Source organism: Streptomyces sp. NPDC088124 (genome assembly GCF_040685895.1).
Lineage (GTDB): Bacteria > Actinomycetota > Actinomycetes > Streptomycetales > Streptomycetaceae > Streptomyces.
Window position 1 is genome coordinate 113,965 of sequence record NZ_JBFBJB010000008.1, and the last position, 57,671, is coordinate 171,635.

General features: G+C 72.3%; 42 protein-coding genes and 2 pseudogenes (1 of these 44 running past the window's edge). 34 read left to right on the top strand and 10 right to left on the bottom strand.

Features of this window, described 5'->3' with window-relative positions; all coding sequences use genetic code 11:
• Positions 1 to 699: 699 nt before the first annotated feature.
• The 3 genes and pseudogenes from AB0P17_RS09030 to AB0P17_RS09040 form a co-directional block, all read right to left on the bottom strand.
• A pseudogene (locus tag AB0P17_RS09030) lies at positions 700 to 866 on the bottom strand (malate synthase A); the annotation flags it as partial.
• 234 nt (positions 867 to 1,100) lie between these two features.
• A complete protein-coding gene (locus tag AB0P17_RS09035; RefSeq protein WP_365808980.1) occupies positions 1,101 to 1,745 on the bottom strand; it encodes a dihydrofolate reductase family protein in 645 nt (214 codons plus the stop codon).
• A 229-nt stretch (positions 1,746 to 1,974) separates the two neighbouring features.
• Positions 1,975 to 2,397 (bottom strand): site-specific integrase, encoded by a 423-nt coding sequence (locus AB0P17_RS09040; RefSeq protein WP_365808982.1) that lies wholly within the window; start codon positions 2,395 to 2,397, stop codon positions 1,975 to 1,977.
• Between the two features lie 45 nt (positions 2,398 to 2,442).
• Between AB0P17_RS09040 and AB0P17_RS09045 the strand changes: the two are divergent.
• A pseudogene (locus tag AB0P17_RS09045) lies at positions 2,443 to 2,660 on the top strand (helix-turn-helix domain-containing protein); the annotation flags it as partial.
• Between the two features lie 221 nt (positions 2,661 to 2,881).
• Here the strand turns inward: AB0P17_RS09045 and AB0P17_RS09050 are convergent.
• A complete protein-coding gene (locus tag AB0P17_RS09050; protein WP_365808983.1) occupies positions 2,882 to 3,454 on the bottom strand; it encodes an adenylosuccinate lyase in 573 nt (190 codons plus the stop codon).
• Between the two features lie 406 nt (positions 3,455 to 3,860).
• Here AB0P17_RS09050 and AB0P17_RS09055 point away from each other — a divergent pair, with 406 nt between their 5' ends.
• From AB0P17_RS09055 to pssA, 9 genes are all read left to right on the top strand, one after another.
• Entirely contained in the window at positions 3,861 to 5,642 is a 1,782-nt protein-coding gene (locus AB0P17_RS09055) for a 3-hydroxybutyryl-CoA dehydrogenase (RefSeq protein ID WP_365808984.1), read from the top strand.
• A 121-nt stretch (positions 5,643 to 5,763) separates the two neighbouring features.
• Positions 5,764 to 6,576 carry a TetR family transcriptional regulator gene (locus AB0P17_RS09060; RefSeq protein ID WP_365808986.1) on the top strand — a complete coding sequence of 271 codons (813 nt, stop codon included), beginning with the start codon at positions 5,764 to 5,766 and terminating at the stop codon, positions 6,574 to 6,576.
• 555 nt (positions 6,577 to 7,131) lie between these two features.
• On the top strand, positions 7,132 to 8,469 hold the full coding sequence (gene ccrA, locus AB0P17_RS09065; RefSeq protein WP_365808988.1) for a crotonyl-CoA carboxylase/reductase: 1,338 nt from the start codon (positions 7,132 to 7,134) through the stop codon (positions 8,467 to 8,469).
• A gap of 58 nt (positions 8,470 to 8,527) precedes the next feature.
• The gene (locus AB0P17_RS09070; RefSeq protein WP_365808989.1) at positions 8,528 to 10,540 is read left to right on the top strand and encodes a protein meaA; all 2,013 of its coding nucleotides are present in this window, start codon (positions 8,528 to 8,530) and stop codon (positions 10,538 to 10,540) included.
• Positions 10,537 to 11,562: a CoA ester lyase gene (locus AB0P17_RS09075; protein WP_365808991.1), complete on the top strand. Its 1,026-nt coding sequence runs from the start codon at positions 10,537 to 10,539 to the stop codon at positions 11,560 to 11,562. Before AB0P17_RS09070 ends, AB0P17_RS09075 begins: the two co-directional genes overlap by 4 nt.
• 3 nt (positions 11,563 to 11,565) lie before the next feature.
• Complete coding sequence (locus AB0P17_RS09080) at positions 11,566 to 12,072, top strand: MaoC family dehydratase (RefSeq protein WP_365808993.1); 507 nt, start codon at positions 11,566 to 11,568, stop codon at positions 12,070 to 12,072.
• Positions 12,073 to 12,076: 4 nt separating this feature from the next.
• Entirely contained in the window at positions 12,077 to 13,282 is a 1,206-nt protein-coding gene (locus tag AB0P17_RS09085) for an acyl-CoA dehydrogenase family protein (protein ID WP_365808995.1), read from the top strand.
• 180 nt (positions 13,283 to 13,462) lie between these two features.
• Complete coding sequence (locus AB0P17_RS09090; protein WP_365808997.1) at positions 13,463 to 14,110, top strand: phosphatidylserine decarboxylase; 648 nt, start codon at positions 13,463 to 13,465, stop codon at positions 14,108 to 14,110.
• Positions 14,103 to 14,957, top strand: coding sequence for a CDP-diacylglycerol--serine O-phosphatidyltransferase (gene pssA / locus AB0P17_RS09095; protein ID WP_365809140.1), 855 nt, complete (start codon positions 14,103 to 14,105; stop codon positions 14,955 to 14,957). The genes AB0P17_RS09090 and pssA overlap by 8 nt, the downstream gene beginning before the upstream one ends.
• Before the next feature lie 130 nt (positions 14,958 to 15,087).
• Here the strand turns inward: pssA and AB0P17_RS09100 are convergent, their stop codons facing one another.
• Complete coding sequence (locus tag AB0P17_RS09100; RefSeq protein WP_365808999.1) at positions 15,088 to 16,242, bottom strand: glycerate kinase; 1,155 nt, start codon at positions 16,240 to 16,242, stop codon at positions 15,088 to 15,090.
• A gap of 177 nt (positions 16,243 to 16,419) precedes the next feature.
• Here AB0P17_RS09100 and AB0P17_RS09105 point away from each other — a divergent pair, with 177 nt between their 5' ends.
• From AB0P17_RS09105 to AB0P17_RS09115, 3 genes are all read left to right on the top strand, one after another.
• On the top strand, positions 16,420 to 17,640 hold the full coding sequence (locus AB0P17_RS09105; protein WP_365809001.1) for a MerR family transcriptional regulator: 1,221 nt from the start codon (positions 16,420 to 16,422) through the stop codon (positions 17,638 to 17,640).
• Between the two features lie 217 nt (positions 17,641 to 17,857).
• Positions 17,858 to 19,063 carry a hypothetical protein gene (locus AB0P17_RS09110; protein ID WP_365809002.1) on the top strand — a complete coding sequence of 402 codons (1,206 nt, stop codon included), beginning with the start codon at positions 17,858 to 17,860 and terminating at the stop codon, positions 19,061 to 19,063.
• A 40-nt stretch (positions 19,064 to 19,103) separates the two neighbouring features.
• Entirely contained in the window at positions 19,104 to 19,826 is a 723-nt protein-coding gene (locus tag AB0P17_RS09115) for a Sir2 family NAD-dependent protein deacetylase (RefSeq protein WP_365809004.1), read from the top strand.
• Positions 19,827 to 19,835: 9 nt separating this feature from the next.
• Here the strand turns inward: AB0P17_RS09115 and AB0P17_RS09120 are convergent, their stop codons facing one another.
• Both AB0P17_RS09120 and AB0P17_RS09125 read right to left on the bottom strand, forming a co-directional pair.
• Positions 19,836 to 20,402: a methylated-DNA--[protein]-cysteine S-methyltransferase gene (locus AB0P17_RS09120; RefSeq protein WP_365809006.1), complete on the bottom strand. Its 567-nt coding sequence runs from the start codon at positions 20,400 to 20,402 to the stop codon at positions 19,836 to 19,838.
• A gap of 16 nt (positions 20,403 to 20,418) precedes the next feature.
• Positions 20,419 to 21,957 carry an AlkA N-terminal domain-containing protein gene (locus tag AB0P17_RS09125; protein WP_365809141.1) on the bottom strand — a complete coding sequence of 513 codons (1,539 nt, stop codon included), beginning with the start codon at positions 21,955 to 21,957 and terminating at the stop codon, positions 20,419 to 20,421.
• Positions 21,958 to 22,676: 719 nt separating this feature from the next.
• Here AB0P17_RS09125 and AB0P17_RS09130 point away from each other — a divergent pair.
• The 20 genes from AB0P17_RS09130 (at position 22,677) to AB0P17_RS09225 (ending at position 53,376) form a co-directional block, all read left to right on the top strand.
• Entirely contained in the window at positions 22,677 to 24,527 is a 1,851-nt protein-coding gene (locus AB0P17_RS09130) for a phage tail sheath C-terminal domain-containing protein (protein ID WP_365809008.1), read from the top strand.
• Positions 24,528 to 24,562: 35 nt separating this feature from the next.
• The gene (locus AB0P17_RS09135; protein WP_365809009.1) at positions 24,563 to 25,087 is read left to right on the top strand and encodes a phage tail protein; all 525 of its coding nucleotides are present in this window, start codon (positions 24,563 to 24,565) and stop codon (positions 25,085 to 25,087) included.
• A 45-nt stretch (positions 25,088 to 25,132) separates the two neighbouring features.
• Positions 25,133 to 25,879 (top strand): hypothetical protein, encoded by a 747-nt coding sequence (locus AB0P17_RS09140; RefSeq protein WP_365809011.1) that lies wholly within the window; start codon positions 25,133 to 25,135, stop codon positions 25,877 to 25,879.
• Positions 25,872 to 26,657, top strand: coding sequence for a hypothetical protein (locus AB0P17_RS09145; RefSeq protein WP_365809013.1), 786 nt, complete (start codon positions 25,872 to 25,874; stop codon positions 26,655 to 26,657). Before AB0P17_RS09140 ends, AB0P17_RS09145 begins: the two co-directional genes overlap by 8 nt.
• A gap of 4 nt (positions 26,658 to 26,661) precedes the next feature.
• Positions 26,662 to 27,552 (top strand): DUF4255 domain-containing protein, encoded by an 891-nt coding sequence (locus tag AB0P17_RS09150; protein ID WP_365809015.1) that lies wholly within the window; start codon positions 26,662 to 26,664, stop codon positions 27,550 to 27,552.
• A 32-nt stretch (positions 27,553 to 27,584) separates the two neighbouring features.
• Positions 27,585 to 29,579, top strand: coding sequence for an AAA family ATPase (locus AB0P17_RS09155; protein WP_365809143.1), 1,995 nt, complete (start codon positions 27,585 to 27,587; stop codon positions 29,577 to 29,579).
• Positions 29,570 to 29,905, top strand: a complete 336-nt coding sequence (locus AB0P17_RS09160) for a hypothetical protein (protein WP_365809016.1) — start codon at positions 29,570 to 29,572, stop codon at positions 29,903 to 29,905. The genes AB0P17_RS09155 and AB0P17_RS09160 overlap by 10 nt, the downstream gene beginning before the upstream one ends.
• Positions 29,902 to 36,660 (top strand): DUF4157 domain-containing protein, encoded by a 6,759-nt coding sequence (locus tag AB0P17_RS09165; protein ID WP_365809018.1) that lies wholly within the window; start codon positions 29,902 to 29,904, stop codon positions 36,658 to 36,660. Before AB0P17_RS09160 ends, AB0P17_RS09165 begins: the two co-directional genes overlap by 4 nt.
• Before the next feature lie 14 nt (positions 36,661 to 36,674).
• Positions 36,675 to 37,361 (top strand): hypothetical protein, encoded by a 687-nt coding sequence (locus tag AB0P17_RS09170; RefSeq protein ID WP_365809020.1) that lies wholly within the window; start codon positions 36,675 to 36,677, stop codon positions 37,359 to 37,361.
• A gap of 18 nt (positions 37,362 to 37,379) precedes the next feature.
• Complete coding sequence (locus AB0P17_RS09175; RefSeq protein WP_365809022.1) at positions 37,380 to 38,090, top strand: hypothetical protein; 711 nt, start codon at positions 37,380 to 37,382, stop codon at positions 38,088 to 38,090.
• 6 nt (positions 38,091 to 38,096) lie between these two features.
• A complete protein-coding gene (locus AB0P17_RS09180; RefSeq protein WP_365809024.1) occupies positions 38,097 to 38,462 on the top strand; it encodes a hypothetical protein in 366 nt (121 codons plus the stop codon).
• Complete coding sequence (locus AB0P17_RS09185; RefSeq protein ID WP_365809026.1) at positions 38,455 to 39,594, top strand: hypothetical protein; 1,140 nt, start codon at positions 38,455 to 38,457, stop codon at positions 39,592 to 39,594. The genes AB0P17_RS09180 and AB0P17_RS09185 overlap by 8 nt, the downstream gene beginning before the upstream one ends.
• Before the next feature lie 34 nt (positions 39,595 to 39,628).
• Complete coding sequence (locus AB0P17_RS09190; RefSeq protein ID WP_365809027.1) at positions 39,629 to 40,153, top strand: phage baseplate assembly protein V; 525 nt, start codon at positions 39,629 to 39,631, stop codon at positions 40,151 to 40,153.
• 20 nt (positions 40,154 to 40,173) lie between these two features.
• Positions 40,174 to 40,521, top strand: a complete 348-nt coding sequence (locus AB0P17_RS09195; protein ID WP_365809029.1) for a hypothetical protein — start codon at positions 40,174 to 40,176, stop codon at positions 40,519 to 40,521.
• Complete coding sequence (locus tag AB0P17_RS09200; protein WP_365809031.1) at positions 40,518 to 40,901, top strand: GPW/gp25 family protein; 384 nt, start codon at positions 40,518 to 40,520, stop codon at positions 40,899 to 40,901. The genes AB0P17_RS09195 and AB0P17_RS09200 overlap by 4 nt, the downstream gene beginning before the upstream one ends.
• Positions 40,898 to 44,155 carry a putative baseplate assembly protein gene (locus AB0P17_RS09205; RefSeq protein WP_365809033.1) on the top strand — a complete coding sequence of 1,086 codons (3,258 nt, stop codon included), beginning with the start codon at positions 40,898 to 40,900 and terminating at the stop codon, positions 44,153 to 44,155. The genes AB0P17_RS09200 and AB0P17_RS09205 overlap by 4 nt, the downstream gene beginning before the upstream one ends.
• Positions 44,152 to 48,129: a putative baseplate assembly protein gene (locus AB0P17_RS09210; protein ID WP_365809035.1), complete on the top strand. Its 3,978-nt coding sequence runs from the start codon at positions 44,152 to 44,154 to the stop codon at positions 48,127 to 48,129. The genes AB0P17_RS09205 and AB0P17_RS09210 overlap by 4 nt, the downstream gene beginning before the upstream one ends.
• Complete coding sequence (locus AB0P17_RS09215; protein ID WP_365809037.1) at positions 48,126 to 50,378, top strand: hypothetical protein; 2,253 nt, start codon at positions 48,126 to 48,128, stop codon at positions 50,376 to 50,378. The genes AB0P17_RS09210 and AB0P17_RS09215 overlap by 4 nt, the downstream gene beginning before the upstream one ends.
• A gap of 121 nt (positions 50,379 to 50,499) precedes the next feature.
• Positions 50,500 to 52,098 carry a DUF6519 domain-containing protein gene (locus AB0P17_RS09220; RefSeq protein WP_365809039.1) on the top strand — a complete coding sequence of 533 codons (1,599 nt, stop codon included), beginning with the start codon at positions 50,500 to 50,502 and terminating at the stop codon, positions 52,096 to 52,098.
• Positions 52,099 to 52,494: 396 nt separating this feature from the next.
• Positions 52,495 to 53,376: a peptidoglycan-binding protein gene (locus tag AB0P17_RS09225; protein WP_365809041.1), complete on the top strand. Its 882-nt coding sequence runs from the start codon at positions 52,495 to 52,497 to the stop codon at positions 53,374 to 53,376.
• Positions 53,377 to 53,418: 42 nt separating this feature from the next.
• Here the strand turns inward: AB0P17_RS09225 and AB0P17_RS09230 are convergent, their stop codons facing one another.
• Entirely contained in the window at positions 53,419 to 54,843 is a 1,425-nt protein-coding gene (locus AB0P17_RS09230; protein WP_365809043.1) for an NAD(P)/FAD-dependent oxidoreductase, read from the bottom strand.
• A 297-nt stretch (positions 54,844 to 55,140) separates the two neighbouring features.
• On the opposite strand from AB0P17_RS09230, the gene AB0P17_RS09235 reads away from it, so the two are divergent.
• Positions 55,141 to 55,374 carry a hypothetical protein gene (locus tag AB0P17_RS09235; RefSeq protein ID WP_365809045.1) on the top strand — a complete coding sequence of 78 codons (234 nt, stop codon included), beginning with the start codon at positions 55,141 to 55,143 and terminating at the stop codon, positions 55,372 to 55,374.
• A 14-nt stretch (positions 55,375 to 55,388) separates the two neighbouring features.
• Here AB0P17_RS09235 and AB0P17_RS09240 read toward each other — a convergent pair whose 3' ends face one another.
• Positions 55,389 to 56,249, bottom strand: coding sequence for an inositol monophosphatase family protein (locus AB0P17_RS09240; protein ID WP_365809047.1), 861 nt, complete (start codon positions 56,247 to 56,249; stop codon positions 55,389 to 55,391).
• 164 nt (positions 56,250 to 56,413) lie between these two features.
• Positions 56,414 to 57,671 carry the 3' portion of a gamma-glutamyltransferase gene (locus tag AB0P17_RS09245; RefSeq protein ID WP_365809049.1) on the bottom strand. It continues 557 nt past the right edge of the window, so 1,258 of the gene's 1,815 nt are visible here — the last part of the coding sequence; its start codon lies off the right edge, out of view; it ends in the stop codon at positions 56,414 to 56,416.

The window sequence follows — 57,671 nt, forward strand, 5'->3', positions numbered from 1 at the left end:
TGGGCGGCCCAGGGGCCGCGCTTGTCCCGAGCTGCCGAGCATTTGCGCAGGCCATGGCGTTGCAGGGGGCGAGGGACGTTGGGCACGTTCCGTTGCGAGAGGCGGGAACGGAGAGCTGCCCCTGCGCACGTCGGAGCGCAGACACAGGGACGGCCAATTCCAGGAGATCAGTGCGTTCAGCTTGGCCATCCGGGCGGCGACATCGGCGGCGGACGGGTCGGCCGCGGCGAGGTCGAGCTTTCCGGTCCCCGGCTTCGCGGTGATCAGGACGTGTTCGACGGGGCGCTGCTGCAGCCCGCCCTCCGCGGCGATCGCCTCACCGCGTCCCGCCTCACCGATGCGGAAGTCCTCGGCGGTCGCCGTGTTGGTGCCCACAGAGATGCCGATGCCGAGGCACAGGGCGACGAAGACGAACCAGCCGACGATGCCCCGCCAGGGGTGGGCGGCGCTCCGACGAACCATGCGCACGGGAAGATTCTTCATGTCATCCATGCTCTTCGTCGGGGGTGCGGTGCCGACAGCAGCGACCGGTTGAACTTGAGGTCCACCGACTGGTGGACCCCCGTCCGGCTCAATGGAAGCTGAGGGTGTGTAAGACCGTCACGTTTGTCCGGGCAGGTGACGTCCGCCGGGTAGTCATGTGGACGACGCGGCTCCTTTGCTCTGGTTTTTGATCATCTGCCGGAGGCCGGTGCGGGCGGCGTTGTGGCAGAAGTACAGCCCGAAGTCGACCAGCGCGCCGGCGCCGGATCGCCGTCCAGATGGAGATGGCGCTCCGCCAGATGCCGGCCGCGCGGGCGCATCACGACCGTCGCGAGCTGATCCGCGTCCTTGAGGGCGTACGACTTGCCCGAGCGCGAGTCCGTGGTACGGCTGGGTTTGTGTCCGGGGTCGTATGGTCGCGTGTGCCTGCCATGGGCAGTGCGTACCCCCATTCCGTCGTCGTCGGTCCACGGAGTGGCGCTCAGCAGTACCTGATGGCGCGTCGTGCCGGTCGCGGCACCAGGCCGTGTTTGAACCTTGATCAGGGCGAATCAGCTGAACGGCTGGTCCTCGTTGAGTGCCTGGCCAGCCGTTTCAGCCGCCCCGAGTGTCCGGCGTCACCTTCGCCAGAACAGATGGTGTGTCACGCCGCTCGGGCTGGGCACGACCTCCAGGTGGAACCGGTCGAGCAGCTCATCAGGGGACTCCCACAGCCGTAGTCCGGACCCGAGCTTTACTGGCGAGACCGCGACATGCATGGTGTCGACGAGGCCGGCATCAAGGAACTGCCGGATGGTGGTAACCCCGCCACCGAGTCGGACATCCTTGCCCTGCGCCGCTTCCCGCGCCCGTTCGAGGACCGTGCCCGGGCCGTCGTCGACGAAATGGAACGTGGTGTCGGAGAGCGTGAACGACGGACGCTCGTGGTGGGTCATGACGAACACCGGCGTGCGGAACGGGGGCTCCTCACCCCACCAGCCGCACCACTCATGGTCCTGCCAGGGACCGCGCTGGGGCCCGAACTTGTTGCGGCCCATGATCTCGGCACCGATGTTGCGTGCGAAGTCTCGGGTGAAGTAGTCGTCGAGGCCCCGGCTCCCGCCGGGATCCGTGCGCATGGGCCAGCTCGCCGTGGCTCCGGCCCAGGCGAACAGCCTCTCGGGATGGTCGAGGCCGAACGGCCGCTCAAGGCTCTGGTGCTCACCGGCACCGATACCGTCACTCGAGACGTTGAAGTTCATGACTCTCAGCAGTTGATCCATGTGTTCCTCGTCAGGTCCTGTCGCGTCATCGTGCGGCGAGGCGCCGCACATTATGACGTCGAACGGGACGTGGCCGGATCGACAGCGGCCCGCAACTTTTTTCCAAGGCGCGTCAGGAAGCAGCCCCGCCGGCCGTGAGGCCGTGACGGACGCGGACGGCCCGGCGGTCCAAGGCCGGGTTCTGACCGAATAAGCCAGCAGGATCGTCACCAGCCGCGAACGGCGAGGGTCACGTCCGGCGACGTGCGGCGGGGTCGCGTTCGGCGACATGCCGGGCGACCGCGTCGACGCCGGGCCGAGCATACCGCTCCAGGGAGCGGACCGAGGTGTGGCGGGAACGGGCCGGCAGCATCGGCGTGGACGTGCCGCCCTCGACCTCGTGCGTCCAGGCACTGTGGCGGAGCCGGTGCGGCGTGAAGCCGTCCAGGTCCTCGATGTCCTCGGTCGAGGTGCGGGGACTGGCCGGCAGCCGCGTGTCCTCCTCGAAGATCTCCTCAGCCCGCCGGTTGGACAGCCGGGCGCGACCGGTCTCCGGGCACACGTCGAGCGTCGGCGTTCCGGCGGGGGCCCTGCGGTCGGTGAGGAACAGCGGGCCGCGGGTGCGGCGGGCGATCAGGCGGGGCAGCGGCTGGGCGCGCCGGCGACAACCCACCCGGCCTGGACCGGCCGACCGTCCTGGCGGTCGGCCCCCTCCTGCCGCCTCTTCAAGGCCGACCTCGGCATGACCTTCCCGCGGTGGCGCACACAACTGCGCCTCTGCCACGCCCTGGTCCTGCTGGCCGAGAACCCCCGGTCACCACCGTGGCACATCTGTGCGGCCGGTCGTCCGCCAGCGCGTTCTCGGCATCGGCCCAGCGGGCCGCGGCACCCCTACCGCACCCGCCCGAGGAGTCGGGCGCGCCATCGCCGTCCTGACCGCCGGATTTCCCCGGCATGGCGGCGAGGACGTGTCCTTCCCGGCGGGCGCCGGGAGCCCGGCGAGACACTGGAGGAGTGCGCGCGATGGCTGACGCGATCCGGGCCGCCACCGAGAGGCGCTTCCTGCTTCAAAGGGGCCCGCTCGCGCTGCTGCTGGCCCAGTGGGTCACCGCAGCCTGACGGAAGCGGATTCCTGATGCCGCCGCGATCGAGGAGGGTCAGGCGCGGGGGATGCGCGCGAGTGCCTCGGCGGCCGCTGTCGTCAGGCGGGGGTGGTCCCTCGCCGCGGTCAGGACGGGGCGGGCGCGGGTGTCGCCGAGGTGGCCGAGGCCCTCGACGCAGGCGAGTGCGACCCGCCAGTGCGGCTCGTCCGGCGCCAGCAGGCGTTGCAGGGTGGTGATCAGCGCCGGTACGGACTCGGGGGCCCGTAACTCGGTGAGCAGCCGCACGGGGTGGAGCGCGTAGGCCGTCCGGAGTCCGTTGGTGGCGAGTGCGGCGGCGGCGCGGGAGGTGCGCGGGTCGCCGAGCCGGGCCAGGGCGTAGGAGGCGGAGACGCACCGCTCCGGGTCGCGGTGGTTGAGGAGCAGCACCAGCGCCTCGAAGGCCCGCCGGTCCCCCGCGCAGCCGAGCCGGAAGGCGGCGATCTCCCGCGCCCACAGGGGCTGTCCGTGCTGGACGAGGACGTCGGCCAGCGCTTCCCGGTCGTCGGTGCGGATCAGCCGCTGGTACACGCCGGAGCCCCCGGACTCGTCCCTGGTCCGGTCGGCGAGCGAGCGGAAGTCCTCGTCCATGGGGCCAGGATATCGGCGCCCACCAGCGGCAACTACCGCCCGACCGGCCACTCTTGACGCCCGCGGGTGCCGCGCGCCGGCCGGGTGACCGAGGCCACGGCGGCCCAGCTCTGGCGCGCTCGTTACCCGTGGGTTAACCTCAGATGAGCGGATGACCTCCGCCGCTCACGAGGGCCTGGTGACGCAGCCGTTCGTGAGTGTGGTCGGCGGTGCTGTCGGTTCGGCACCGCACCGTACGGCGCGGCCACGGGACAGGGCCCGCCGTCGTTCCATCGCGCTTTCCATGCCGTGCTTGCGCGCGACGCGTTCCGTGTTCCGGGCACGTGCCCCCTACACCGTCCCCGCGCGCCCCTCCCGTGGCGCCCCGCGCGCCCTTCCAGTCGTCACTCTCCCCTGGAGTCCCCTGATGGACATCCCTCTCTCCCCCGTCGCCGTCGTCGGTCTCGGCACGATGGGCACCGGTATCGCCGAGGTCCTGGCCCGGGCGGGCCGCGAGGTCATCGGCATCGACATCAGCGAGGCCGCCGCCCGCCGGGCCGTCGCGGCCCTGGAGGCGTCCACCGCGCGGGCCGTCGAGCGCGGCCGGATCGGCGCGGCGGAGCGGCGGACCGTCCTCGCGCGGTTCCGTACCTTCTCCGACCTGCGCGCCGCCGCCGACGCCGCGCTGGTGATCGAGGTGGTGCCCGAGTCGTACGAGACCAAGGTGCGGGTGCTGCGCGAGCTGGACGGCGTCGTCGCCCCCTCCGCCATCCTCGCCACCGGCACCAACGCCCTCTCGGTGACCCGGCTCGCCGCTGACACCGCCCGGCCCGAACGCGTGCTGGGGCTGCACTTCTTCAACCCGGCCCCGGCGATGAAGCTGGTCGAGGTGGTCTCCTCGGTGCTCACCGCGGACCGCGCCGTCGCGGCCGTCACCGCGCTCGCCCGCGAACTGGGCAAGGAGCCCGTCGCGGTGGGCGACCGGCCCGGCTTCGTCGCGGACGGGCTGCTCTTCGGCTACCTCAACCAGGCCGCCGCGATGTACGAGGCCGGATACGCCTCCCGTGAGGACATCGACGCGGCGATGCGGCTGGGCTGCGGCCTGCCGATGGGGCCGCTCGCACTGCTCGACCTGATCGGGATCGACACCGCCCGTACGGTCCTGGAGGCGATGTACGCGGCCTCGCAGGACCGGCTGCACGCCCCGGCGCCGGTGCTCAGGCAGCTCGGCGACGCCGGGCTGACCGGCCGGAAGTCGGGGCGCGGCTTCTACACGTACGAGGCGCCGGGCAGCGCCGTCCCCGTACCGGACGCGCTCACGCCCTCCCCCGTCGCGGGCGGCGCCCCGGGCCGGCCGGTCGGCTCCGTCGGCGTCGTGGGCTCCGGCACGATGGCGGCCGGGATCGCCGAGGTCTTCGCCGTGGCGGGGTACGACGTGGTGCTCGTCGCCCGGAGCCCGGAGAAGGCCGCGGCGGCCAGGGACCGGATCGCGAAGTCCCTCGGCCGTTCCGTCACCAAGGGCAGGATCAGCGCCGGGGCCCGCGACGCCACGCTGGCGCGGATCGTGCCCGCCGATTCGCCCGACGCGCTCGCCGCAGTGGATCTCGCGGTCGAGGCGGTGGCCGAGGACCTGGAGGTCAAGCGGTCGCTCTTCGGCACGCTCGACAAGGTCTGCCGGCCCGGCGCGGTGCTGGCCACGACGACCTCCTCGCTCCCCGTGGTGGCCTGCGCCCGCGCCACCACCCGCCCGGCGGACGTCGTCGGCATGCACTTCTTCAACCCGGCCCCGGCGATGCGGCTGGTCGAGGTGGTCCGTACGGTCCTCACCTCCGACGAGGCGCACGCCACCGTCCGCGAGGTGGCCGCCACGGTCCGCAAACACCCGGTGGAGTGCGGCGACCGCGCCGGTTTCATCGTGAACGCGCTGCTCTTCCCGTATCTGAACAACGCGATCAAGATGGTCGAGCAGCACTACGCGACGCTCGACGACATCGACGCCGCGATGCGGCTCGGCGGCGGCTATCCGATGGGCCCCTTCGAACTGCTCGACGTGGTCGGCCTGGACGTCTCGCTCGCCATCGAGCGCGCCCTGCACCGCGAGTTCCGCGACCCCGGACTGGCCCCCGCGCCACTGCTGGAGCGGCTCGTGGCGGCGGGCTGCCTGGGCCGCAAGTCGGGGCGCGGCTTCCGTGCCTACGCGCGGCGCTGACCCGGGCGCGGAGCGGGGCGCCGCCCCGGACGGACCGCCCGGCCCGGAACCGGAGGCTCCGGGACCGGGCGGTCCGCCCCCGCGGGCGCGCTCTCCTGCGCCGATGCAGTACGTTCACCTCATGTCCCAGCCCGCCAAGTCCCCCCGTACGAGCACCAGGTCCGACGCCCCGGAGAGCGCGGCGGGCACCCGTGCCGCCGCCCAGCGGCTGAAGATGCGCCGCGAACTGGCCGCGGCGGCGATGGAGCTGTTCGCGACGAAGGGGTACGAGGCGACGACCGTCGACGAGATCGCCGCCGCCGCGGGAGTGGCACGCCGTACCTTCTTCCGGCACTTCCGCTCCAAGGAAGAGGCGATCTTCCCGGACCACGACGACACCCTCGTACGGGCCGAGGCCGTGCTGAACGCCGCGCCCCCGCACGAGCACCCCCTCGACACGGTCTGCCGGGGCATCAAGGAGGTCATGCGGATGTACGCGGCCTCCCCCGCGGTCTCCGTGGAGCGCTACCGCCTGACCCGGGAGGTGCCCACGCTCCGGGAGCGCGAGATCGCCTCGGTGGCCCGCTACGAACGGCTGTTCACCCGCTATCTGCTGGGCCACTTCGACGAGCGCGACCACACCGACGGCAACGACGACCCGCTGCTCGCCGAGGTGGCCGCCTCCGCCGTCGTCACGGCGCACAACCATGTGCTGCGCCGCTGGCTGCGGGCCGGCGGCGAGGGCGATGTCGAGGGGCAGCTGGACCACGCCTTCGCGATCGTCCGGGACACCTTCGGCACGGGCATCGGCGCGGGCCGGGCCATGGGCCGCGCCCCGCTGCCCGCCACGGCCACCGCGCGCGCCACCGGGGACGTGCTGGTGACGGTGGCGCGCACGGACGCGCCGCTGGACGAGGTCATGCGGGCGATCCAGCGGGCCCTCAAGGACGCGTGAGCACTCCCCGGTAGCGGCGCGCGCCCCGCGCCGGGCCGAAGGCCGCGGCCACGGCGGCGGGTATGACGGCGGCCGTCCCGTCGTCCGCCGAACCCGCCGCCGCGTCGGCCGCGCCACCGGTGACCGGCCGCGCCCCGCCAGGCCGTACCCGTAGCCCCGCCAGGCCGTACCCATCCCCGTACCCCCTGCCCGTCCGCGCACCCTCGCTTGCGCCCCCGTCGCCCCGTGAAAGTGATACGTACCGGCGGCCGGGCGGTAGGGATTGCTCATGCGTGCCACGAGCCCGACAAGTGAGACAGAAATTTGGCACCCAGTGCCTTGCCAGGTGTCACGGGGTGCCATACGTTGAAGGTGTCCGGCTGTCCCCGCAGGCGTATCCCGCCCGCGTCCCGGACGCCTGCGTCACAGGCACCCGCACCTCCGCGCCCCCGATCAGCGCGGTCCGCCGTACCCGCCGGACCCGCGATATCGGCACCGCCCCTCCACCGCAGTCACGCACGCGACCCCTCGCACTCGGATCCCCGCCCGGATCCCCGCTTCGCCGGAGGCACCACCGTGAAGGACATCCTGGACGCGATCCAGTCGCCGGACGCCGTGTCCGCCGACTTCGCCGCTCTGCCCCTGCCCGCCTCGTACCGCGCGGTGACCGTGCACAAGGACGAGACGGACATGTTCGCGGGTCTGGCCACCCGGGAGAAGGACCCCCGCGCCTCGCTCCACCTCGACGAGGTGCCGGTGCCCGAACTCGGGCCGGGCGAGGCCCTGGTGGCCGTCATGGCCAGTTCGGTCAACTACAACTCCGTCTGGACCTCGATCTTCGAGCCCGTGCCGACCTTCGGTTTCCTGGAGCGGTACGGCAGGCTCAGCGACCTCACCAGGCGGCACGACCTGCCGTACCACGTCATCGGCTCCGATCTGGCGGGCGTCGTCCTGCGGACCGGACCCGGCGTCAACGCCTGGCGCCCCGGGGACGAAGTGGTCGCGCACTGCCTCTCCGTCGAGTTGGAGTCGTCCGACGGGCACAACGACACGATGCTCGACCCGGAGCAGCGGATCTGGGGGTTCGAGACCAACTTCGGCGGTCTCGCGGAGCTGGCGCTGGTGAAGTCCAACCAGCTCATGCCCAAGCCCCAGCATCTGAGCTGGGAGGAGGCGGCGGCACCGGGGCTGGTCAACTCGACCGCGTACCGCCAGCTCGTCTCCCGCAACGGCGCCGGGATGAAGCAGGGCGACAACGTGCTGATCTGGGGCGCGAGCGGGGGGCTCGGTTCGTACGCCACCCAGTTCGCGCTCGCGGGCGGGGCGAACCCGGTCTGTGTGGTGTCCAGCGGCCACAAGGCCGAGCTGTGCCGGCGGATGGGCGCCGAGGCGATCATCGACCGGTCCGCCGAGGGGTACCGGTTCTGGAAGGACGGGGAGCGCCAGGACCCGCGCGAGTGGAAACGGTTCGGCAAGCGCATCCGCGAGCTGACCGGCGGCGAGGACGTGGACATCGTCTTCGAGCACCCGGGGCGCGAGACGTTCGGCGCCAGCGTGTACGTCACGCGCAAGGGCGGCACGATCGTCACCTGCGCCTCCACCTCCGGCTACACCCACGAGTACGACAACCGCTATCTGTGGATGTCCCTCAAGCGGATCGTCGGCTCGCACTTCGCCAACTACCGCGAGGCATGGGAGGCGAACCGGCTCGTCGCCAAGGGGAAGATCCACCCGACCCTGTCGAAGGTGTACCCGCTGGAGGAGACCGGCCAGGCCGCGCACGACGTGCACAGCAACCGCCACCAGGGCAAGGTCGGCGTGCTGGCGCTGGCGCCGCGCGAGGGCCTGGGCGTGCGCGACGAGGAGCTGAGGGCCCGCCATCTCGACGCCATCAACCGCTTCCGGGACCTGTGACCCGCCCCCTGTCCGAACGACCGGCCGCCCGACCGACCGAACCTCTGAGGGTTTCCACATGATCGATCGTCACAAGGACCGGCCCTGGCTCATGCGGACGTACGCAGGTCACTCGACCGCCGAGGCGTCCAACGAGCTGTACCGGCGCAATCTCGCCAAGGGCCAGACCGGCCTGTCCGTCGCCTTCGACCTGCCGACGCAGACCGGCTACGACCCGGACCATGTCCTCGCGCGCGGCGAGGTCGGCCGGGTCGGGGTGCCGGTCGCGCACCTCGGCGACATGCGCCGGCTCTTCCAGGACATCCCCCTGGAGCGCACCAACACGTCGATGACCATCAACGCCACCGCCATGTGGCTGCTGGCGCTCTACCAGGTGGTCGCGGAGGAGCAGGGCGCGGATCCCGCCGGGCTGCAGGGCACGACACAGAACGACATCGTCAAGGAGTACCTGTCGCGCGGGACGCATGTCTTCCCGCCGGGGCCCAGTCTGCGGCTGACCACGGACATGATCACGTACACGGTGCACCACCTGCCCCGGTGGAACCCCGTCAACATCTGCAGCTACCACCTCCAGGAGGCCGGGGCGACCCCGGTCCAGGAGATCGCGTACGCCATGTCCACCGCGATCGCCGTGCTCGACGCGGTGTTCGCGTCAGGACGGATCGCCGAGGAGCGCAGGGGGGACGTCGTCGGACGGATCTCCTTCTTCGTCAACGCGGGCGTGCGCTTCGTCGAGGAGATGTGCAAGATGCGGGCCTTCTCCCGCATCTGGGACCGGATCACCCGGGAGCGGTACGGCATCGAGGACGCCAGGCAGCGCCGCTTCCGCTACGGCGTCCAGGTCAACTCCCTGGGGCTGACCGAGGCCCAGCCGGAGAACAACGTCCAGCGGATCGTGCTGGAGATGCTGGCCGTCACGCTCTCCAAGGACGCCCGCGCCCGCGCCGTACAGCTCCCGGCCTGGAACGAGGCGCTGGGGCTGCCGCGCCCCTGGGACCAGCAGTGGTCGCTCCGTATCCAGCAGGTGCTCGCGCACGAGAGCGACCTGCTGGAGTACGGGGACCTCTTCGACGGCTCGCACGTCGTCGAGGCCAAGGTCGCCGAGCTGGTCGAGGGGGCCCTGGCGGAGATGGACCGGATCGAGGAGATGGGCGGCGCGCTGGCGGCCGTCGAGTCCGGCTATCTCAAGTCTCGGCTGGTCGCCGCGCACGCGGAGCGCCGGGCCCGGATCGAGTGCGGCGAGGAGCGGATCGTCGGCGTCAACTGCTACGAGTCCACGGAGCCCAGCCCGCTGACCGCGGATCTCGGCACGGCGGTCATGACGGTCGACCCGGCGAACGAGGCCCGGGTGGTGGCGGCCCTGGGCGCCTGGCGGGACGCGCGCGACGAGACCCGGGCCGCCGACGCGCTGAGCGCTCTGAAGAAGGCCGCCGCCTCCACCGAGAACCTGATGGCCGCGACCCTGCAGTGCGCCCGCGCCGGGGTGACGACCGGCGAGTGGTCCTGGGCGCTGCGCGACGTGTTCGGCGAGTACCGCGCGCCCACGGGGGTGGCCGGGGCGCCGCTCGCGGTGAGCGCCGAGCCGGGCACGCCGCTCGCCGCCGTACGGGAGAAGGCGGCCCGTACCGCCGGGGAGCTGGGCGCGGGGCGGCTGCGGCTGCTGGTCGGCAAGCCCGGTCTGGACGGGCACTCCAACGGGGCCGAGCAGATCGCCGTACGCGCCAGGGACGCCGGCTTCGAGGTGGTCTACCAGGGCATCCGGCTGACTCCCGAGCAGATCGTCGCGGCCGCGCTCGCGGAGGACGTGCACTGTGTGGGCCTGTCGATCCTGTCGGGCTCGCATACCGCGCTCGTGCCGGACGTGCTCACGCGGCTGCGCGCGGCCGGCGCGGGCGAGCTCCCGGTGATCGTCGGCGGGATCATCCCGAACGCCGACGCCGAGGCGCTGCGGGCGGCCGGCGTGGCCGCCGTCTTCACCCCGAAGGACTTCGGGATCACGGAGATCATCGGCCGTATCGTCGACGAGATCCGGCAAGCCAACAGACTCGACCCCTTGGAGGTCCGCCCATGACCGCGCCCGCCACCCCCGGGATCCCCGCGCCCGCCCCGTCCGGGAGCCCCGCGCCGGGGAGCCCCGCCCGGAACCGGCTGCGTCCGCGCCGCTCCTGTCTCGCCGTACCGGGCTCCAATCCGCGCTTCCTGGAGAAGGCGCAGGGGCTCCCGGCCGACCAGGTCTTCCTCGATCTGGAGGACGCGTGCGCGCCGCTCGCCAAGGAGGGCGCCCGGCACACCATCGTCGACGCGCTCAACAAGGGCGACTGGACGGGCAAGACACGCGTCGTACGGGTCAACGACTGGACGACGCACTGGACGTACCGCGACGTCATCACGGTGGTGGAGGGCGCGGGGCAGAACCTCGACTGTCTGATGCTGCCGAAGGTCCAGGACGCCCAGCAGATCGTCGCCCTCGATCTGCTGCTCACCCAGATCGAGCGGACGATGGGGTTCGAGGTCGGCAGGATCGGCATCGAGGCGCAGATCGAGAACGCCAGGGGGCTGGTGAACGTCGACGCGATCGCCGCCGCCTCGCCCCGTCTGGAGACGATCGTCTTCGGCCCCGCCGACTTCATGGCCTCGATCAGCATGAAGACGCTGGTGGTCGGGGAGCAGCCGCCCGGCTACGGCGCTGACGCCTACCACTACATTCTGATGCGCATCCTGATGGCGGCCCGCACCTATGATCTCCAGGCGATCGACGGCCCGTACCTTCAGATTCGCGATGTGGACGGGTACCGCGAGGTGGCACGGCGGGCGGCGGCGCTCGGTTACGACGGCAAGTGGGTGCTGCACCCCGGTCAGATCGAGGCGTCCAACGAGATCTTCTCGCCCTCGCAGGAGGACTACGACCACGCCGAGCTGATCCTCGACGCGTACGAGTGGCACACCTCGGCGGCGGGCGGCGCGAAGGGCTCGGCCATGCTCGGCGACGAGATGATCGACGAGGCCAGCCGGAAGATGGCGCTGGTGATCTCGGGCAAGGGCCGGGCCGCGGGCATGCGGCGTACCACCAGCTTCGAAGCGCCGGAGGGCTGAGCGATGCGGTTCGGACGCACCTTCGAGGAGTTCGAGGTCGGCGCGGTCTACAAGCACTGGCCCGGCAAGACGGTCACGGAGTACGACGACCATCTGTTCTGCCTGCTCACCATGAACCACCACCCGCTGCACCTGGACAGCAACTACGCCGAGAACACGACGGACTTCGGGAAGAACGTCGTCGTCGGCAACTACGTCTACTCGCTGCTGCTGGGCATGTCGGTGCCGGACGTGTCGGGCAAGGCCATCGCCAATCTGGAGGTGGAGTCGCTCAAGCACGTGGCGCCCACCTTCCACGGCGACACGCTGTACGGCGAGACGCTGGTGCTGGACAAGACACCGTCGAGGTCCCGGAGCGACCGGGGTGTCGTGCACGTGGAGACCAAGGGCTACAACCAGGACGGCACGGTCGTCTGTGTCTTCCGCCGCAAGGTCATGGTCCCGACGGAGAGCTACGTCAAGGAACGCGGCGGCGAACAGCCCGGCCGCCCTCAGCCGCAGGAGAAGTGACGTCATGAGCCGACTCGCCCAGACCGCGGGACTGACCGAGATCCAGCGGGAGATCCTGGCCACCGTGCGGGACTTCGTCGACAAGGAGATCCTGCCGGTCGCCACGGAGCTGGAGCACCGCGACGAGTACCCGACCCGGATCGTGGAAGGCCTGCGGGAACTGGGGCTGTTCGGGCTGATGATCCCCGAGGAGTACGGCGGTCTCGGCGAGTCGCTGCTCACCTACGCGCTCTGCGTGGAGGAGATCGCCCGGGGGTGGATGTCCGTGTCGGGCATCATCAACACCCACTTCATCGTGGCGTACCTGCTCAAGCAGCACGGCACGGCGGAACAGAAGGAGACGTTCCTGCCCCGGATGGCCGAGGGCACCGTGCGTGGCGCGTTCTCGATGTCGGAGCCCGGGCTCGGCTCGGATGTCTCCGCGATCACCTCGAAGGGGGTCAGGGACGGGGACGCGTACGTACTGAACGGCCAGAAGATGTGGTTGACGAACGGCGGCACGTCGAATCTGGTCGCCGTGTTGTGCCGGACGGACGAGGGCCACCCGGAGGGCACGGCCCCGCACCGGTCGATGACCACGTTCCTGGTGGAGAAGGAGCCGGGCTTCGGTGAGGTACGGCCGGGGCTCACCGTCCCCGGGAAGATCGACAAGATGGGGTACAAGGGGGTCGACACCACCGAGCTGATCATGGACGGAGTACGCATTCCGGCCAATCGGGTCCTCGGCGGGGCCACCGGCCGAGGGTTTTACCAAATGATGGACGGGGTGGAGGTGGGCCGGGTGAATGTCGCGGCACGTGGTTGCGGCGTCGCTCAGCGCGCCTTCGAGCTGGGTGTCTCGTATGCCCAGCAGCGTCACACTTTCGGCAGGCCCATCGCCCAGCACCAGGCGATCCAGTTCAAGCTGGCCGAGATGGCTACCAAAGTCGAGGCGGCCCATGCCATGATGGTCAACGCGGCACGCAAAAAGGACTCCGGGGAACGAAACGACCTGGAGGCAGGGATGGCGAAGTACCTCGCCTCCGAGTACTGCAAGGAAGTCGTCGAGGACGCCTTCCGGATCCACGGCGGTTACGGCTTCTCCAAGGAGTACGAGATCGAGCGCCTCTACCGCGAGGCACCGATGCTGCTGATCGGCGAGGGTACCGCCGAGATCCAGAAAATGATCATCGGGCGCCGACTGCTGGAGGAGTACCGATTCCAGGGTTAATTATCGTCTTTGATCCGCTTTGGTGGCGAAGAAAATCACACCCTGTGGTGCTCTCCCGCAAGCTTCAAGCCGCCCGACTCGGCTGCTGGCTTGCTCAGTTGCGGCTTGTAACCAGTACCATCGCTGAAAAGCCGCCGTCCCCCGTTGCCAGCGCGGCATCATCCGCTACGAAGGTCATCCATGCCCCACAGCCAAACCTCTGCACCACGCGGTCGTGTCCGCATCGCTCGCGGAGCATCGCCGTGGCTTCTCCCGACCGTCGCCACCGCGGCGATCGGACTGGCCCGCGCGCGCAGCTCCAAGCGTGCGGCAGTCCTCGCTGTGCCCGCCACCGCGCTCGCGGCGGGCATGCTGTGGTTCTTCAGAGACCCGGAGCGCGAGATCACGCAGGGCCGGGTCATCTCCCCGGCCGACGGTGTGGTGCAGAGCATCATGCCGTGGAAGGACGGGCGCACGCGGGTCGCCATCTTCATGAGCCCGCTGAACGTTCATGTCAACCGCGCTCCCCTCGCGGGAACCGTGACGTCCGTGGAGCATGTCCCCGGAGGGTTCGTCCCGGCGTTCAACAAGGAGAGCGAGAACAACGAGCGCGTCGTCTGGCACTTCGACACCGAGCTGGGTGACATCGAGATGGTGCAGATCGCCGGCGCGGTGGCCCGGCGCATCGTCCCGTACCTGCCCCAGGGGACCAAGGTGGAGCAGGGCGAGCGCATCGGCCTGATCCGCTTCGGCTCGCGCGTCGACATCTACCTTCCGGAAGGTGTCGAGGTCGCCGTCGAGGTCGGCCAGACCACGACCGCAGGGGTGACTCGAATTGACCGTGATTGATCCCGACACACAAGCAGGGTGGGCCGCGGAGGCCGAGGCGGAGGCCGAGGACGACGCGGAGGACATGCCGCTCTCACTGCGGCTGTCGATAGCCGACACCCTCACGCTCGGTAACGCCACCTGCGGCTTCATGGCGGTCTACTTCACCACGACCGGCATCCTGATCCCGCACCTCACGGGCAGCGACGAGAGCGGCATGGCGCGGCACTCCGCCGCGACCGCCGTGATCCTGATGCTCGCGGCGGCGATCTTCGACCTGTTCGACGGGCTCGTGGCGCGCAAGCTGCGCAGCTCCCCGATGGGCGCGGAGCTGGACAACCTCTCCGACCTGATCAGCTTCGGTCTCGCCCCGGCCTATTTCGTACTGGTGTACGGAATGGTCGCGGACGACGCGCATCAACGGGTCTCGGCGCTGGCCGCGGTCGTGGTGCTGCTGGCCGTCGTGCTACGGCTGGCGAGATTCTCCTGCGTGACGATGAAGGACGGCATGTTCCAGGGGATGCCGTCCCCGTTCGGCGCGCTGACGGTCGTCTCGATCGTCCTGCTGGAGCTGCCCTTCGTACCGACGACGCTCGCGATCGTCGGCGTGGCGTGGCTGATGGTGAGCCGGGTCGAGTACCCGAAGCCGCGGGGCGTCCTCGCGGTGGCCATGCTCAGCTGGATCGTGGCCGCGATGGGGCTGCTGGCGGCATGGGCGTTCGACGCGCCCGGCGGCCAGCTGCTGCTCCAGACGGGCTGCGCGCTCCAGGTGGTGACGGGCGCGGTGATCCCGCTCTTCGCCACGGCACGGCGGGTGAACACCTTCCGCGGCAACCGCCGCGAGGCGCGGGCGGCGCAGCTCCCGTAACGCACACGCGGACGGCACAAGGGAAGGGCCCGGGCGGACAGCGCCCGGGCCCTTCCCTTGTGCGGCGGTGTTCTTCGTACGAGGTCCTTCGTACGAGGCTCTTGTGCTAGCTCGGCTCGCTCAGCTCAGCTCAGCTCAGGAAGTCGCGGGCGATGTCCGTCGCCAGGCGTTCCAGCAGCGGGCCCGCCTGCGCCATGCAGCGGGCCGGGTCCGGTTCCAGGGCGGTGAGGGCGTAGGCGCGGGCGATCCCGGCCCGGTCCAGTGCCTCCGGGGGCAGGGCCAGCCGGCCGCAGACCGCGATGGTCTCGACGCCCTGCGCGCGGGCCGCCGCCGCGACGCCCGCGGGCGCCTTGCCGTGCAGGGTCTGCTCGTCGAGCGAGCCCTCCCCCGTGATCACCAGGGTGGCCCTGGCCAGGGCCGGGGCGAAGCCCAGCACGTCGAGCATCACCTCGATGCCGGGGCGGAAGCCTGCGCCGAGTCCGACGAGCGCGCCGTAGCCGATGCCGCCCGCCGCGCCCGCCCCTGGCGAGAGCGCGAGAGCGGCGGCCCGGGGGCCGACGGCCGCGGCCAGCACCGTGGCGTAGTGGGCGAGGGCCGCGTCGAGGACGGCGATGTCCTCGGGGCCCGCGCCCTTCTGCGGACCGTAGACGGCGGGGGCGCCCTGGGGGCCGGTCAGCGGGTTGTCGACATCGCTGGCGAGCACGACCTCCGTTCGGCCGAGCCGGGCGTCCAGACCGGAGAGGTCGGCGGTGGCCAGCTCCCGCAGTCCGCCGCCGCCCGGGCCGACGGGCTTGCCGTCCCCGTCCAGGAAGCGCGCGCCGAGCGCCGCGAGCATCCCCGCCCCGCCGTCGGTGGTGGCGCTGCCGCCCACGCCGAAGACGATGGTCCGCGCGCCCGCGTCGAGCGCGGCGCGCAGCAGTTCGCCGGAGCCGTACGTCGTGGCGGTGAGGGGGGCGAAGACACCCTCGGGAAGGTGCTGGAGCCCCGACGCCTCGGCCATCTCGATGACGGCCGTACCGTCCCGCAGGGCGTAGGCCGCGGTGACCGGGTCGCCCAGGGGGCCGGTCACCCGTGTCTCGTGCCGCTCGAAACCGGCCGCCACGGCCGCCGCGACCGTGCCGTCGCCGCCGTCCGCGACGGGCAGCGTCTCCACCGGCACGTCGGGGGCGACCCGCCGGAGCCCGGCCGTCACCCGCTCGGCGACCTGCGTCGCCGTGAGCGATCCTTTGAACTTGTCCGCCGCGATCAGTACCCGCGCGGTCGTGGACACCGCTCCGTCCGTCACTATGCATCCCTTACGTTCGAACAGGCAGTCGCGCCGCTCCGACCCTATCCGTACCCGTGGATTCTGCACAGAAGCGGCGGCGCGGACGGGAAGCGGTACGGGCTCCCCGCGTCCCCCTCTCCCGGATCCGCCGCCGGAGTTGACTTTCACGTTGCCTGAACCTCGACAATCACCGCCATGGACAGCACTACAGGCTCCACTCCGGTGGACATCTCGATCGGCCTCTTCCAGCCCGAGCTGCTGAGCATCAGCGCCTTCGCCCGGCGCGTCGGCCTCGCACCGAGCGCCCTGCGCTTCTACGACGACTGCGGCGTCCTGGTCCCCGCCCAGGTCGACGCCACCACCGGCTACCGCTCCTACAGCCTCGACCAGGAGATGCGGGCACGGGTGCTGCGGAGCCTGCGGGAGGCGGGGCTGCCGCTCGCGGAGGTCATGATCGTCCTCGACGGCGACCCGGACTCGGCCCGTACGGTGCTGGAGCGGCACCGCAGCACCGTACGGGAGAAGTCGCGGACGGCCGACGCCACGATCGCGGCCGTGCTGCGCTCCCTGCCCGGCCAGGAGAGCGCCGCGGACGGCGCGACCGGGGACGGGGACGGGGCCGAGCCGGTCACGCGCGTACGGCTCGGCGGGGCCGAACTGGCCGGTGCCGTACGGCAGGTGGGCACTGCGGTCGGTGACGACCCGGACCATCCGGTGCTCGGCCGGATCCTCGTCGAGATAGACGACAGCGAGGTCCGGCTGGTCGCCACCGACCGTTACCGCCTCTCGACCCGGGTTCTGAAGCCGGTGGTCGCGGTGGAGGGCCCGGAGCGTCAGGTGCTGCTGGACTCGGGGCCGTTGGCCGAGGCGGGCGCATGGGCGGCGCGGTGCTCGGCGGTGACCGTCGAGATCGGCGCGGACGAGGTCCGGATATCCGACGCGGACGGTTCCGGCTCCCGTGAACTGAGCCTGTGGAAGGGCGAGTTCCCCGCGTACCGCGACATGCTCGCCGAACTGCCCGAGACCCGCCACCGGTTGATCGTCGACCGGTCGGCACTGCTCGCCGCCGTCACGGCAGGCGCCGAGGCGGGTGCCGCGGCCGACGGCGAGGACGCGCCGGTGATCGCCCTGCGGCTCGGCGAGGACGACGTACACATCTCGCCGGTGCGTCCCGAGGACCCGGACGGCGCGCCGCCCGGGTCCACCACCCTGCGGGCGCTCCGTATCGGCGAACCACCCCTGCGGATCGGCTTCGACCCCGCCGTACTCGCCCCGGCACTCGACGCGAGCGTCGGCCCCGACGTCCTGCTGGAGATCTCCGAGGTGACCCGGCCGGTCGTCGTGCGCTCGGCGGACCAGGGCAGCTTCACCACCCTCGTCATGCCCGTCGCGCTGACCGCCACTCCGGAGGACTGACATGGCGGAGCACGGGCAGCACGCCCTCGCGGAGGCGATCCGGACCCGCGCGGCCTGAGTTCGGCCCGGCGCGGGGCGGGAACCCACCCGGCGCCGGGCCGGGTTGACGGTCCGTCGGGGCCGGCGCCGCGCGTTCATTCCGTGTTGGTCCCCCGTGCACGCCCTCGCGCCATCATCCTGGTGTCCCACCGGAGTCCCCCGACCCCCTGGAGGCATCATGCGAAGGCAGACACGCGGCCGGCTCACGGCGGCCCTGTTCACGTCCGCGCTCGTCGGATCGGCCGTCGTGGCCGGCGGGGGCGCGGCCCATGCCGAGGACGGGGCGGGGGCGCCCGCCGTACGGAAGGCCGCCGTGGCGGAGGCGGCCGCCCTCCCGGCCCTGCCGGTGTCGGTGGACGGCGGCGCCTGGGAGTCGGGGCATCTTCAGGGCACGGCCGTCGACCGCAGCAAGGGAGTGATGTACTTCTCCTTCACCAACCTGCTGGTGAAGACGGATCTGAGCGGGGGACCGCTGGGCTCCGTCACGGGCTTCACCGGGCACCTCGGCGACCTCGACTTCAACACGGCCGACGGCCGGGTGTACGGCTCCCTGGAGTACAAGGCGGCGAAGGCGTTCTACATCGCCGTCTTCGACGGGGACCGCATCGACCGGATGAACATGGACGCCGCGTCCACGGGCGTGGTCTCCACCGTCCATCTCGGCGAGGTCGTGAAGGACTACACGGCCGACATGAACGGCGACGGCGTCTTCGACGGCGACACCGCCGCCACCCCCGACCACCGCTACGGCTGCAGCGGCATCGACGGCGTCGCCTTCGGCTCCTCCTTCGACGGACGGGGCGGCCTCAAGCTCACCGTCGCGTACGGGATCTACTCCAACACCACCCGGCAGGACAACGACCACCAGGTCCTGCTCCAGTACGACGTCCGCGCGTGGAAGCAGTACGAGCGCCCGCTGACCGAGGACGCCCCGCACACCTCGGGCCCGCCGGCGCCGGACGGCAAGTACTTCGCGTACACCGGCAACACCACGTACGGCGTGCAGAACCTGGAGTACGACGCGCGCAGCGGCAACTGGCTGATGGCCGTCTACAAGGGCAAGAAGACCGCGTTCCCCAACTACTCCCTCTTCGTCATCGACGGTTCCAAGCGCGCGGTGCAGGGCCCGGTACGTGGTCAACAGCAGTCGGAGCGCGGGAAGTTGCTGTCGCTGCTGCCGCGCGGGCTGCACCACGCGGCGTCCGGTGTGTACGGCTGGGAGGCGGCCGGGCAGTACGGGCTGATCGCGCTGGACGACGGCCGCTACTACGTCGCCGAGGCCGGTACGGTCCAGTCGGGCGGTGTGACCCGGCAGACGGGCCGGGTGGTCCTGCACCGCTGGACGGGGCTGACACCGGACCCGTTCACGCGGGTGACCTCGTAATCCCTTCGCCGCCGTCCGGCCCGGCGCCTACGATCGGATCATGACTCTCGTCGCGATCCTCAGCGGCGCCGGGATCTCCACCGACTCCGGCATCCCCGACTACCGAGGGCCGAACGGCCTGTGGCGGCGCGACCCCGGTGCCGAGAAGCTCGTCACGTACGACACGTACATGGCGGACCCGGAGATCCGCCGCCGCTCGTGGCTGATGCGGCGCGACAGCCCCGCGCTGGGCGCCGAGCCGAACGCCGCACACCGCGCGATCGCCGAGCTGGAGCGGTCGGGGACGGCGGTCCGCGTCATCACGCAGAATGTCGACGGGCTGCATCAGCTCGCCGGTCTCCCCGCCCGCAAGGTGCTCGAACTCCACGGCACCGCACGGGAGATCATCTGTACGGGGTGCCATGTCCGCTCCTCGATGCGGGAGGCACTGGACCGGGTCGAGGCGGGCGAGGCGGACCCGCCGTGCCGTGCGTGCGGCGGGATCCTCAAGTCCGCGACGGTGATGTTCGGCGAGCGGCTCGACCCGGAGGTGCTGGCGCAGGCCCTGGCGATCGCCAAGGCGTGCGAGGTGTTCCTCGCGGTGGGCACGACTCTTCAGGTGCAGCCCGCGGCCTCGCTGGCGGGGCTGGCCGCGGACCACGGCGCGCGGCTCGTCGTGGTGAACGCCGAGCCGACGCCGTACGACGACCGGGCGGACCGGATCGTCCGCGAGCCGATCGGCACGGCGCTGCCCGCGCTGCTCGCGGAGTTCCACGGCGGCTGACCGCACGCCTCACCACAGCGCGTCGGTCACCGCGCCCCCGCCGGCCGCCGGGGCGCCCTCGAAGGCGAGGAGGCGCTGCTTGCGGCTCAGTCCGCCGCCGTACCCGGTGAGGCTCCCGGTGGATCCGATGACGCGGTGGCAGGGGACGATGATGCCGATCGGGTTCTTGCCGTTGGCCAGCCCGACCGCCCGCGAGGCGCCCGGCTTGCCGAGGAGTTCGGCGAGTTCGCCGTACGAACGGGTCTCGCCGTACGGGATCCGCAGCAGCTGCTCCCACACCTGGCGTTGGAACGGGGTGCCGTGCAGGGTGAACGGCAGGTCGAACGCCGTCAGTTCGCCGTCGAAGTAGGCGGTGAGCTGGCGCACGGTCTCCGTGAACGGGCCGGGGTCCGGGGCGCCGAAGGACTCCTCGGGCGGGCGGTGGCGCTGCTCGTGCATGTAGAGGCCGCTCAGGACGCCGTCGGTGGCGACGAGGGTCAGCGGTCCGTAGGGGCTGTCGATCACGGTGTGCACGACACGAACGGCCTGAGCGGGTCCGGCCGCGGTGGCGGCCGAGCGGGTGTTCTCCGGGGTCATGGTGTACTCAACTCCCTCATCCGGGCAGATGGTTGATGGCGTGGTCCTCGGTGGCCCACAGATACTGCACGGCGTACGCGCGCCAGGGCCGCCAGGCGGCGGCCCGCGCCGTCAGCGCGGCGGGCGTCGACGGCAGTCCGAGGCCCGCCGCGGCCCGGCGGATCCCGAGGTCCGTGGGGAGGAACGCGTCGGGGTCGCCGAGCGCGCGCATGAGGATCACCTCCACCGTCCACGGGCCGAAGCCGGGCAGCGCGGTGAGCCGGGCCCGCGCCTCCTCCCAGTCGCTGTCGGCGCCGAGCCGCAGCGTCCCGTCGGCGAGCGCCGCGACCAGTGTGGTGAGCGTGGTGCGGCGGGTGCGCGGGAAGGCCAGCGCCTCCGGGTCGAGCGCGGCGAGGGCCTCGGGCGACGGGAAGAGGTGCGTGAGGCCGCCCTCCGGGTCCTCGACCGGCTCGCCGTGCGCCCTGACCAGCCGGGCCGCGTGGGTCCGGGCGGCGGCAGTGGAGACCTGCTGGCCGAGTACGGCGCGTACAGCGAACTCGGCGGCGTCCACGGTACGGGGCACCCGCCGCCCGGGCGCCTTGTCGACCAGCGGGGTGAGCAGCGGGTCGGCGCGCAGTTGCCCGTCGACGGCGACGGGGTCGGCGTCGAGGTCGAGCATCCGGCGGCAGCCGCTGATGGCGACCGTGAGATCGCGCGGGTCGGTGAGGGAGAGCCGGCAGGCGATGTGGTCGGGGCGCGGGGTGAGGGCGACGATGCCGTGCCCGTACGGGAGGGAGAGTGTGCGGCGGTAGGCGCCGTCCCGCCACTCCTCGACGCCCGGGACGGCGGTGGCGGCGAGGTGGCCGAAGAGGTTGTCCGGGTTGAGGGGCGCACGGAAGGGCAGGCGCAGACAGATCACCCCGGGGGTTCGGGCCCGCTCGGGGTTCCCGGCCCGCTCCTGCCGGGCGCCTGGGTCCGGTGAGGTGTCCGGGATTCGCGCGGCGCGGGTGGCACGGGCGGCACGGTCGCGCAGCTCGCTCGGCGAGAGCGCGAACACCTCTCGTACGGTGTCGTTGAACGCCCGGATCGAGGCGAACCCGGCGGCGAACGCGACCTCGGCCATCGGCAGGCCGGTCGTCTCGATGAGCAGCCGCGCGGTCTGCGCCCGCTGGGCGCGGGCGAGGGCGAGCGGGCCCGCGCCCAGCTCGGCGAGGAGCTGGCGCTCGATCTGGCGGGCGGAGTAGCCGAGGCGGGCGGCGAGACCGGGCACGCCGTCGCGGTCCACGACCCCGTCCTGGATCAGCCGCATGGCGCGGGCGACGGTGTCGGCGCGGGCGTTCCACTCCGGCGAGCCGGGGCTGGTGTCGGGCCTGCACCGCTTGCAGGCCCGGAATCCGGCCTGCTGGCAGGCGGCCGCGCTCGGGTAGAAGGTCATGTTCTCGGCCTTCGGCGGCACCACGGGGCAGCTCGGTCGGCAGTAGATCCGGGTGGTCAGGACCGCGGTGAAGAACCAGCCGTCGAACCGCGCGTCCTTGGACCTGACGGCCCGGACACAGCGCTCCGTGTCGGCGTGCATCGCGAGGTGTGTGGCGGTGTGCATGGGTCCAGCATCGAGCATCCGGAGCGGCCCGGCTGGCAGGAAAACGACATCAGGGTCCGGCGCGGGGCACCCGCCCGGCACACCCTCCCGGCACCGCCCCGCACACTCTCCGGGCACCTTCCGGGCACTGCCCCGGGCACCTTCCGGGCACTGCCCGAACGCGGCCCGCGCACCCGCCCGGGCACCGCCCGAACGCGACCCCGTGCACGGACCGCACGGAAACCACCGCCAGGCAAAGGGGCGCGCCGGAGGAAAATCTCTTCGGCTTGTTTCCCACCCTGACTCGAAACCCTTCTGTGAAGCGATCGTGAATTAGCCTTCATATTCTTCCGGCCGTACGCCGCTGACCACGCCATTCATCCACCGGCCGGTCTCCCGCGAAAAAAAACGCCCGCTGACCGAATCGACCTCTTGACCATTCCTTGAGAAAGAAACGAGACTCGCAAGCGGCACGCATACATCAAGAGTCACAGCCGAGAGTCGCGGCTAAAGCGTCACGGCCAAGAGCGCAGCGCATGATCACGCGGATGACCGCGCGGATGACCATGCGAAACAGGTACCGCTATCGCACGGGGGTGTGACGGGGGAACGTGGGAAGTGCGTACGCATGTGCATTTTACTGGGATGCACGCGCGCCGTACCTTCACTTTTCCTCCTCATCTCATCTCTTGATGCGCGAAGGGAATGGAGGGGGAATGCCGTCGCACATGGGCTATCCCGGCGTATACATCGAAGAACTCCCCAGCAGCGTCCGTACCATCGCGTCGGTCACCACGTCGGTGACCGCGTTCGTGGGTCACACCCGCCGGGGTCCGCTCCACCAGCCGGTGCGGGTCACCAGCTTCGCCGACTTCGAGCGCCGCTTCGGGGGGCTCACCTCCCGCAGCGCCGTCGGCCACGCCGTGCACCAGTTCTTCGGCAACGGCGGGACCGTCGCGGTGATCGTGCGGGTGGCCAAGGCCGGCACCGGCAAGGAAGCGTGCGTCACGCTCAACTCCACCGAGGGGAAGAGCGAATGCCCCGTGCTGGAGGTGCACGCCAAGGAGCCCGGTGGCTGGGGCTCGCGGCTGCGGGTGGCGGTCGACCACGACACGCCCACCCCGGACCGTACGTTCAACCTCCAGGTCCTCGACGCGCGCGGCGGGGCCCGCGAGTCCTTCACCGGGCTGTCGATGGATCCCGGTCACGGGCGGTTCGTGGAAACGGTCGTCAACAGCGGCTCGGCCCTCGTCCGGGTCAAGGCCGTCGACCGGGACCGGCCGGACCCCTCCGGCACCGTCTCCAAGCCCTTCGCGGCCAAACTCCCCGACCTCAAGGTCGAACTGAAGGTCAAGATCGGCGACGTGGAGCGCGAGTTCACGCTCCACGACCCGCGCCACGACGGTGAAGCCCCGTCCAACGTCGCGGAGTTGGCACTGCTGCTGGAGCGCAAGCTGCGCGCGCTGCCCGACGCGCCGGGCAAGCATACGTACGCCGGTGTCCAGGTCATCCCGTTCGGCCGGCGGATCCAGGTCGTCGCCGGCTCCATCGACCCCGCCGACGTGGTGCGCTTCATCGGCGAGTGCGCCAACGACCTCGGCCTGGAGGGGTCCGTCAACCCGCCGGCGTTCGCCCTGGAGGGCGGCGAGGACGGCGACCCGCCCGGCCCGCGCGACCTCATCGGCAGCGAGGCGGGCAAGACCGGCATCCAGGCGCTGCGCGATGTCGACGACGTCAACCTGCTGGTCCTGCCCGAGCTTTCGGCGTACGAGTCCACCGACGACATGGTCACCGTGGTCTCCGCCGCCGGGCAGCTCTGCCAGGAGCGCCGGATCTTCCTGCTCGTGGACTCGCCCTCCGCCTGGGGCAGTGTGGACGCGGCACGGGCCGGCATCGGCGCCTTCGACGCCGTACGCGGCGATCACGCGGCGCTGTACTTCCCGCACGTACAGCTCACGGACCCGCTCACCGGACGGCTGCGCGCCTTCCCGCCGTCGGGCGCGGTCGCCGGGGTCATCGCCCGGATCGACAGCGAGCGCGGGGTGTGGAAGGCGCCGGCCGGCACCGAGGCGCGGCTGGCCGGGGTGCGGTCGCTCACGGTCAAGCTGAGCGACCGGGAGAACGGCCTGCTCAACCCGCTCGGTGTGAACTGCCTGCGCACGTTCCCCGTGGTGGGCCCGCTGGTGTGGGGCGCCAGGACGCTGGCGGGCGCCGACGCGCTCGACAGCGAGTGGAAGTACGTGCCGGTGCGGCGGCTCGCGCTGCATGTCGAGGAGTCCCTGTACCGCGGTCTCCAGTGGGTCGTCTTCGAGCCCAACACCGAGCAGTTGTGGCAGCAGATCCGGCTGAAGGCGTCGGCGTACCTCAACGACCTCTTCCGGCAGGGCGCGTTCAAGGGCGGCACACCGCGCGAGGCGTACTTCGTCAAGTGTGACAAGGACACCACCACCGAGGCCGACATCGACAACGGGGTGGTCAACGTCGTGATCGGCATCGCGCCGGTCAAGCCCGCGGAGTTCGTGATCGTCAAGATCCAGCAGGTCGCGGGGCAGTTCGACCTTTCCTGACCAGGCCGAGGAACAAGGAAACGCAAAGGAAACCGATGGCTGAGTTCCAGATCAACGCCCATCGTTTTGACCCCTACAAGAATTTCAAGTTCCTGGTTCTCTGGGACGGTCGAACGGTCGCGGGCGTCAGCAAGGTCAGTCCACTGAAGCGCACCACCGAGGTGGTCAAACACCGCCACGGCGGCGACCCCAGTTCTCCGCGCAAATCGCCGGGCCGCTCCGAATTCGAGGGGGTCACGCTGGAACGCGGTGTCACCCACGACCCGGAGTTCGACCGCTGGGCCAACAAGGTCTGGCAGGTCGGAGCCGGACTCGGCGCCGAGGTGTCGCTCCGCGACTTCCGCAAGGACATCATCATCCAGGTCCTCAACGAGGCCGGTCAGGTGGCGGTCTCGCACAAGCTCTACCGGGCCTGGGTGAGCGAATACCAGGTGCTCGGCGAATTGGACGCGAACGCGAACGCCGTCGCGATCCAGAGCGTGAAGCTCGAATGCGAGGGCTGGGAACGGGACTACGAGGTGGAGGAGCCGGTGGAGCCGTCCTTCACCCATCCGGCCTAGACGCGTCATTCTCCCGACCCGGATCCTGACACGGAGGACTGAGGGATGACGCCGACGGGCCCCGCCGAGCTGCTCGCCACCTGGGAGGCCGGACTGGCCCAGCACGGCTCGGGAAGGTCGCTGCTGCTGCACCGGGCGGCCCGCCCGGGTGCCGCCACCGACACCCTGCTGTCGCTGCCCGTCGGCGAGCGGGAGGCGGATCTGTTCGCGCTGCGCCGGGCCCTGTTCGGTGAGCGCATGCAGGTACGCGCCGAGTGCGGCGCCTGCGGGGCGGCCATGGAGTTCGACCTCGACGCGGCGGCGTTCGGCGCCCGGGGGCCGGGCCGGGACGGTCCACTGCGGGTGACGGAGGGCGAGTGGGTGGTCGAGTTCCGGCTGCCCACCGTCGCCGACCTCGCGGCGGCCGGCGCCGCGGCCGATGCGGCGGAGGCCCGCCGGCTGCTGGTGGCGCGCTGCACGGTCTCGGCCGTACGGGACGGACAGGCCGTGCCGCCGGAGCGGCTGACCGAGCTGCTGCCGGCCGGTGTCCAGCGGCGGCTGGCCGAGGCCGCGGCGGAGGCCGACCCGGCCGCCGAGGTGACCCTGAACGTGAGCTGTCCCGAGTGCGGTGGGGCCACCGCCGCCGAGCTGGACATCTCTTCCTATCTGTGGGCGGAACTCGACACCTGGGCAAGGGACTTGCTCCTCGACGTTCATCTGCTCGCCACCGCCTACGGGTGGAGCGAGCCGGAGATCCTGGCGCTCAGCCCGCTGCGGCGCCGTTACTACCTGGAGCTGTGCGCGGATGTCTGACTACTTCGACCGGCTGCTGGCCCGGCACACACCGGTGGCCGCGGCCGACGGCGCCGGGAGCGGGGACACCCCCGAATCGGGCGGCTCGGCCGGCTCTGCCGGGGTGACCCGGGTGCGGCCCCGGCTGCCCGGCCCGTTCGAACGCGTCGAGGCGCTGCGAACGGCACCACCGGAACCCGACGCGCCCGCTTCCCTGATCCCGGCGGCTCCCCAGCCGGCCTTCGGGACCGTCGAGTTGGTGCGGCACGAGCGCGAGGTACGCACGGACCGGCACACGGTCGTACGGACCGGGGCCGCGCGCGCCGACGAGGCGGCGGGGTGGCCGGACCCGGCCGCCGGACCCTTCCCCGACGCGGGGGAGCGGCCCACGGTACGGCCGGCTCCGCAACCCGCTGCCGGACCCCGAAAAGGAGCCGACGCCGGATCACACCCGTCCCGCCACCCGGCGGAGGCCGACGCCTTCCCCGCGCCGCGGGAGGCCCGGGCCGCGCCCGCAACCGGCGCGCCCGGTGCTCCGTGGGCCGCCGCACCGGGCCGGGCCCGCCCGCGCGACAGCGACACGACCACCGCGCGCGGCGCCGCGCAGGGCGGGGTGGGACGCCGGGCGCCCCGGCCCGCCGAGCGCGTGGTCCACGTACAGATAGGCCGGCTGGAGGTGAGCGCGGCGCCACCGCCCGGCGGGCCGCGCCCGGCGGCCGACCGCCCGGGCACCACCGGACGGCGCGCGCCCGCGCTGACCCTGGACGACTATCTGGCCCGCGGCGAGAGGAGGAACTGAGTTCATGAGCAACGCACTTGCCGTCGCGACGGTCACCCAGGCCCTGGCCCTGCTGATCGGGAACAACCTGGCTCCCGAGATGGACATCGCGGTCACGGTGGAGACGCGCAAGCCGCCCGCGGAACCCCCGACGGAGCCGACGATCAATGTCTTCCTCTACCAGGTCGCACCGAACCCCTCGATGCGCCACACCGACCTGCCGACCCGTGCCTCGGACGGCACACTGGTCAACCGCCCGGCGGCGGCGCTGGATCTGCATTTCCTGATCAGCGCGTACGGGGACGAGACCACGCTGGTCGGGCAGCGGCTGATCGGCTGCGTGATCCGCACGCTGCACGAAATCCCCGTACTGCCACAGGACTTGATCGAGCTGGCCGCCGAACGCCCGTATCTCGCGGGGAGCGACCTGGCCGCGTCCCCGCAGCGGGTGCGCTTCACCCCGACGGTGATGGACATCGACGAGACGTCCAAGCTCTGGGGGATGCTCCACCAGACCCCGTACACCCTGTCGGTGGCCTATCAGGCGTCGCTGGTCCTGATCGAGGGCCGCGAGAAGCCGGTGCCCGCGAAGCCGGTGGAACGGCGGACGGTCCGGGCCGTGCCGTTCAGGCCGCGTGGTGACCAGGCCTCGGCACCTACCGCCGAATCCCCCCAGGACAAGGCAGGCACCCCCACCCCCACTTCGACGCCCACTCCCACTCCCCCGTCCACGCCCGAGCCCGAGCCCGCGAAGAAGCGGGCTCAGAGCAGATCCGCCTCGTCCTCGTCGAAGCGGGCGGCGCCCTCGTCCCGTACCCGCAAGACCACCGCCTCGGGCGGACGCGGCCGGGCGAGATCGCGCCCCGCCGAGCCCCGGACGGACACCGACGCGGGCGACGACGGCAAGGAGAGCTGAGGAACGTGAGCGAGACGGGGGCGGGTGAGGACATGGACACGGGCACGCGGGCGGGTCGCACCGGTACGGCGGCGGACGACTCGGCGGCGGACGGCCGCGCGCTGTCCGAGGCGGTACGTTCCGTCCTCGCGCGCGTCGACGCCCACGCGCGGCGCGCACACCCCGAGAACGCCCCACCACACTCCCCCGCCCCCACCCGGTCGACCGGCCCCGGCCCCGCGCACCCCGCCACCCTGGAGGCCCTGGCCTCCTGCTTCGGGCTCAGCACCTTCGAACGCGAGGTCGTGCTCCTCGCCGCGGCGGCGGAGCTGGACCCCACCACCGGTACCCGCTGCGCGGCGGCGAGCGGTGACCCGGAGCGGGCGTACCCGACGTTCTCCCTCGCCCTGGCCGCGCTCCCCGAGCCGCACTGGAGCGCGCTGACGCCCGTCGCTCCCCTGCGCCGCTGGCGGCTGATCGAGCTGGCCGACGAGACCCGGCTGAGCGTGTCCCGGCTCCGCCTCGACGAACGCGTCCTGCACTTCCTGGCCGGCTCGCCCTATCTGGACGCGCGGCTGCACGGGCTGCTGCGCCGGGCGCCGGCACCGGACGCGCTCCCGGTCTCGTACGACGCGGCGGCCGGCCGGGTCGCCGCGGGGTGGGCGGGGGACGCGGGACAGCGGGCCCCGCTCCGGGTCGAGCTGGTCGGCGGCGATCAGCGGTCGCGCGCCGACATCGCCGCGGTTGCGGCGCGCCGTTCGGGGCTCGGGCTCTACACGCTGACGGCGGCGGATCTGCCCACCGCCCCGGACGAACGCGACCGGCTGGCCCGGCTCTGGCAGCGCGAGGCGGTGCTGCTGCCGGCCGCGCTGCTGGTCGAGATCGGGGACGGCCTGGACCGCGAACAGGCGGGCGCCGTTGACGCGTTCATCGAGAGCGCGGCCGTTCCGCTCTGCGTCTCCAGCGCCGATCCCCGGCCGAGCGAGCGGCAGCGCGGTGAGCGGGTCACCGTACCGACGCTCGATTCCGAGGAACAGCTCGGTGTGTGGACGGCCGCCTTCGACGGCGTACCGGATGTCTCCGAGGACGATCTGCGGGGCCTCGTGGAGCAGTTCTCGCTGCCGCCGCATCTCATCAGGGCCGCCGGGGCCGTTGTCGTACGGGACCTTCCGCACGCGAACGGCACGGACGCCACCGCACTGGCGTGGAAGGCAGGTCTGGAAGAGGCCCGGATGGGCATGGACGAGCTGGGCCGGCGCATCGAGCCGCAGGCGTCCTGGGACGATCTCGTGCTGGCGGAGCGGCAGTTGAGGATCCTGCGGGAGACCGTGGCGCACGTACGGCAGCGGGCCACCGTCTACCAGGAGTGGGGCTTCGCGTCGACCCTGCGCCGTGGCCTCGGTGTCACCGCGCTCTTCGCGGGCGGCTCCGGTACCGGAAAGACCCTGGCCGCCGAGGTGATGGCGAAGGAGCTGGGGCTGGATCTCTTCATCATCGATCTGTCCCAGGTGGTCAGCAAGTACATCGGGGAGACCGAGAAGAACCTGCGCAAGGTCTTCGACGCGGCCGAACGCGGCGGCGCGCTCCTGCTGTTCGACGAGGCGGACGCGCTCTTCGGCAAGCGCAGCGAGGTGAAGGACAGCCATGACCGGTACGCCAACCTGGAGGTCAGCTATCTGCTGATGCGGATGGAGGCGTACCGGGGCCTGGCGATCCTGACGACCAACATGAAGCAGGCCCTGGACACGGCGTTCATGCGCCGGATCCGGTTCGTCGTCGACTTCCCGTTCCCCGGCGAGGCCGAACGCGCCGAGATCTGGCGGCGGGTGCTGCCCGCGCGGGCCCCGATGAAGGGGATCGATCCGGAGCGGCTGGCCCGGCTGACCGTGGCGGGCGGCTCCATCCGCAACATCGCGCTGTCGGGTGCCTTCCTCGCGGCGGAGGAGGGCGACCGGCTCCGGATGCGCCACATGCTGGAGGCGGCGCGCACCGAATACCTCAAGCTGGACCGCTCGTTGACACCTTCGGAGGTCCAGGGATGGATCTGAACGGAGTACGGCACGACGAGCCGCGACGCGAGGCGCCAACGCCCATGCCCTCGGTACGGGTGGAGATAGGCGAGCTGGTCCTGGACGGCTTCGACCGGCTGGATCCCGACCGCGTATCGGCGGCCTTCGAGGCCGAGTTGGCCCGGCTCGTACGCGACCGGGGTGTCCCCCTGGCCACGGAGGGCGGCCGTGCCCTGGACGCCGTGACCGGTCTGCCGCCCCTCCCCGCGACCACCTCGCCGCGCCGCCTGGGCGAGGCATTGGCGCGCGCGGTACACGCGGGCCTTTCGGGACGCGGTGAGCCGACACGAGGGAGCGGGCGATGAGCACGCAGAGCGCGTCGGCGGCGGCGCGGGAGGCCCGTGCCGCGCAGGAGGCCAGGCGCCGTCAGCGCAAGGAGCGCGCCGCGGCGTCCCGGGCACCCGAGCCCAAGGACATCGTCAGCGGCGCGGGCCAGCCGCTGGACGTGAGCGTCCGCCGCGAGCTGGAGGAACAGCTCGGCCACGACCTCGGCCGCGTACGCCTCCACACCGACCGCGACGCGAGCCACCTGACGGACCTGCTGGGCGCGGACGCGGTCGCGGTGGGCCAGGACATCTTCTTCGGCGAGGGCGCCTACCGCCCGGGCACGGCGGACGGACAGCGGCTGCTGGCACACGAGTTGCTGCACACGATCCAGAACCCGGACGGCCTGGGCACCCTGCGCGCGGGCCGTGACCTGGGCGCGGTGAGCCTGCCGCAGGAGGGGATGGAGCGCGAGGCGGAGTCGTCGGCCCAGGCCCTCGTACGCCCGGAGCCGGCCGGGGCCGAGCAGTCCGCCCCACGGGTCGAGGAGGGAGGGGCCACCCCGGGCTGGCTGCGGTATGCCACGGTGGACGCCGACCGGCGCCGCATGGAGGAACTGGACCCCGCCACGCTGATCGACCGCCTGACGAACGGCGTCGTACGCTCCCTGCGCGGTGACCCCGAGGACCGGTCGGGCCGGGCACGGCTCCAACTGGCGCGTATGGCACCGACGGTGCAGGAGAGCGTGCTCGACCGGCTGGAAGTACGGCTGCCCACCCCTGTCCTCGACCGGCTGCTGGTCCTGGTCGACGAGACGGAGCAGCAGGGCCCGCTGCCGATGCGGGCTGCCGGGGCCCCGGCGCCTCTTCCGGGCGAGGCGGAGGAGATCACGCGGGAACGGGAGCGGGAGCCCGAGCCGGGTGAGGCGCGGGACGACGGACGGGAGCCGGCGGAGGACCCGCGGGAATCCGCCGGGCAGGATGAACGGGACCGCCCGGGTGAGGGTGGCGGAGGGACCGGTGCCCGGGACGGCGCCGATACCGCGGCCTCCCCGGCGCGGGTCGCCGACCAGGACCGGGAAGAGGCGGCGGGCCGGCAGCAGGACCGGTCGCAGTCCCAGCAGGAGGACCGGGACGCCGCCGCCCGCGATGGAAAGGACGCGGCCGCGCAGGAGGACGCGTCGAAGGGCGAAGCGGGCGCCAAGGAGGAGGAGCAGCAGGAGCAGGAGGCGGAAGGCCCGGCGGACAACGACGCTCAGGAGCAGGAGCAGCAGGCCGCGGAGGAGCAGCCGCAGCAGGCCGCGGAGGAGCAGCCGCAGCAGGCCGGCGCCCCGGCCGGAGGCCGCGCCGAGAGCGGGGACACCACAGCTGCCCCGCCGGCCGTGGACAGGAGCGGAGCCGAACCGGGTGAGAAGGCCAGGACCGGCCGTGACCTCGGCACGGCCCGCGCCGCGGGCGATCGGGACAACGAAGAGGGCGCTGACGACGAGCCGTTGGGGCTGGACTCGGAATCCGCGGAGGACGGCGCCGGGGAACAACGCGACTCGGAAGCGGACGAGGACGCGGGCAGGGGGAACGAACCCGTCCCCGACATCGACCTCGTCGGATACACCGATGCGGCGAAGAACCCCGGACTCGTCGAGGAACGGAAGAAGGGAACCGCCGCCCGGCCCAGCCTTCCCTCCACGGCTGTCGCGTCGGCGCCGAGCGCGGAGCAGGACCAGAGCGCATCGGACGCATCGGCGGACTCTTTCTCGCGTTCCGGGGCCGAGGAGGACGCCGGAGGAGAGACTGCCCAGGACCTCCTGGGCGACGCGTCCGCCGAGCAGGGCCTCGGGGCCGCGGAAGGCGGCGGTGCGGGCGGCCTGGGGGTGCCGGGTTCAGGGGCGGCCGCGGCTGCCGGGGCGGATTCCGCCGAAGCGGCCTGGGAGAAGAGGCAGGTGGAGGAGCGAGGGGAGGACGCCGAGGCGCAGCGGCGGGACGAGGCGGCTCGTACCGCCGACAGCGCCGGGGGCGGAGCCGCCGCCGGGCCCGGTGAGACGGCCGCTCCTCGGCAGTTGGACAAGGCCGGTGAGGACGCCCGTAGTCAGGGAGCCGATACGGCCTCGTCCGGCTCCTCCGGCTCCACCGCGGAGGGCAGGGCTGCCGCGACCGACGGGGGCGGCCGGACGGAGGCGGGCGGGGAATCGGAGCGTCCCGCCGGGCCCCAGAGCTCTGGCGGGCCGACCGGCACGGAGAGCGGTGCCGGAACCGGCGGGACCGCCGAGGCGGGTACGGGCCGGACCGGAGGCGGCGGGAACAGCGCGCAGGAAACACCCGCCCCCACGCCCGGCCCCGCCCCCACCGACCAGGACGTCACCGAGGGCGGCGGGCCCGCCACCTCCCCCGCCCCGCAGAGCGGCCCGGACAAGGTCTCGGCGCCGGGACCGGTTTCCGCTCCGGCGCTGTCGCCGGGCAACGGTCCCACGCCCATGGCCGGTCAGGAGGCGAAGGGCACATCGCCCAAGGCCGCCGCGGCGCCGCGTTCCGGGTCCGCGGGGGCGGCTCCGCGGGCGAGGCAGACGGGGGCCAAGCGACAGGCCGCCCGGCAGGCGGCGAAGACCGTCCGCCGGGGCGGCGGTGGCGGGGGCGGCCGCTCTGCCTCGGCTCCGGCTCCCGGGCGGGCCGGTCGTGGCGCGGGTAGGACCGGTGGGTCCGGCGCGGGGAAGGCCAAGAAGGAGGCTCCCGCGCCCGACGTCTCGAACGCGACGCCCGAGTCGGGGCTGGCCACCGCGGCGGGACTCAAGCCGCACCAGGCGCTGGAGACGCTGAAGGGCGTCGACGGCGCGGTCGGCCGGTCGGTCGAGAAGGAACGGACGACGCTGCGCAAGGCACCACCGAAGACGCGGCGCCCGTCGGGCTCCCCGAGGACGGTGCCGGGTGGCCCGACCGTGGCCGCACCCGGTACGTACACCAACGCCAAGGTGGCCCGTACCAAGGCGGCGCAGGGCAGTACGCCCGAGATCACCGGCGAGCAGAAACCGGAAGGCGAGCTGCCGGGTTCGAACGTACCGGAGCCCAGTTGGTGGGACATCGCCGTGACGATCGGCGCCCAGTTGTTCGGCAGCCTGCTCAAGGAGATTCTGCCGCTGGACGACCTGATCGACTCGATCCTGGGGCTCCCCACCAAGGACGAGGGGCTGCAGAACGCCAAGGTGGGCGACGCGCCCGGGCTGCCGTTGGAGAACGACTCGGATCCGGAGCGCACGGACGAGCAGAGCCGGAAACTGGACGACCGGAAGAACGAACTGCACCGGTCGGGCCGTACGGACGCGGGCCTGCCGATGGGCGAGGACCAGATCTATCCCGACGTGCCCGTGGAGACCCTGACCGGCAAGGTGCCCGGCGGGAAGAAGACCGCGAAGACGAGCGGCCCGCGGTCGGTGTCCGGGAGCGTGCCGATCGAGTCCGCCTCCGCCGTGGCCGAGCACGACCGCGGCCCGCAGATCCAGGCCGGCTTCGCCGAGGGCCGGGGCAAGATGACCAAGGAGCGGGGGGCGAAGGACGAGAAGTCGCAGCAGGACAAGGAGAAGTACGACCAGGACCTCAAGCGGGAGGTCGACGCCAGCAGCAAGAAGCAGTCCGACACCCGTGAGAAGGGCAGGTCCGACATCTCCGCCTCCCGCGCCGACTGGCGCCAGGAGCAGGACGACAAGGTCGCGGAGATCGACGACAAGAAGGGCAAGAAGTACGAGAAGGTCCGGAAGGACATCACGGACAAGGAGAAGGAGACCGACGAGGACGTCGACAAGCGCACCGAGGACGACAACCAGAGGATCACGGACACACAGACCGACGCGGAGCGGGAGGCCGAGGAGAAGCAGGAGGAAGGCAAGAGCGACGCGGACAACTGGCTCGAAGAGGCCATCGAGAAGCTGAAGGAGTTCTTCGAGGAGCTCAAGAACGCCATCAAGACGGTCTTCGAGGAGGCACGCCAGGTCGTCACCGACCTCATCGACCGGTTCAAGCAGGCGGTCTTCCAGCTCATCGACGACGCCCGCAACTGGGTCATCGACCAGATCAACACCTTCGCCGATGCCCTGATCGCCCTGGGTGACGAACTCCTCGCCGACTACCCGGCGATGCGCGACAAGTGGCGCAACACGATCGACGGCGCGCGCGACTGGGCCGTGGACAAGGTCAACGAGTTCGCCGACGCCCTCAAGGAGGTCGCCGGCAAGCTGCTCGACGGCCTGTGCGGGGCGCTGCTCGCGGGACTCGATCTGCTGGAGACGGGGTTGCTGGCGGCCGTCGACGTCGCGGAGAGCGTGACCGTCGGCGCGCTGGAGTTCGGCGCCGCGGTGGTGCAGGGGCTCGGCGAGTGGGCGGCCATCTTCAACGACATCGTCTCGGATCCGGGCGACTGGATCAGCAAGGCGGGGGCCGCCGCGGAGGCCGGGGCACAGGATCACCTCTTCGAGGAGATCAAGGCCGCCGTCAAGGCCTGGTTCGACCAGAAGGTCCAGGAGATCATCGGCATCCCGATGGAGGACTTCCAGGAACTCCTCGACGGTGGCGTCACCGCGGAGGAGATGGGCCAGATGGCCTGGGAGGAGGCCCTCCCGCAACTGCCGCTCATCATCGGTGTCCTGGTCGTCGAGAAGGTCGTCTCCCGGCTCATTCCGGGCGCCGGCTGGGTGATGGCCGTGATCGACGCCCTGCAGACGGCGTGGGGGGCGCTCAGTGAGATCCTCGCCGCTTTCGGGCTGTTCATGGACTTCCTGAAGTCGGTCAAGGGCGGCAAGGGGGCGCTGCCCTTCGCGAAGGCGGTCGCGGCGGGGGTCGTCGCACTGCTGGAGCTGGTGTACCAGTTCCTGATCGAAGGTGTCGGCCGGTACATGGGCAAGGTGGCCGACCGGCTCGGTGACATGCTGAAGAACCTCCGCAAGAAGAAGCCGGGACCGTCCGACACTCCGGGCCAGCCGGACCCGCCCGGCAAACCCAGGAACGACGAGCCATCCACGGCCGCGGACGACCGCACCCCGACGAGCGACCGCCCGGCCACCGACCGCCCGGCGCCCCGCAAGCCGACCTCGGACCAGACGTCCCGCCCGCGGCCGAAGCCCAGCCCCGGCAAGCGCTCCTCCCCGGAGAAGAAGCCGCGCCTCTCGCACACGACACGGCCGAAGAAGCGCCGTAACGACGAGGAACGCCGCGAGGACGGCCGCGAGGTGAACGCGGCGAGGCGACGGGCGCGGGACGCGGAGCGCAGGACACGGGACGAGGACCGGGACGGCCCCACGTCCGGGCCCACGCGCCGCGGCCCGGCCCGCGACACACTCCGCCCCGACCGCCGCCGCCCGGGCCCGGACCGCAGGGACGACCGCGACCGGGACCGCGACCCGAGGAACACACGCCGCGACGACCGCCGCCGGGACGACGACCGCAGGGACGACCGGCGCCGCGACACCGACAAGGACCGCCGCCCCGGTGACCGCCCCCGCCGCCGCCCGATCCGGCGCGCCCGCCAGACCATCAAGTCAGCGGTCAGCAGGGCGCGTCGGGCGGCCCGCAGGCTGTACGGCAAGGCGCGCCGCAAGGTCGGCGGCCGTCTGAACGACCGGCTGCGCAGGCTGCGGAATCAGTGGCGGCGCCGGCACGACCGCAACAGAGACCGGAATCGGAATTATGACCGGCAAAAGGAAAGCCAGCAGGATCAACCCCGTTCGTACAACATGCCCCAAGTGCGTTTCCGTGCCAAGGACGGCGAGCCGCACACACTGCTATACCAAGGGCGTGGAAAGGGAGCACTCCTGATGGTCCGATCGGACCCTCAGGAGATCCGTGGCTACCTGGACAAATGGGCCAAGGACATCGGGCCTGTCACGAACACACCGCGAGCACAGGTCCAGAACGTGCTTCGCGGCCAGGCGGAGGAAGCTCATCGCCAGGTGGAATCGGAACAGAGGAACCTGCCCGCTACCGTGACCACGGCCGAACACCGGCGTGTGTGGGCGGCACGAGACCGACTGCACGACAAAATGCGGCGCCTCGCCACGTTGCTGGAGTACCGGGAGTCCAACGATCCCAAGCCCGACCTGCTTCCGACCTTCATCCCGAAATTCCAAGATGGCATACGAGCTCGTGGATTCGAGGCCACTGGAATCAACAAGAACATCCCTCGTGGAGAAATCTCCTCGAAGCACCGCCCCGGAAACCCCATAGGTTACGACTCACTGCCCAGCACGGACGGGACTTGGGTACGTATGCACCTCCTGACCGAGCTGCTCAAAGGACCTGCCAGCGGATCGAACCTGGTACCCGCACCGGGATCCGAAGTGAACACAAAATTCGCCTTCCGTCTGGAGAGGCCCGCTTGGAGGGCCGTCACGGTCGACAAGAGCGAAGACATGATCTGGTACAACGTCGCCGTCTCCTTCCATTCGGACAACCAAACGGACCCGAACTACGGCTACCCGAAGTCCATCGGGATGAAGTGGGGCGGATACACTCCGAAAGACAAGCGATGGATCAGGAAGCCGGCATCCCTGTCATATGTACGTGACGACATCGAAAAGCCAGGCCGCTACAGCCTCTTCAACATCAACGGACGCAGCCCGGCGAGAATCTCCAAGAAATTCAACGTGACCCCCGTTTTCGCAAAGGCCGTCGTACTTCAGTCCCCGTACCGGGACTTCCGCTATCTCAGACTAAGAATGACGAGGTACAAGCGGAACCTGCCCGCCGGGCAACTGACGAGCTTCCAAAATGACCTTCAGAAGCTCGACGCCAGGAAGAGCGAACTTCGATACAACTGATCCGGAGAAAATCTGTGCCCGACTTGAGCGATTACGAGCGGCGCTATCTGTCCATGCTCGACGAATTGCAGGGGGCTCTCGACGTGGACGTCCTGCACGAAGACAGGGGGGGATTCGAAGAACTGGCGGGAGATGCCGACGAGGACTTCGCGATGATCGCCGAGGAAGAAGGTGTGGTACTGGATCCCTCACTGCGCCGCAGCTACCTACGATTCGAGGGACTGTCCACCCACTGGGCCATCGAACGCCCCGGTACGTATCTGACGGGCGAGTTCTCTCTCGTCCACCTTGCCGCCGCCATGCTTACGACCGGGGTCGATCCGGCGACCGACGAGCCGTCCGACCAGGAGCGAGCTCTCTACGCCGAACTCCGCCCCTTCGACGAGCAGCCGCGCGGCGGCGACGGAACTCTGTCCGCGCTGCACATACGCCCGGGATCCAATTCACCCGAGGTGTGGTACTACCACGCCACCCGCGGCGTCTTTCGCATGAACCTGGGATACGCCGAGTACCTGGATGCTCTGCTCATCACCAAGGGAACGCACGGATGGCAATATCTATTCACCGACGTTCCGATGCGCGACATTCTTTTCCAAGGAGCCGCGGAGAACATCCAGGACATGTTGCGAATTTTCCCGGAAGTCTTTCCTCAATACGACTACAAGCCTTTCGCGGAGCGGCTCGCCGAACGCCTTCGCTAGACACATGGACAGGAACTCATGACCCGCTACGCCGACATACCCAAGCCCATCCGCTCCGGCATCGTCATCGTCGACCCCGAGCGCGGCACCCCCCAGCGCATCATCGTGCTGCAGTTCAACCCCGACACCCTCGAACGCTCCGTCTCGCCCCAAGCCGCCGGCGGCAGTGGTGACTCCGGCGGCGGAGGGAGTGGAAGCGGGGACCGGAACGAGGCGCTGCGACTCAAGGGCCCGGCCCAGGAGACGTGGAAGTTCACCGCCGAGATCGATGCCACCGATCAGTTCGAGGTCGCGGCGCCCGACGGGATTCATCCTCAGCTCGCCGTGCTCGAAATGCTCGTGCAGCCCACCACCGCGCAGCTCCGCGCCGCCACGCGGCTCGCGCAGAACGGGACCATTGAGATCAGTCCGATCGAGACGCCGCTCACCCTCTTCACCTGGGGGAGCAAGCGGGTGATGCCCGTGCGGTTGACCGAGTTGTCGGTCAACGAGTCGGCTTTCGACGTGAATCTCAACCCCATTCGGGCGAGCCTCAGCATCGGGCTCAAAGTGCTCACCGTCAGCGATCTGCCCGCCGGGCATCGCGGGGCCGAGTTGTATCTGGCGCATCTCGCGCAGAAGGAGCGGCTCGCCGCCGCCGCGGTCGGTGGGCAGCTCGGGAGTCTTGGGCTCAGTGGCGGGGCCGGTGGCTTCGGCAGTGTGGGATTCGGCGCCGGGATCGGGAGGTAGGCGGAGATGATCGAGCCGTACGAGAGTGCCCTCGACGCTATTCCAGGGGCCCATCCGTATCCCCGTGACAGCCGGTACCACGATGTCGAGATCGGGGTGCACATCCAGGCCGACGGGACCGAAGTGCGGTATGCCAAGCGGCGGTTGTTGCCGGCGCTCGACACGGCGGAGAACGCTACCGCGCCGCACGTCGTCAGCAGCGGGGAGCGGCCCGATCACCTCGGGCAGCGGTACTTCGGGGATCCCGGGCAGTGGTGGCAGATCGCCGACGCCAACCCCGTCCTCGATCCGCGGGAGTTGACCGCCGAGCCGGGCCGGCGCATCGACGTGCCGTTGCCGGGCGGCGGATACCCCGGGGGCGGTCGTGGCTGATGAGCCGGTCGGGAACGGGCCCGTCCATCTCAGCCTGTACATGGGGCCCCAGCTCACCCGTCCCGTACCGGCCGAGGTCACCGAGGCGCTGCTGTCCGCGCAGATCACCACCACCGCCGGGGAACGGAGCGGGTTCCAGATCGCGTTCGATCTGACGAAGACAGGGGTGATCAACCGCCGGTTGCTGCCCGAGGGGTTCTTCGATCCGCGGACCCGGGTGATCGTCACCGCCGCCGTCAAGGGCGTCTCCACCGTGCTGCTCGACGGGCTGATCGTGCGGCAGGAGGTCGGTGCCAGCAATCAGCCGGGGCAGACCACCCTCACCGTCACCGGCGAGGACCTCACCCTGCTGATGGATCTGGAGGAACGGACCGACCGGTATCCCAACCTCGCGCCGTCCCAGCGCGTCGAGCGGATCCTCGCCAAGTACGCCGACTACGGCATCGGCACGCGCATCATCCGCGAGCAGGTGCAGCAGCCGCCCCGCGAGCAGTGGCGCGTGGACTACCAGACCGGGACCGATCTCCAGTATGTGAACGAGCTGGCCAGGGCGAACGGGTTCACGTTCTATCTCGAACCCGGGCCACGCCCCGGGCGGTCCGTCGCGTTCTGGGGGCCCGAACAGCGGATCGGGCAGCGGCAGCACGCGCTCAACGTCAACATGGACAACAACTCCACCGTCGACCAGCTCACGTTCGCGTACGACGGGACCGCCCGCGAGGAGCCGCAGGCGCGCGTCCAGAATCCGCGCACCCGCGATGTCACCCTGCTCGCCCCGCCCGACATCGGCCCGCTCCGGCCGCCGCTCGGCCGCCGGGCCACGCCCGCGCTCAAGCGCAAGACTCTGTCGGGGACCGCCAAGAAGGACCCGGGACAGGCCGAGGCGGAGGCGCTGGCGCGCGCCGCGACCTCCGCCGACGCCATCTCCGGGTCCGGATCGCTGGATGTGAACCGGCACGGCTACATCCTGCGCCCGCGTGAGCTGGTCGGGGTGCGGGGCGCCGGGGTGACGTACGACGGCGACTACTACGTCAAGTCCGTCACCCACAACCTCAGGCCCGGCTCGTACCAGCAGAACTTCACGCTCTCCCGCGAGGGACTCATCGCCAGGGGCACCACCGTCCGTCCGTAGAGGACGCCAGGGATCAGACCAGGAGCTACTTCGTATGGCGGCACCGAACAACCGCTTCCTCGGCAAGTTCCGGGGCCGGGTGATCGACAACAGGGATCCCCTCAGGATCGGCAGGATCACGGCCCAGGTGCCGGATGTGCTCGGCGACGAGGCGTCCACCTGGGCGCTGCCCTGTCTGCCGTTCACCGGACGCCAGTCGGGTCAGTACGCCGTCCCGGAGATCGGCGCCGGGGTGTGGGTGGAGTTCGAGCAGGGAGACCCCAGCTTCCCGGTCTGGACGGGGTGTTGGTACGGGGACGCCGCCGAGCTGCCGCCCCGCGCGAGCGCGGAGCTGCCCGCCTCGCAGCCGGTGGTGATCCAGACCCCCGGCAACCACAAGCTGGTCATGTCGGACGTGCCCGGCGGCACCGGGATCCTGCTGGAGGCCAGGGGCGGCGCGTACATCCGGATCGACGAGAAGGGCGTGACCGTCGGCAACGGCAGTGGCGCGACCATCGAGTTGATCGGTGACGAGGTCAGCATCAACGGGGGCCGGCTGACCGTGCCCAAGAAGCGATGAGCACAGCGACGGGGAGAGACATGTTGTCCGGGAATCTCATCAACACCGGGTTCACCATCAGTTGTCCGCACGGCGGCCGGGTCGTACCCACGGCCGGTGCGGCGTCCGGGGTACGGCTCGACGGCCTGCCGGTGCCCGCGCCGTCCGACACCTTCGTCGTCACCGGTTGCCGGCACACCGTGGACCGGGTGCCGTATCCGTGTGTCACGGTCCGCTGGACGCCGGGGTCCGGCGACGACGCGGTACGGATCGACGGCGTGCCCGTGCTGCTGGACACCACCTCGGCGCTCTGCCTCAGCGCCGCGCTCGTGCCGCAGGGGCCGCCGGTCGTGACCCCGCTGTCGGGCCGGGGGGTGTGCGCGCGATGAGGAACAGCACTGTACGGAGTGACATCGCCTTTCCGTTCCGGATCGACCGCCGGGGGCGTACCGGGCACGCCGCGTACGACGACCATGTCCGCGACCTCATCGAGCAGTTGCTCTTCACCAGCCCCGGTGAGCGCGTGATGCGCCCCGACTTCGGGTGCGGGCTGCTCGATCTGGTCTTCACGCCCAACAGCCCCGAACTCGCCTCCGCGCTGGAGCTGTCCGTACAGGCGTCGCTCCAGCGCTGGCTGGGTGAACTGATCGAGGTGGAGGCCCTGGACGTGGTCAGCGAGGAGAACGTGGTGCGGGTGTATCTGCGGTACGTGGTGCGTGCCACCGCGAGCCGGCGCGACGAGGTGTTCGAGGGGGGTGGTCCGGCATGAGCGGGCCCGGAGGCCAGATGGAGTGCCGGACGGACGGGCGGCGCGCCCGGGTGCGGGCCGCGCGGCTCGGCGGTGTGGACGCGGTCGAGGTCGGCGACGACGGGCTGACGCTCACCGTCACCTTTCTCGGGAAGGCTCCGCACGGGCTGTGCCCGGAGAACGTACGGATCGACGGCGGCCGGCGGATCACCGGCATCGAGGCCGTGGACGTCTCCGTCGAGCGTGCGGAGGACCCGGAGCTCGACGACCGGCTGTTCGTCACGCTCGACCGGACCGGTGACACGTCCCGCTACCGGCTCTCCCTCGTCGAGAAGGACCCGTACGGACGGCCGGGTACCGAGCCGTTCCCCGGCTTCGACCAGCGGTACCACTCGGCCGGGTTCGGCTTCCGGGCCGGTGGTCCGACGCCGTTCGACTGCGTGGACGAGGGGCCCCATGGCGGCACGGCTCCTGCCGGCGGCGCGGCGCCGGGCATCGGCACGGCGCCCGTCTTCGGCGCGGCTCCGGTCACTGACACCGCGCCGGTCATCGACTACGTGGCGCGCGACTACGACTCGGTCCGCAAGGTGATCCTGGACCGGCTGGCGCTCACCACGCCCGACTGGGTGGAGCGCAACGCCGCCGATCTCGGCACCACACTGGTCGAACTCCTCGCCCATAGCGCCGATTTGATCAGCTACCAGCAGGACGCGGTGGCGACGGAGGCGTATCTCGACACGGCACGGCGCCGGGTGTCGGTGCGCCGGCACGTACGGCTCATCGACTATCCGATGCACGACGGGGTCAACGCCCGCGCGTTCGTGACCGTCGAGACCGGCCGCCGGCTGAGCCTGGCACCGGGTACGTTCCGCTTCGCCGCCGTCGACGTACGGAGGCTGGGGCCGCGCGACCGGCCCGAGACGGGCACCGTCCTCGACGACCGGGAGCTGGCCGCGCTGGACGAGCGCGGTTCGGTGGAGGTCTTCGAGCCGGTCGTCCCGGAGAGGCCGTCAGGGCCGGCGGCGCCGCTGGTGCTGCGGCCCGAACACAACACCATCCGCTTCTGGACCTGGGGCGGCGAGGAGTGTGCGCTGCCCCGGGGCGCCGTCTCGGCGACGCTGCGGGACGCGTGGACGGACGAGGAGTGCTCGGCCCGTGCGCTGGATCTGTCGCCGGGCGACCTGCTGCTGATCGAGGAGGTACGGGGCGCCCGCACCGGCACCCCCGGTGACGCGGACCCGGCGCACCGGCAGGCCGTACGCCTCCTGTCCGTCACCCCGGCCGTCGACCGGCTGGCGGATCAGCCCGTGCTGGAGGTGACCTGGGCGCCGCGGGACGCGCTCGCGTTCCCCGTCCGTCTCTCCACCCTCGGCGGACCGCGGTGTGCGCCGGTCGAGGACGTGAGTGTGGCGCGCGGCAATGTCGTACTCGTCGACCACGGCCGGTCACTGGCCTTCGAGCGGGGCGCCACGGGGGAGACGGTGGTCGTGCCGCCGGCGCCCGCCGTCCTCGGGTCCTGCAGGCCCGCCGGCTTCGGCTGCGGGGAGCCCGGCCAGGGCAACGCACCCGCAGCGCTGCTCAACTCCCTCATGGAACAGACCAGTTGTGGGCGCGCGCTCACACCGCGCCAGGTGCGGGAGCTGTTCAGCGTCGTCGGCGACGAGGCCACGGAACGCGTCGGCATCGGGCTGGAGCAGGCGGGCCGCAAGCGCGAGAAAGTCGTCCCCGGCACCGCCTACGCGCAGGCCGAGGCGCTGGCGGCGCTGCTGGCCCAGGTCACCTACCCGGGCATCGCGCCGCGCTTCCGGCCGGTGCTGCACCACTCCCCCGTGGTCCAGTCCGTACCGTTCCCGGAGGCCCGCCATGTCTCGGCCGGGCAGGCCGACCGGCTCGCGGCGATACCGGACCGGGTACGGCGGCGGCTCGTGGAGCTGTGGCGCGGCGCCCGGGACCACGACGGGCTCTCGGGCGAGGAAGTCCGCGAACTGACCGTGCTGTTCGGGCTGCGGGTGCTGGAACGTTTCGAGCTGCGCCGCCATCCGGTCGCCGCGCTACGGGAGTTGCTGCACCGCAGTGAACGGCTGCTGGCCCCGAAGCTGCGCAGGATCGAGGTGCTGAGCGCGCGGGCCCGCGCGGGCGCCGTGCTCGACAGCGCCATCGCCTGGGAGATCGAGCACAGTTGGGGCCCGGAGTACGCGGCCGGCCTCGACCCGGACGATCCGGTGCTGCACGGACCCGCCACCGCCGTCGTCCAGGATCCGCGTGCCGCGCTGCCCGCGGTGCGGGTGCGGGACGGCGACGCGTTCTGGGCCCCGCGGCGGGATCTGCTCGGCAGCGGGCCACGGGACCGGCACTTCGTCGGCGAACTGGAGGACGACGGGCGGATCGCGCTGCGCTTCGGCGACGGACGGTACGGGGCACGGCCCCGGCCGGGTGCCCGGCTGGAGCCCCGCTACCGGATCGGCGGTGGAACGGCGGGCAATGTCGGCGCCGAGGCCATCGGCCACCTGGTGGTGTGCCGCGATCCGGACGCGCCGGAGACCTCGGGCGCCGATGCGACAGCAGCGGTGCGCCGGGTACGCAACCCGCTGCCGGCCGTCGGTGGCACGGATCCCGAACCCGTCGACCAGGTACGCCAGTTGGCGCCGCTCGATCTGAAGCGCCGACGGCTGCGCGCGGTCACCGCGGAGGACTACGCGGCGCTCGCCGCCGCCCTGCCCGGGGTGCGGCGCGCGGCGGCGGAGATCCGGTGGACCGGGAGTGTGCGGGAGGCGCAGGTCGCCGTCGACGCGCTGGGAACCGACGAGCCCGCCGCCGAGCTGCTCGACTCCGTGTCGTACGCGCTGGAGCGGTACCGCCGGATCGGCCACGACCTGGTGGTGGGGCCCGCCCGTACCGTGCCGCTGGACGTCCGGCTCGTGGTGTGCGCCGCCCCCGGCCACCAGCACGGGCAGATCCTGGCCGAGCTGTACCGGGTGCTGGGCGGCGGACGGCTGCGGGGCGGCGGACTCGGCTTCTTCCACCCCGACGCGCTCACCTTCGGCGAACCCGTACGGCTGAGCCGGCTGGTGGCCCTGGCGGCGGGCGTACCGGGCGTGGAGAGCGTCCGGGTGACCCGGCTGCGCAGGCTGTTCCACGGGGATCCCCCCGATGACACCGCACTGGAGGACGGCGTGCTGCGGCTCGGACCGCTGGAGATCGCGCGCCTCGACAACGACCCCGACCGGCCCGAGAACGGCCGGCTGTCGATCGAGCTCGGCGGAGGTGCGCGATGACCGGCAGCGCCGGAACCGGCCGTGGCTGCGACTGCGGCTGCGGCGGTCACGACGAGCGGCGGGCGCCCGCACCGCTGTACAACCCGCCGGGCCGCACGGCGCTCGACTACCGTGTCGGTACGTACGGTTCGTTCCTCGCGGCCCTGCTCGACCGGCTCGCCTCCCCCGCCTACCCTGCGCTGCGCGGGCTGACCGTCCGGACGCCGGACGATCCGGCGATCGGGCTGCTGGACGCCTCGGCGGTCGTCGGCGACCTGCTCACGTTCCACACCGAGCGCGCGGCCGACGAGGGGTATCTGCGCACGGCGAACGAACACCGCTCGCTGGCACTCCTCGGCCGGCTGGTCGGCCACCGGCCCCGGCCGGGCATCGCCGCCGACACCCACCTGGCGTACACACTGGACCGCGATCCGCGCGCCGAGGACCTGCCGGTGCTGATCCCCCGCGGGGCGCGCGCCAACAGTGTGCCCGCCGGCGCGGACGAGGAGTCGCAGGCCTTCGAGACCAGTGCGGACCTCACCGCCCGCGCCGCCTGGAACGAGCTGGCGGTACGCCGCCGCCGTCCCGCGCTGCTCACCGCGGAGGATCTGCGCAAGCGGTCCGAGATCCAGGTCGCGGGAACCGACACGTCGCTCCGGACCGGCGACAAGCTGCTCTTCGTCTTCGGTACGGCGGCGGGCTCGGGCTCCGGTTCGGGCTCAGGCTCCGGTTCGCGTGAGGGCTCGGGTGAGGGCTCCGGCCCGCGTGAGGGCTCGGGTTCGGGCGGCGGGCAGGGTGGTCAGCCGCTATTGCTGCCCGTCGCGCGCGTCCGCCTCGACCGCCAGGACGACGTGACGGCGATCGGGCTGCCGCAGTCCCCGCCGCCGTCCCTCGCCGAGCTGGTCGCGGAGGTACGCGAGTGGATCACCGAGGACGACCGGGAGACCGAGGAGGGCGACCCGGCCCCCGACAACCCCAACCCGCGTCCCGTCAGCATGATCATCTCGGTCTTCGACGACCAGGTGCTGGCGCCGCTGCGCGCGGATCTCGACGGGATCACCACGCCGGCGGGGCTCGTACGGCGGCTCGCCGCTCCGCGTGAGCGCATGGCCGAGGCGGCGGCCGTGGCCGCCGCCCACGAGGATGTCGTCGCCTGGTTCGAGCAGCTGGCCGCTATCATCGGCGAACTGGCCGAACGAGCAGCCGAGTTGGGGACATCCCAGCCGGAGCCACCGGAACAGCCCGACCAGCCGGACCAGCCCCTGCCACCGGAGGGGTCCGCGCTCACCGGCCGGCCCGACCGGCCCGGTGCACCCGGCGGCGTGACCGGCACCACCGCCGGTGCCGCCCTGCGGGCGCTCGGCGCCGTACTCCCCGCGCTGCGCACCGGTGGCGCGCGGCCGCCCTCCGGCCACGGGACGCCGTCGGGCGCCCCCGGCCAGCTCCTCGCGCCCGACTCGGACCTCGGCGCCCGGCTGCTGGCCGCGCTCGATCCGCGGGTGTCGGACAGCCTCTACGCGGCCTGGCGCAACGCCGCCCCGGCGGCCTCCGCCGGGGCCACCGTCCCGCTGCTGCGCGAGCTCCAGGCGATGCGGGTGACCGCGGCCCCCTTCGGGGCGACCGCGCCGCTCCAGCCCGTACAGGACGAGCGCGGCCGGGTCATCCGCCAGACGGACTGGCCGCTCACCGGCTCCGCGCTGACCACCGTACGGGTCGTGTACGACACGGCGGGCAAGGTGGCGGTGCGGGCCGAGTTCCAGCACACCGAGTACGGCTCGTCCGTACAGACGTCGGAGCCGCTGCCCGCCGCGAAGACCTTCGGCCTCGGCCCCGGCCAGGTCGTCCTGACCACCCGCCCCGCGCCGAACGGCAGCGGGAACAGCGACGGCGGCAGCGGGAACGGCGACCGTGCCGAGCCCGAACAGCCGGGTGTGACAGCCCAGTTGCTGCCCGGCCTCCCCGAGAGGACCCTCTTCGTCTCCCTCCCCGGCGACGACGGCCGCGTCCGGATCACCGTCCGGGGCAGTGAGTCGAAGGAGTGGTCGCTGGCACCCGGCGAGCGCCGACAGGAAGCCCACGAGGGGTACGAGTTGACCGTCCGCCACGCGTCCGGCAGCGAACCGGCGAATGTCGAGATCGGGATCGCGACCGTGCCCGAGCGGCCCCGCCGCCATGTCCTGGCGCTCGACTCCGTGCAGGACGGCGTCACGGTCGGGAGCTGGGTCGCGATCGAGCGGCCCCGCAAGGGCGCCACCGGCCCGGACGGGATCCCCGGTGATCCGAAGCTCGCCTCCGTGAGGACCAGGGTCACCGCGGTGCGCACCGCCGCGTACACCGACTACGGCATCACGGGGCGGGGCACCGAGCTGACCCTCGCGGAGCCGTGGCTCGACGCCCACGACGTGCTGCTCTCCACGATCCGGGACACCGTCGTGCACGCGGGCGGCGAGCCGCTGCGCCTCGCGGACGAGCCGCTGGGCGCGGACGTCCACGGCAACGAGCTGGAACTCGACTCCCTCTACGACGGGTTGACCGCGGGCCGGCATCTCGTCGTGTCCGGGGAGCGCACCGACATCCCCGGCACGACGGGGGTGCGCGGCACGGAACTGGCGGTGATCGCCGCGGTGGAGCAGCGCCTCGACCCGCTGCTGCCCGGCGACCACGTCCGTACGACGCTGACGCTCACGGCCGGTCTGGCCCACCGCTACCGCCGGGACACGGTGCGGGTGCAGGGGAACGTGGTGCCGGCGACGCGCGGGGAGAGCCGTGACGAGCCCATTGGGAACGGCGACGCGGAGCGGGTCAACCAGACGTTCGCCCTCTGGCAGTCGCCGCTGACCTGGCTGCCCGCCGACAATCCGCTGGGCGCCGTCCCGACCCTGGAGGTGCGCGTCGACGGACTGCGCTGGCACGAGGTGGACAGCCTGGCCGGACACGGGCCGCGGGACAGGGTGTACGTGTCGGGGACGGACGCGGACGGGCGCCCGACGGTGACCTTCGGCGACGGGGTGATCGGCGCCCGGCTGCCCACCGGGCACGAGAACGTACGGGCCCGCTACCGCTTCGGCACCGGCCGGGCGGCCAACGTGCCCGCGCACCGCGTCACCCAGGCCATCACCCGGCCGCTGGGCGTCACCGCCGTGACCAACCCGCTGGCCGCGACGGGGGGCGCGGACGGCGACGGTCCCGGGCTCACCCGGCGCACCATCCCCCTCGCGGTCTCCGCGCTCGACCGCCTCGTCTCCCTCCGGGACTACGAGGACTTCGCCCGCTCGCGGGCGGGGATCGGCCGGGCGACGGCCCGTGAGATCTTCGACGGGCGGCGGCGCGTGCTCCATCTGACGGTCGCGGGGACCGACGACATCGCGATCGCCGACGACTCCGAGGTGCTGCGCGCGCTGCGCTCCTCGCTCGCGCGGTACGGCGACGCGCGCCTCCCGGTCCGGGTCGACGTGCGCGAGCTGGTGCTGTTGCTGCTGGCGGCACGGGTGAAGGTGGCCCCCGACCACACCTGGACCGTGGTCGAGCCGCGGCTGCGGCAGGCGCTGCTGTACGCGTTCGGCAGCGGACGGGGGGAGTTGGGCCGTCCCGTCCATCTCTCCGAGGTCCTGGCGGCCGCCCACCGGGTGCCCGGTGTGGAGTACGTGGATGTCGATGTCTTCACCGGGGTGCCGGCGTCGGTCACCGCCGACGGGCTGTCCGTGCTCGCGGACGGCCTCACCCGCCCGCGCGCCTCGGTCCCGGCGCGGCCCGCCACGTACGACGTGGACACTCATCAGGTCACCGCCGAGGACGGCGAGACGCTCACCCTGATCGCCGCGCGGTACGGCCTGTCGCTGGCCCGACTGCTGCGCCTGAACCCGGACATCACCGATACCCGGCCGCTGGAGAAGGGGCGGGTGGTGTGTGTCTTCCGGGGCATCAGGCCGGCCCAGCTCGCCCTGCTGACGCCGGAGGTCGCGGACACACTGATCCTGACGGAGGTCACCGCATGAGCAGGGAACCGGACGGGCTCGCGGAGCTCCTCCCGCAGTGGCACCGGCTGCGCGACACCGAGGACGGCGAGCCGCTGCGCGCCCTGCTCGCGGTGATCGCCGAGCAGGTGGACCGGGTACGGGACGGCGTCGAGCAGGGGTACGAGGACCGGTTCGTGGAGACCGCGGCGCCCTGGGTGCTGCCGTACCTCGGTGACCTGGTCGGTTACACCGCGCTGCCGGGGTACGAGCGCGTACGGGCGCGCGGGCTCGGTACGGAGGGTGTGGACGCGGCGGAGGCGCGGAAGCGGCTCGCGGAGGCGCTGGCACCGCGCCGCGATGTCGCCGCGACCGTCGCCAACCGGCGGCGCAAGGGCACGCTCGCCCTGCTGGAGGAGCTGGCCGAAGGGGTGGCCGGCCTGCCGTCACGGGCGGTGGAACTCTCCCGGCTCGTCTCGCACCACCAGCCCGTCAAGCTGTACGGGGCGGCGACCGCCGCGGTGGACGCCCGCCGCCTGGAGCGCGGCAGGCTCGCGGATGTACGGGACGGCGCCGCGCTCGATCTGGCGGGCGGTCCCTTCGGCGCGGTGGCGCGGACGGCGGAGGTCCGGCGGGCCGGATCGGAGCGCCGTCAGGGCGGCAACTCCCCCGCCGGGGTGGGGCTGTTCGTGTGGCGGCTGAAGCCGCACCACGTGACGGGCGCGCCCGCGTACTGCGTGGACCGGGCCCGTAACCTCTACACGTTCTCGATCCTCGGCAACGACACACCGCTGGCGACCAGGCCGGTGCCCGAGCCGTCGCCCGCCCATGTCGCGACGATCGACCATGTCCCCGCGTACATCCGCCGCAGGCAGCTCGCCGACCGGCTCCTGGACTACTACGGCCCCGGGAAGAGTTTCACCATTCGGCGCGACGGGCGGAAGGAGCCGGTGCCGCTGTCCGACCTCGTCGTGGCGGACCTGACCGACTGGCGTTACCGCCCCGCGCGCGGGCAGGTGGCCGTCGACCCGGTGCTCGGCCGGATCGCGTTCGGGGCGCGCTCCGCGCCGCGCCAAGGCGTCTGGGTCAGCTATCACACCGCGTTCTCCGACGACATGGGCGGCGGCGAGTACCCCCGGGACCGGGAGACGCCGGTGACGGCGGCGGTGTACCAGGTCGGCCCCGGCCGCCGGTATCAGCGGATCATGGACGCGTACGGCGCGTGGCGGGACGACCGGCGCGGCGGGCGCTGCGGCCCCGACGGCGTCATCGAGATCACGCACAGCGGCGCGTACCAGGAGCAGTTGGACTTCGAGCTGGACCCCGGCGACCGCCTGGAGGTGCGGGCGGCCGAGGGCGCCCGGCCGGTGATCCGGCTGCTGGACTGGTACAGCAACCGGCCCGACGCGCTCAACATCCGTGCCACGGGGGACGGGGAGGAACCGGAGGCCGACGGCGAAGGCAACAGCGACAACGACAACGACGCGGGCGGGGAACGGAGGGGAGCCCCCGCGGGCGCGGCGCGGCCCGCGGCGCCGCGGATCGTGCTGGACGGTCTGCTGATCACCGGGCGCGGTCTCCATGTCTCCGGGCCCGTCGGCGCGCTCGTCCTGCGCCACTGCACGCTCGTCCCCGGCTGGTCGCTGGAGCCGCACTGCGAGCCGCACTCCCCCGAGGAGCCGAGCCTGGTGCTGGACCGCACCACCGCGTGTGTGGCGATCGAGCGGAGCGTCCTCGGCACCATCGAGGTGATCGGTGACGAGGTACGGCACGACCCGCTGCCGCTCCACATCCGTGACAGCGTCCTCGACGCCACCGGCCACGACCGGGCCGCCCTGTCCGCGCCGGACTGCCGCCACGCCCACGCGGTGCTGCACGCGTACCGCACCACGGTGATCGGCGAGATCCACGCGCACGCGGTGGAGATCGCCGAGAACAGCGTCTTCACGGGGGTGGTCCGGGTGGCCCGGCGGGGCATCGGCTGTCTGCGGTTCTCGTACGTGCCGCCCGGCTCCCGCACCCCCCGGCGCCACCGCTGCCAGCCGGATCTGGTGGGCCGGGAGAACGCGCAGCTCGTACGGCCGCTGTTCACGAGCGAGCGGTACGGGACGCCCGCGTACGGGCAGCTCGCGGCCGGGTGTGCGGAGGAGATCGCGCGGGGCGCGGACGACGGCTCCGAGATGGGCGCCTTCCACGACCTCTACCAGCCGCAGCGCCTGGACAGCCTGCGGGCCCGGCTCGCCGAGTACACCCCGGCCGGTACGGACGCCGGCATCTTCCACGTCACCTGACGCCTGACCTCTGGCACCTGGCCTACGACACCCGACCTCTGGCACCCGACCTCTGGCACCCGACCGGGCACCGTACCCGACGCTTCACGACCCACCGAACTTCCGAGGGGGACCCCTTCCCATGCACGCAGACATCTCCCGCGACACCTACCGGCCCGAGCGGCACTACTCGGCCGTGCTCGCGCAGCAGGGCCGAGTCCAGCTCGACGCGGACGCCAACGAACAGGCCGCGATCCAGCTCGCCCAGGCCCGTACCGTCGCCGCCGACCTGATCGGTCGGCACGGCGGGCCGCGCGACGCCACCGGCTTCGCGGTGGGCTTCGTGCCGGGCAAACGGGAGCTGGACGATCTGACCATCGGCGGCGGCCGTTACTACGTGGACGGCATCCTGCTGGACGCGGACCGGCCCGCGCCCGGCGTCCCGGTCCCGGACGACGAGGCCAGGACCGCCGAGGAGGGTGACGGGGGCCAGGACGGCGAAGGGGCCCCGGCGCCCGCCGCGCCGGAGCCGCCGGCCGGCTGGACGTACTGGGACCAGCCGGACGCGTACCGGGACCCGGAGCGCCCCGGCGACCGGCTCCCCGCCCAATTCCCTTATCTGGCCTATCTGAAGGTGTGGGAGCGCTCGGTCACGGCGGCCGAGGACCCGCTGCTGCGGGAGGTGGCGCTGGGCTCCGCGATGCCGGACACGGCGGCCCGGCTCAAGGTCGTCTGGCAGGTGCTGCCGCTGCCCGGCGCGGCGCTGGAGCTGGAGACGGCCGACGGTTCGCCGCAGAACCAGGACCAGGTGCGGGAGGCGTTCGCCCGCTGGGTGGCGGCGCAGGAGCCGACGGCCCGGATGGCGGCGCGCAGCCGGCGGCCGGAGCACGCGGACGAGGAGCCGTGCCTGGTACGGCCCGACGCCCGGTACCGGGGGCCGGAGAACCAGATGTACCGCGTGGAGATCCACGAGGGCGGCACGGCGAAGGAGGCGACGTTCAAGTGGTCGCGGGAGAACGGCTCGGTGACCTTCGCCGTGGACGGACTCGACGGTACGTGGGTGGAGCTGACCTCCCTCGGCAGCGACGACAAGCTCGACCTGAACGTCGGTGACCTGGTCGAGTTCACCGACACCGGGGCCATCGGCCGGGGCGAGCCGCTGCCGCTGCTGCGGGTGGAGGAACTCGACCTGCCGGGACGGCGCGTACGGCTCTCCGGTGAGCCGGAGCGGCACGTGGGGCGGCGCCCGGAGCTGCACCCGTTCCTGCGGCGCTGGGACCACCGGGCGGGCGGGCGCCACACCGGGGGCGGCGGTACGGGAGGCTCCGGGCGGCCCGGGCAGGGCGCCGGGAAGCTGCGCGGCGGCGCGCTGCGGATCGAGGAGGGCGGCTGGCTGCCGCTGGAGGACGGTGTGCACGTCTACTTCGAGCCGGGCCGGACCTATCGCTCCGGTGACTTCTGGACCGTGCCCGCGCGTACGGCCACGGGCGACGTCGAGTGGCCGACGGACGCGGCCCGCCGGCCGCTGCTGCGCTCGCCGCGCGGGATCGAGACGCACTACGCGCCGCTGGCCTGGGTGCTCAGCGAGAGCGCGGTGACCGATCTGCGGCTGGCGTTCGGCCCGCTGGCCGGGCCGGTGCCGGCGGCGAGCGAGGCGGAACTGGCCGCGGAGCGCGCGGCGGAGGAGGAGACCGTCGCCGCGGAACGGGCCGCCGCGGAGGCGGCACAGCCCCCGGCCTAGGGTCTTTCGTTTGGATCAGGCTGGATCAGGGAGCGGGGTCCGGTGCCGTGGATCGCAAGGCGGAGGAGGGAGGCGACGCAGGAGCGGATGGGGTCTCCCCTGGTCGAGCGAAGCCGAGACCTCGGGGATGACTGACGACAACGCCGCGAGGCGCGGTGCCAGGGCACGCGAGCCCAGCCTGATCCAAACGAGAGGCCCGAGGGACCGGGGAGCACGGAGGACGGGTCCGGGAGCTGACCCCGCGCGGGAGCCACCGGCGAGGCCCCCCTCCACACACACCGGACCAGCACCAACACCAACACCAACACCAACACCAACACCAACCGTTGTAGCAGCAGATACAGCAGCCGACGCAGCAGCAACAGCACACCGGAACAGCCGTGAAGGAGCACCACGATGGCCACCCCACTGACCGCCGCCAGACTGCTCGAAGCCCTCCGTGACGAGGGGCTGAACGTCGTCGAACACCGCAGCTGGCGTACCCACAACCGCAACCACAAGGGCGCCTGGGGACCGGTGCACGGGGTGATGATCCATCACACCGTCACCTCCGGCACCGACAGCTCCGTGGAGCTCTGCTACAACGGCCACTCCTCCCTCCCGGGGCCGCTGTGCCACGGAGTGATCGCCAAGGACGGATCGGTCCATCTGGTCGGCAACGGCCGGGCCAACCACGCCGGTCTCGGCGACGACGACGTGCTGCGCGCGGTGATCAACGAGACGGCGCTGCCCGCCGACAACGAGGCCAACACCGACGGCAACCGCTATTTCTACGGCTTCGAGTGCGTCAACCTGGGGAACGGGCAGGACCCGTGGCCCGCCGCCCAGCTGGACGCGATCGAGAAGGCCGCGGCGGCGATCTGCCGCGCGCACGGCTGGACGCAGCGCTCGGTGATCGGCCACAAGGAGTGGCAGCCCGGGAAGATCGATCCGCGCGGCTTCACGATGGACTCGATGCGCACCCGGATCGGGAACCGGCTCGGCGGAAAGCCCGAGGTCCCCTCGAAGCCGCCGGCCACACCCCCGGCGGCGTACGAGCCGTTCCCCGGGGCCGCGTTCTTCGCGGTGGGGCGGCGCAGCGCGGTCGTCACGGCGATGGGCAAGCGGCTGGTGGCGGAGGGGTGCGGGCAGTACCAGGTCGGGCCGGGGCCCGACTGGTCGGAGGCCGACCGGGCCTCGTACGCCGCGTGGCAGCGCAAGCTGGGCTACTCGGGCGGCGACGCCGACGGCGTCCCGGGCCGGACGAGCTGGGACCGGCTCAAGGTCCCCCAGGTCTGATCCGCCGCACCGCCGGCGCCCCGGGGTCCTGTACGGCCGGTCTCAGCCGCGGCCCTGGGACCGCAGCCGCCGCCACACCGCCTTCGCCGCGTTGTGTCCGGACATGCCGTGCACCCCGGGCCCCGGCGGCGTCGCGGAGGAGCAGAGGAAGACCGCGGGGTGCGCGGTGGCGTACGGGAAGAGGGAGATCTTGGGGCGCAGCACGAGCTGGAGCCCCGAGGCGGCGCCGCACGCGATGTCCCCGCCCACGTAGTTGGCATTACGGTCGGCCAGCTCGGGCGGGCCCGCGGTGGCGCGGGCCAGGACGCGGTCGCGGAAGCCGGGCGCGAAGCGCTCTATCTGCCGCTCGACGGCGTCCGTGAGGTCGCCGTCCCAGCCGTTCGGGACATGGCCGTACGCCCAGAAGACCTGCTTGCCCTCGGGCGCCCGGGAGGGGTCGGCGAGGCTGGGCTGGGCGGTGATCAGGAAGGGTGTGCCGGGTGCCTGGCCGCCGGACGCCTGGCGCAGGGCGAGCCCGATCTCCCCGCTGGTGGGGCCGATCTGGACGGTGCCGGCGCGGCGGGGCTCCTCGGCGGTCCACGGGACGGGTCCGTCGAGGGCGTAGTCGATCTTGAAGGTGCTCGCGCCGTACCGGTAGCCGTCGTAGACCCGGCCGAGGCCGGCGATCCTGGCGAGCGCGGTCGGGGAGGTGTCGAAGACATAGGCGCGGGCGGGTGGCAGGTCGTCCAGCCGCTTCACCTCGTACCCGGTGTGGATCGTGCCCCCCAGGTCGCGGAGGTACCCGGCGAGCGCGTCGGAGATCGACTGGGAGCCGCCGCGCGCCGCGGGCCAGCCCCCGGCGTGCGCGGCGAGGGCGAAGAGCAGCCCGACGGCGCCGGTCGCGAAGCCGTTCAGCGGGGCGATCACATGGGCGACGAGCCCGGCGAACAGGGCCTTCGCCGGCTCGTCGCGGAAGCGGCGCGTCAGCCAGGTCGAGGGCGGCAGGCCGGTGAGGCCGAAGCGGGCGAGTGTGACGGGGTCGCGGGGCAGCGCGGTCAGCGGCAGGGACATGAAGTCCCGCGTCAAGGTCTCCCACTTGCCGAGGTAGGGCGCGACGAGCCGGCGGTACGCGCCGGCGTCGCGCGGGCCGAAGGAGGCGGCGGTCTCGGCGACGGAACGGGAGAGCACGGCGGCCGTCCCGTCGTCGAAGGGGTGCGCCATGGGCAGCTCCGGGTGGACCCAGTCCAGGCCGTACCGGTCGAGCGGCATGGTCCTGAAGACGGGCGAGCCGATCCCCAGCGGGTGGACGGCGGAACAGGGGTCGTGCCGGAATCCGGGGAGCGTCAGCTCCTCCGTCCTGGCCCCGCCGCCCACCGTGTCCTTGGCCTCGAACACGGCCACGGAGAAACCGCGCCTGGCCAACTCGACCGCGGCGGTCAGCCCGTTGGGGCCCGCCCCCACGACGACGGCGTCGAGCATCGACGTCACCTCGGACTCCTTTGTCTGCCGATGGCAAGGACTCCAGGATATTCCCGGGCACCGACAGCCCGACGGCGGGTACGGTCCGCGCACGATCAGCGGACCACGGCGGGCGCGTCAGGACACCACCCCGACCACCCTCACCTTGCGCACCCGATCCACTACCCTTCGTCACGACACCTGCTCGGCCGGATACAGAGGTCCGCCGTGGCATCGGAACCGAAGGGATTCTCCGAGTGAACCGCATGCGCACCGCACTCGCCGGGTTCGGCAACTGTCCGGCCCCGGCGGGCGCGTAACACCGTCATGGACCGCCACGCACTGCGGGCCGCGCTGAGCGCGGCAGGGGTACCCGACGACTACTACCGCATCGAGGGGGTCCATGAACCGGCCCCCACCCCCGTCGACTTCCTCTTCGTACGGCGGACCGCCGACGGGGCGTGGGAGACCGGCGCGTACGAACGCGGGACGAGCGAGACCATCGCCCGTCACCCGAGCGAGGCGGCGGCCTGCGAGCACCTGCTGCGTCTGCTCGCCTGACCCGCCCGCGCCGCTCAGGCCCCGGCCAGCAGCCGCTCCCGCACCCGCTCCGCCGTCGCCCGGTCCCTGGCGGCCGTGAACGGGAGCGCGTTGCCGCCCGTGACGCGGTACGGCTCGCCGGTCAGCGTCGCGTGCGCGCCGCCGGCCTCCGTCACCAGCAGCAGGCCCGCCGCGTGGTCCCACGCCAGCTCCCAGCTGAAGGCCACCGCGTCGAGCGCGCCGCGCGCCACCGCCAGATACTCCAGCCCGGCCGCACCGCACGGGCGGGCCTCGACACCCTCCCCGCGCAGCCCCAGCAGGGCGTGCTTCTGCTCGGGCGTGGTGTAGTCCGGGTGGGACATCGCCACCCGCAGCGGCGCGGCGGGCGCGGGCGGTCCCGGGCGCAGCGGGGCGCCGTCGAGGACGGCGCCCCGGCCGCGTACCGCGATCGCCATCTCGTCCAGCGCCGGCGCGTACGTCCACGACGCCACCAGCTCGCCGCCCTGCGCGAGGGCGACGAGGGTGCAGAAGCCGTCCTCGCCGCGGATGAACTGGCGGGTGCCGTCGACCGGGTCCACGATCCATACGGGCGCGTCGCCGTGGAGCGCCTCGTACCGCGCCGGGTCCGCGTGGACGGCCTCCTCGCCGACCACGGCGGAGCCGGGGAGCAGCGCGGTGAGCGCGGCGGTGAGATGCGCCTCCGCGCGGCGGTCCGCGATCGTCACGAGGTCGTGCGGGGCGCTCTTCTCGGCTATCTCGTGCGCGGCGAGCCGCCGGTGGCGGGGCATGATCTCGTCCGCCGCGGCCTTGCGCACCGCTTCCTCCACGGCGGAGACCTGGACGTCCCGAGCCGTCCCGCGCAGGGGAACCGTTCCGTACACCGAGTCATCGATCATGTGTCCAGCCAACCATGGACCACTGACATCCGGCAGTCGGGAGGGTGGCGGGGAGATGCCGGACGCGACGGGCCGGAGCCGGGAGGCCAAGGACGAAATGGTGAACGGCCCGGGCCGGAGCCGGTCGTCCGGCCCGGCGGCCGACCGGCCCGGCGGCCGACCCGTCAGCGTCCCACGGCGTATCCCTGCATGCCGCGCGGGTTGGCCGCGGCGGAGAGGACGCCGGTCTCCGGGTCCCTGGCGACTGCGCAGAGCCGCCCCTCCGACCAGGCGTCCCCGACGGTGACGTCGTGGCCGCGGTGGCGCAGTCCGGCGATGACGTCGGGGTCCGTGCGTGCCTCGACGGTGACGCTGCCCGGCCGCATGGCGCGCGGGTGGAAGGAGCCGGGGAAGCTGTCGTTGTGCCAGTTGGGGGCGTCGATGGCGCCCTGGAGGTCGAGCCCGCCGCGGACCGGCGGCCGCAGGGCGAGCGCGAGGAAGAAGTGGAGCTGCCACTGGTCCTGCTGGTCGCCGCCGGGGGTGCCGAAGGCCACGACGGGGACGCCGTCGCGCAGGGCGAGGGACGGGGTGAGCGTGGTGCGGGGGCGGCGGCCGGGGGTCAGCGAGTTCGGCAGGCCGGGGTCGAGCCAGGCCATCTGGAGGCGGGTGCCGAGCGGGAAGCCGAGTTCGGGGACGACCGGGTTGGACTGGAGCCAGCCGCCGCTGGGGGTGGCGGCGACCATGTTGCCCCAGCGGTCGACGACGTCGAGGTGGCAGGTGTCGCCCCGGGTGGCGCCGTCCGTGGCGACGGTGGGCTCGCCGGCGCCCGCCGCCGGGGCGCCCGGCGGACCGTAGCCGGGCTCGCCCGCGGCGACGGCGCGGGCGTGGGCGCTGAGCACGGGCTCGCGTCCGTCCGGGCTGCCGGGGCGCAGCTCGTACGAGGCCCGCTCGCCTATCAGGGCGCGGCGGGCGGTGTTGTACGGCTCGGACAGCAGCGTGTCGAGCGGTACGGGGGCGGCGTCGCCGTACCAGGCCTCCCGGTCGGCCATGGCGAGCTTGCACCCCTCGACGAGGAGGTGGACGTACTCGGCCGAGCCGTAGCGGGGCAGATCGGCGGCGCGGGCGGGCAGCAGGGCGAGTTGCTGGAGGAGGACGGGCCCCTGGCTCCAGCCGCCCGCCTTGCAGAGGGTCCAGCCGTTCCAGTCGTAGGTGACGGGTTCCTCGTACGTGGCGGACCAGCCGGCCAGATCGGCGGCGGCCAGGGTGCCGGCGTGACGGGAGCCGCTGGTGTCCATGGCGGGACGGGCCGAGTGGGCGAGGATCGCCTCGGCGATGAAGCCGGTACGCCAGATCTCCCGGGCGGCGTCGATCTCGGCGGCCCGGTCACCGGCCCCGGCGGCCTCGGCCTCCGCGATCAGCCGGCGCCAGGTGGCGGCGAGCACG

Coding starts and splice junctions, on each gene's coding strand:
- AB0P17_RS09035 (WP_365808980.1), bottom strand. CDS start 1,745: ATGGATCAACTGCTGAGAGTCATGAACTTCAACGTCTCGAGTGACGGT.
- AB0P17_RS09050 (WP_365808983.1), bottom strand. CDS start 3,454: ATGGACGAGGACTTCCGCTCGCTCGCCGACCGGACCAGGGACGAGTCC.
- AB0P17_RS09055 (WP_365808984.1), top strand. CDS start 3,861: ATGGACATCCCTCTCTCCCCCGTCGCCGTCGTCGGTCTCGGCACGATG.
- AB0P17_RS09060 (WP_365808986.1), top strand. CDS start 5,764: ATGTCCCAGCCCGCCAAGTCCCCCCGTACGAGCACCAGGTCCGACGCC.
- AB0P17_RS09070 (WP_365808989.1), top strand. CDS start 8,528: ATGATCGATCGTCACAAGGACCGGCCCTGGCTCATGCGGACGTACGCA.
- AB0P17_RS09075 (WP_365808991.1), top strand. CDS start 10,537: ATGACCGCGCCCGCCACCCCCGGGATCCCCGCGCCCGCCCCGTCCGGG.
- AB0P17_RS09080 (WP_365808993.1), top strand. CDS start 11,566: ATGCGGTTCGGACGCACCTTCGAGGAGTTCGAGGTCGGCGCGGTCTAC.
- AB0P17_RS09085 (WP_365808995.1), top strand. CDS start 12,077: ATGAGCCGACTCGCCCAGACCGCGGGACTGACCGAGATCCAGCGGGAG.
- AB0P17_RS09090 (WP_365808997.1), top strand. CDS start 13,463: ATGCCCCACAGCCAAACCTCTGCACCACGCGGTCGTGTCCGCATCGCT.
- AB0P17_RS09105 (WP_365809001.1), top strand. CDS start 16,420: ATGGACAGCACTACAGGCTCCACTCCGGTGGACATCTCGATCGGCCTC.
- AB0P17_RS09110 (WP_365809002.1), top strand. CDS start 17,858: ATGCGAAGGCAGACACGCGGCCGGCTCACGGCGGCCCTGTTCACGTCC.
- AB0P17_RS09115 (WP_365809004.1), top strand. CDS start 19,104: ATGACTCTCGTCGCGATCCTCAGCGGCGCCGGGATCTCCACCGACTCC.
- AB0P17_RS09120 (WP_365809006.1), bottom strand. CDS start 20,402: ATGACCCCGGAGAACACCCGCTCGGCCGCCACCGCGGCCGGACCCGCT.
- AB0P17_RS09125 (WP_365809141.1), bottom strand. CDS start 21,957: ATGCACGCCGACACGGAGCGCTGTGTCCGGGCCGTCAGGTCCAAGGAC.
- AB0P17_RS09130 (WP_365809008.1), top strand. CDS start 22,677: ATGCCGTCGCACATGGGCTATCCCGGCGTATACATCGAAGAACTCCCC.
- AB0P17_RS09135 (WP_365809009.1), top strand. CDS start 24,563: ATGGCTGAGTTCCAGATCAACGCCCATCGTTTTGACCCCTACAAGAAT.
- AB0P17_RS09140 (WP_365809011.1), top strand. CDS start 25,133: ATGACGCCGACGGGCCCCGCCGAGCTGCTCGCCACCTGGGAGGCCGGA.
- AB0P17_RS09145 (WP_365809013.1), top strand. CDS start 25,872: ATGTCTGACTACTTCGACCGGCTGCTGGCCCGGCACACACCGGTGGCC.
- AB0P17_RS09150 (WP_365809015.1), top strand. CDS start 26,662: ATGAGCAACGCACTTGCCGTCGCGACGGTCACCCAGGCCCTGGCCCTG.
- AB0P17_RS09155 (WP_365809143.1), top strand. CDS start 27,585: ATGGACACGGGCACGCGGGCGGGTCGCACCGGTACGGCGGCGGACGAC.
- AB0P17_RS09160 (WP_365809016.1), top strand. CDS start 29,570: ATGGATCTGAACGGAGTACGGCACGACGAGCCGCGACGCGAGGCGCCA.
- AB0P17_RS09165 (WP_365809018.1), top strand. CDS start 29,902: ATGAGCACGCAGAGCGCGTCGGCGGCGGCGCGGGAGGCCCGTGCCGCG.
- AB0P17_RS09175 (WP_365809022.1), top strand. CDS start 37,380: ATGACCCGCTACGCCGACATACCCAAGCCCATCCGCTCCGGCATCGTC.
- AB0P17_RS09180 (WP_365809024.1), top strand. CDS start 38,097: ATGATCGAGCCGTACGAGAGTGCCCTCGACGCTATTCCAGGGGCCCAT.
- AB0P17_RS09190 (WP_365809027.1), top strand. CDS start 39,629: ATGGCGGCACCGAACAACCGCTTCCTCGGCAAGTTCCGGGGCCGGGTG.
- AB0P17_RS09195 (WP_365809029.1), top strand. CDS start 40,174: ATGTTGTCCGGGAATCTCATCAACACCGGGTTCACCATCAGTTGTCCG.
- AB0P17_RS09200 (WP_365809031.1), top strand. CDS start 40,518: ATGAGGAACAGCACTGTACGGAGTGACATCGCCTTTCCGTTCCGGATC.
- AB0P17_RS09205 (WP_365809033.1), top strand. CDS start 40,898: ATGAGCGGGCCCGGAGGCCAGATGGAGTGCCGGACGGACGGGCGGCGC.
- AB0P17_RS09210 (WP_365809035.1), top strand. CDS start 44,152: ATGACCGGCAGCGCCGGAACCGGCCGTGGCTGCGACTGCGGCTGCGGC.
- AB0P17_RS09215 (WP_365809037.1), top strand. CDS start 48,126: ATGAGCAGGGAACCGGACGGGCTCGCGGAGCTCCTCCCGCAGTGGCAC.
- AB0P17_RS09220 (WP_365809039.1), top strand. CDS start 50,500: ATGCACGCAGACATCTCCCGCGACACCTACCGGCCCGAGCGGCACTAC.
- AB0P17_RS09225 (WP_365809041.1), top strand. CDS start 52,495: ATGGCCACCCCACTGACCGCCGCCAGACTGCTCGAAGCCCTCCGTGAC.
- AB0P17_RS09235 (WP_365809045.1), top strand. CDS start 55,141: ATGGACCGCCACGCACTGCGGGCCGCGCTGAGCGCGGCAGGGGTACCC.
- AB0P17_RS09240 (WP_365809047.1), bottom strand. CDS start 56,249: ATGATCGATGACTCGGTGTACGGAACGGTTCCCCTGCGCGGGACGGCT.